Genomic DNA, 57,671 nt, shown 5'->3' with positions numbered 1-57,671 from the left:
CCGTCAATGTAAGGAGGATCATAAATAACAAGAGAGTTCTCCGAAAAAGCTCTTCTCCTTACCCCTATGAGCTCCTTGTAATTGTTACTCTTCAAGTAAGTTTTTTTCTGATTCAAAAAAAGTGAATATTCATATATATGTCTGGCAGCATTGAGAAGAGTGTCTGTTTTTGCATTACTATTGAAATTTTCCATTTTATTCATTACGCTAACTGCATTAAGATAAAAATAATAAGTGGCATAAGCTAATGAGCTATCGTTCTTGTTATTACTATCATATAATTCTTTTATCTTTGTAAAAGTATCCTTGGAAAAATCAAGTGTTAGTATATTTGTTATAAGCCTAAATGGTTGATTCTTTACAACTTCCATCAAGTTGTAGAGCCCTTTTTGCGGCAAAGCTTGAGCCTCATCTATGCCTTGTGTTTTCTGCATATCGATCTTTGCAGCAACGTCGTCATATACATTGACATAAAGCTTATCTCCATATTTTTGAACTCTTGTGGAAATTCCAAGAGCACCAGCAAAGACATCGGTTATTCTTTCATATTTATTATCTCTTACGAGTGCCCTAATTGTATCTCTCATAATAGGGTTGAACTTATTTCCATGCAGCTTGATAGCTGGTATAGTTAGTTCATTCGATGACTTATAATGTGAGATAACGAAAATAAGGCACAAATTAGCTATTTTCGATCTATCATTAGTCAGAACTATTATTTTCAGTAACTGATCTATGTCGTAAGGAATATTAACTGATACAGTTACTTTCTTCTCGATATCGTTTATGTGCCTTTTGATCCAAGGTTTACCACACAGCTTATTGTAGGCAGAAGCATATGCATCTTCAGGACTTTGACCTGTATTTTTGTAATAGAGTGGTGAGCACTCGTTGTAAAAATCACATAAGAAAAATACAAATGCCCGAATAATTATAGTTCCTTGGCGTTCTTCGCCTAACAGTTTACAAACCCTTTCAAGTAACACTTTACTTACTATAACCTTTCTAGATCCTACTTTCATCATCTTGCCCTCCAAGTATATTAATCTTGAGGGTATAGACGTATCTCATTTTTCATATACAAATCTCGATGTATACCCTCAGAAAGGTATAGATTGATCTCGATATGCAAGAAATTTATCTGAGAAATAATTTATTTGATTTCAAGCTGTAATCTCATCTGGAACAGCAAATAGTAGTAACTCGCAAGAAAAAACAACAAAACCCGAAAAATATCGCCATTTTCAGGTTTTGTTGTTTTTTATGTCAGTATTAATTTTATCTCGATAATTCTTTCATCGATAAGACGTGAAAAAATAGAGAACAGTAGTTAAATGAACAATAAAAAGCTGCACAGTTGAAGCAAGGAGTGGTCAGTATAAAAGAATAATATCCAATTAGTGGTACAGCAATTTTAAGATTTATGGTAGCAATCAATGTATTTTTACTATAATCTTGGCATTGCTACACTGCTAAAATTTTCGATTTTATGGTAACAATTAATGTATTTTAAACATAATATTGGGTAAGAACAAGCTATGTAAACCTCAGATTTTATCGTAGTAATTAATGTATATTTACTATAATATTGACATTTCATACTGCAAAGAATTACGATTTTATGGTAACAATTAATGTATTTTAAACATAATATTGGGTAAGATCAAGCTATGTGAACCTCAGATTTTATCATGGTAATTGATGTGTATTTACTATAATATTGACATTGCACATTGCAGCAATTCTCGTTTTTATGGTAGCAATTAATGTATATTTATCGTGATTATGCCACAAGAATATTTGAATTTATGATAGATTAGGCTTATAATTTAAGAAAATACTTGGCACAGTGATTAAAGCTACATTTTCCTAAAGAACATTGTATATTTGCTAGTTTTGGCTTGAAATTATAAGAGATTGAGGACTACACGTTCGAGATATTGGGAGACTTTTTAGCCTGTCCTCCAAAGCAATAACCCATAAATAAACATCGCAGCTACCCGATTTTTTTATTTAGAACAAAAAATATGGCTAGAAAAATAAAAGTTTTAAGATTTTATCTGCGTACGTTCAGCTGGCAGTATCTTATACAGAAATCGAACAGCTTATATGCACTCGACCGACAGACGAAAGGGCAAGAAAAAAGCCACCACGATCAGACAATCGTAGTGGCGAACAAGATTTGGTTATGGGTAGTATAGGTTAAGAGCAAGGTAAAATCGCTTAGGAAAAGCTGGATTTTCCTATAAGATTACAGCTAAGTTAAAATATAACACTACAAGATACACACCAAGTTCTATAATGCGGATCAGAGAAGAAGGTGCATACTAGGATATGACACTTGGAACAACTGATTCAAGTATGTCAACTAACTCTAGTATCACATCAAGGGGTGGTTGGGTGGGATAAGAAAAGACCTACTCCTTAGCCAAGCCTGACAGGTACGCAGCTAAGAGTTTCTTATCACTAGCAGAAAGCCTATCGTACTTGGTGAGTATCTCAGCTTGTTCATCAGAGAGCTTGACAACGTGGGAGACAGGCTGATCTAGGGTATCGTCTTTGAAGAAGTCCGACATAGATACGCCGAGACCATTACAGAGTTTCATTAGGGTACTCACAGTTGGCATTGTATTTCTTACAAAGATATTATTCAGACTTGAGTATGGTATGTCAGACTCTTTGGCAAGCTTATAAATGCTCCAGCCGTAGTCAGTGAGGTACTTACGAAGTTTTACGAGTATCCAGTTTTCATTGATCATTTGGGTATCTCTCCTGTCAGTTTCTTTAACTTTGCTTTATATTATTATTTTAAAGAAATAAGACAGATAATTGAAGATGTAAATATGAGTTGTATAGTTCAAATAATATTACTCATATGAGGAATTAATTATTAAGAAAGTGTTGATTTTGAGTGAGAAATATGTTATACTGGAATAGAAGAAAAAATTTTTTAGAAAGGTGGAACTTTTTCTGCATCTCATTTGTCTATATACACAGAGGACAAGAGGTGGTCAGATGAATGAAGAAGTTCTCTGTATGATCTTTGGAAAACTTGCCGAAGGGTATCAGTTGACCGAAGATCAGCAAAAGGCATTGTTTAGGAAAATCATTGAAGATGGGAGTAGTTTAGAAAATGAAGGAAGACGTGGATTACACCGAAGCGGTGGAGAAAGCGAAGCAAGGTGATCAGCAGGCTAAAGAAGTGCTGTACATAGAAACTTGTCAGCATATGTTTTTCCTTGCTAAGAGCATCGTCAAAAGCGATGAGGAAGCAATGGACATTATTCACGACAGCTACATATGTGTATTTCAGAAGTTAGACAATATCAAGAACGCAGCTGGCTTTAAGTCTTATCTGAGAACAACAGTAGCAAACAGATGTAAGAATTATCTTAGAAAGAAAAAACCTTTATACCTGTCAGATATGACAGAGGACGGTACAGAACTCGAACTCGAAGACACGGACGGTGTTATTCCCGGAGAGCTAGTTGGAAATGAGGACGTTATCGAATGTGTACGCAGGGTAGTTGAAAGCCTGCCTGAGGAGCAGCGTATGTGCGTGATACTCAGGTATTACGATGAGATGAGTTTGCAGGAGATAGCAGACACGCTGGAGATCTCTTTGGGTACTGTGAAAAGCAGGCTCAGCAGAGCGAATAAAAAAATGCGTGACGAGATAGAACGCCTTGAGGAAGAGGAGAACAAGAAGTTCAGATGTATCATTCCGTTCTTCTGGCTCAGAGCTGGTCTTGAGGGTATGGAGAATGAAACTGACGTGCCTAAGGCACTTGAAGTTAAAGTATTTGGAAAATCTATTAGAAGAGGGGTATCAAAAATGGCGAGAAACATTATTGTTGCGGCAGCAGCTTTGGCGATAGCAGGAGGGGTATTTCTTACCGCTTGCGGAAATGACGAGGGTAAGAAAGGCACAACAAGCAGCCTTGCGGACACAAGTTCGATATCTTCCGCAGCTGAGGATAGCAGCTCTGAGGCTGAGGTGAAAGAGCCTAAGGTGTTTGAATGTGAGCTTGAGGCAGGCAGCGAAATGACCGCAGCTGAACTTGCTGCTAAACTGAGCGATGATAAGATAGACACAGCTGCATTTGCCAGCGGCGAAGAAAAGATCGCACTTGACAAGTTGGGCGTACAGAGCATTTCACTTAACATCAAGCTTGCCACAGGTGAGGAAGAACTCTGGAACATCACGGTAACGGTAGTTGACAGTGAGAAACCTAAATTTACGGGTATCAAGGAGAAGTATGAAATTACGGAGGGCGGTAAGCTCCCTGATTTCAAGAAAGGGGTATCCGTGAAGGATAACTACGATGAGAGCGTAGAGTTCACAGCGGAGCTTGACGGCAAGGCTAAGAAATTCGATTACAAGGCTGGAAAATACACTATCACCTACAAGGCTAAGGACAGCAGTGGAAACGAAGTGACAGCCACTTCAAAGCTCATCATCAAGGAAAAGCCAGAGGAAGAGAAGAAGGACGATGAGAAGTCGGAGGAGCCCTCTGACAACAATAACAATGGCAACTCAGATAACAACGGTGGAGGTAGCTCCAACAATAACGGTGGAGGCAACTCTAACAACGGTGGAAACGGCGGAGGCAACTCAAATAATGGCGGAGGCAACGGCAACGGCGGCTCTCAGAATAACGGCGGAGGCTCAAGCAACAACAATGGCGGAGGCTCTAGCAATAATAATGATGGTAACTCAGGTTCTGGCGGTGGCGGTAAGTCTTGGTCTTGGGATGATGATGAAGGGCATCATGAAGGTACAATAGATGATGGCACAACTCCAGGCGGAAACACGCAAGGCACGGGTACTAGACAATACGGAGACCCTTTTGGTTGGGGCTATGATTATTGGTATGTTGTATATCCTAACGGCGAGATAACCACTATTTAGTCTACATTTGAGTTAGTCATATCTACTCCAGTTTAGATATATTGAAAACGAGAGCGATTTCTTTCAAAGAGTTCGCTCTCTTTTCTTTAAAGAGAGGATTTGAAAGTATGATAAGTTACGATAAGAAAGCGAGACATCTGATAGTATCATCAGGAGAAGTGGTAACCTTTGATATACAGCTCAGGGGTAGAATAAATGTAGTTAGAGGAGCAGCCGCAACAGGAAAGACGTATATGTGCAATCTGGTAAGAAACGGAAATCCTCATCCAGATGTAGTCGTATTTGAAAGAGGTGTAGACTCAGCAAGGGATTTAACTTCCCTCTCAGATAAGTTAATTATAATAGATAGAGCTGATATGTTGAGTGGTGAAGTAGTTGAGCACATATCTCAAGACCTCGATAACACCTACTTAATAATGGCACGAGTACCGTTAGGTTTGGGTATTACACCTAACTACATAGGTGAGTTTGTTAGAGACAATAGAATAATCACAATGAGGTACAATTTTTCAGTTCCAGGTTGGTTCTAACTACCTGATAAGTTATTGATTTTCAATAAGAAAAATGTTATAATAGATTAAATGAAAGGAGTGTTTTGCTTAATGGAGAATAAGATATATGAGTTATTGGACTCAGATTTTAATACTGTTGCATATAGGTTCAAAACGGATATTGGTACTTTTGATATTCCTATCGAGGTTCTCGAGAAAGAGCTTGAGTATCTTCCAGAGTCAGACGGCAAAATGCAATCCACAGACAAACAGGGTATTGTTTCTTTGAGTGCCAAGCACAATGCAAGAACAATCCTATATGAGTATCTTGGTCTGGAGAAGAAAGAGCAGGAGAGTTCTCACATCACTTTCGGGTTAATTATGGGAAATTCGTTACTCAAGTTGATTGAGCGTGGAAATACCGCTAACCATAGAAATTGTTTCGATAAGGTCAAGGCGTTTTTGGATAATACTGATATTGCTAAGCAGAACATTCTTTCATTGTATGGTGTTAGACGTACAGGTAAGACATTTTTAATGTACCAAGCAGTGCAATATCTTCATGATAAAGGGGTATCTCTGGCTAAAATTGCTTTTATAACAATATCTCCAGATAAAACAGAGGCTTTAGAACTGATGCAATACATCACAATGCTAGTTGAAGTTTACGAGATAAAATATGTGTTTATTGATGAAATAACTTATGTTAAAGATGAATTATCTCTTCTAACAGAATTGAGTGATTGCTATTTTAAGGTCAAATTCGTATTGACGGGTACGAACTCAGCGGGATTTTTACCGTTGTTTAGACAGTATTTATACGGCAGAACATTGCGTGTATCAACTTCGTATATTTCGTATAATGAGTATATAAAGTTGGTAGGTGGGTGCAGTGTGTTAGAGTACATCAGACAAGGTGGCATTTTGCAGGCGGATACATTATATGAAGATAATCATAAACTTCGTCTTGAGCAGCGTGCAAAGCTCAGTGAGGAGTATATCAATACCGCCATTATACAGAACTTGTTTGGCACAATAAAACAGTCTGATTATTTTTCAAATAAGTATTCTCTGTTGTCAGATATGTATTTTAACGATAAAGGAAGTTTAGAGACTTTGTTGTTTAAATGGTTGCAGAAATACTCTGAGCCTTTGTCGTTAAACATAATGAGCAGGACACTTGAGTCATCTGACATTAGCGTTGCCGTAAAAAACTCAATTTCTAAATCAGCGGGTGTTGACTTATCGGGATTTAGAAAGAAATTAACTAGTTGCTTGAAGGATTACTTGAATATTCAGGATTTCGCTGAGGTGCATAAGTCGAAGTATTGCAGTTTGAATTTTATTGACCAGTTCAAGGACTTTTTGTATAATATCGACTGTATTATAAAGAATACAAATATGTCGAAGGAGTTTCTTATTCCAATAGGGTTACGTTATGGTTTGGTCTGCGAGACACTATCGTCATTATCAGATAAATATAACGATATAGCACAACGATATGGAGTTTTGGTATCTTGGGATGATTTTGCAAGGAAACTCAGCGAAACAGCGGAGGGGATGTTGCTTGAAGACGTGATATATTTGGAGTTGACGATGCTTGAAGTTCCTTTTTATAAGTACAGAGTTAACAACCGAGCCGAGATTGATTTTGTAGTTGGGAATAAGCTATTTGAAATCAAGCGTAAGAAAGAGCCTTTTCCAGCAGATTGCCGTTGGCTTGTGAGTGAAGCCTTACACTGGAATACAGAAAATGCTGAGCTGTATCTCCTGTGCAACTGCGAGGATAATTATTCCAAGGAGTTTACAGAGAGAGAAGTATGGGATAGTTTCATTGAGGGCAAAAGGAGCAATAACAAGCGGGTATCTGAGGAAGATTTGGCTCAGAGAGATGCTGCTGATACTTCAAATAAGCAGTTAGTTCACTTTGTGAAAATTGATTATTTCCTAAGCCATTTAGATGAATATATTTGAGCATAAAGGAGCAGTATCCTAACAGATACTGCTCCTTTATTTTTGTAACATTGCAGAAAAATTCAAAGATGCCAGCCATCAAATCAAGTCCTGCTCGTGAAAACGCCCGCATACGGAGTTTTGCCTGAAAAGGGTGTCGAGTAAGTGCGATTATTCGATGAGCTTCGTTTTACCCCTGTTTTCAGAGCGAGCTTTACCTATTCATTTGGTGCATAAAATACCCTTAGATTTTCGAGTCAGATTTATCAAATATTTTTGAGAATTGTTTCTATTCTCACCCGCAAAATAATTTTTGCAGATTATAGATATTTTTCATTTTGGTGCGTTAGTCGTTTGAGCCTAAACTAAACGTTATGTATCCGAATGTGAATAACCCGATTTGGGGAGACGCAGTAGTTTCATAGCATTCGGGTATCACGATTTTGTATGACAATTAGAAAAGGAGGAGAACACTTTGAGTAAGATGAAAAAGAAAAGAGCAGTCAGCTTACTTCTTTGTCTGGGTATCGTAGCTACAATGTCATTCGGTTCGATGACGGTAAGTGCGGATAATATGCCTTATACCAATGAACAAGTAATTGACACATTGTATGAGAATGACTACATAAAAGCAGACGGTAAGTCGTATACAATCAGTAAAGACGGCTATTACCTGTTTCTTTCTAGGGAGAACGCTACCGAAGACGGAAAGGCAGATTGGTATGACGTATTCGCTGATAGTGCTGAGCCTAAAGCGGATTTTACTGAGTTGCTTGCTGGTTTTAAGCATTACTCTGTTGGGGATACGTTGAATTATAACGAAAAAACGGCTCATGTTCCTGCTTATATGCTTTATAAGGCAAAGGAGACTGACGAGTATACTGCTTTCGATGTATCTTTGGGGCAGCCATTGAATGACCCTTATGCTGATGCTAGTATGTTTAATTGGGAGTTCACTGAAGCCACGGAGGATAAGGCGGTAGTGCATATAAAGGCTGAGGCACGTGGAGGTGCTGAGCTTTCAACTTATACGTTACGTTTGAACGGAGAGCTGTATGGTGATTTGTCACCTGATGCAGAAAATGCAATCCCAGTAGGGGTATCTTCTTATGAGTTTGATATTCCGTTGTATGATAACGGAGAATACACTCTGTACATGACAGATACTTTCGGTGTTACTGAAAATGCAACTTTTACTGTTGATTGCATAAACGAGAATAAGCAGCCAGACCCAGATGCGGATAAAGATGATTTACCGCAGATGAGTTATTTCCTTTCTACGAATGATACGGGGTTATCTCAGTCAGACAGTCTGGTATTGACTGTTACAACAGATAAGGCTTGCACGATTTATGGTAATGGCTTTACAGCACAGGAAAACACAACGTCAGCAGAGTTCCAGATATTCAAGAATGGCGTGTATAAGTTCTTTGCAGTAGACCCTAACACAGATGCAACAAGTGAGCTTTCAGTAACAATCACAAGTTTCGGCGATGGTTCTTTTGATTTGCCATCGGATGATACTGACAATAACGACAACCCTGTAAACCCGAACAATAGGGATAACTACTGGCAGGACTTAGTTGAGAATGGCGACCTGTCCGTGGATGGAAAACTTATTGATTTAGTTGCACTCAACATCGATGAAGACGGCAATGTTACTTCAAAGAATAACAAGTCAAATCCATCAGATAAATTAGGGGTACTTCCTCAGACGGGTATCACATCTTGGGTAGTGGCTATAGGTTGTTCGCTTTTTGCAATTATAGCGGGTACTTTCCTTATGTTCCGTAAGGGAATATTTAAGAAACTCTCGAGAAAAGGAGGTAAATAACAATGGAAAGTCGTTCTTTTAAATCGAGATTTATCTGTGGTATGGTGTCTGGCGTTATGGCATTAACAGGTGCTGTATCTATTCTTCCAGTTCTCACAAGTGAGCAAAATGCTATCGTGGCGAGTGCTATCAGCGGTGGCTCAGGTGGTGGAAACGGCGGTAAAGGTGGAACTCCAGGTTCTCTTTCCAGTGGTGAGTTTGCTAACGTAAGTGGCACTCCGTTGGGTGTGAGAGTATATCTTGCACCAAGAAAGCTGTTGTATGGTGATACCTACAAAGTGCAGGATAGAGTTGTTTATACAGGTAATTTAACCGCCGATGCAATAAAGTCTAATTTGCACTCACAAGTCAGAAATGCTTACTATGCAGTGTCAAAGGCATCGTACAACAATAAGGTATCTGCTTTGTGGTCGGTTAGAGGTAAGCTGAACAGAGATAATAACAACAATTATTATCGAGGTGACCATGTCAACTATCAGTTGAAGGACTATTACTCCGTCAATAAGGGTATGTACAAGGTAACAAACAAAGATACTTTTGACTTTTCTGCTGTTTTGCCAAGTAATGTAGCAAAAACTTGCCCAAGGTGGGGTACTCACGGTAGTTTGGGTTCAAACTTTGAAGCGAAGTGCGAAGACGTAGCAAGCTGGGCAAACGGTGTTTTTAAGAATGATGATAATGTAGATTACTTCCTGAAAAAATATACGAAGTTGCTTGGTAAGGATGCTGAGGGTTTGCCAAAGAATGTACAAGAGTTCTTTCGAGATTCAAAATGGGTAATTGTTGTCGAGCCAGTATACTGCGTGACAATGGGTGGTACTTATCTGGCTATTTCAAATCAGGATTTGATTAATGCTAATAAGGCTCACATATATTGGAGCAGTTCATATGCAGCCCCAGGTTACATTGGTAATACAGGTGCAACAGCCGCCGCTTTGAGCAGAAAATTTTACGCTAAGTACATCAACTATCAAGGCAATGAGTTTAGTGCTTCAGGAAAGGATGACTTAGCTGGTTTTGGTGTTTATTGGGGTCGCCCTAGATTATCACTAACTGGGGGTTCAGATGCCAAAGCAGCCACTCATATAACGTACTATTCAACAGATGGTACTCCAACCTATGATGAGGTACATAACTCAACAGGTTGGTCTGGCGACCTTAAGGTTAGACGTTCATCTGTAGTAGCCGATAATGCAAGTGTTAAGCCAGCTGTATCAACTACCAAGAAGGATAGCTTGAATATAGCGATAACAAATAAGGGTGCATCGAAAGATGATACCTACAAAGTTCTCAAAACAGGGTACGATGAAAAGAACGCTGTTCAAAATGTGAAGTTCTTCTCTTTCGGTGATACGCTCCGTACAGATTTGGCAAAATCGGGTACAGCCAAGAAAGCAAGTGAGTTAGATAAGAACATCACATCGAAGTATAGTCATAAGGAAGTTTCATATAGACTTCTTACTGGTCATGCTCCTCTCGGTACGGTAAGTGACGATTACATTAACGCAAGCTCAAATGGTACGTTGAGTTTCGGTAAATCGGGTACATCCGGGCACGCAAATCTTGTAGGCGATATTTGGAGCAATACAAATGACTCAAATTACTATCTCAGAAAGGCAAATGCAGCTGAGGTTGCATTACCTGCTTGGAAGGGTACTAACAACTTAAATGCTTTGAAGAGCTTTACAAATGTAGCTTCAGTTTCAAGCAGCAACTATTCAAACTTTACAATGAAAATCACGAAAACTGGTCTTTCAGGCGGTTCGGGTAGTAACATTGTTTTGGGTAATAAGTACAATTACGTTTTGAACAATAGCAACTTATCTGCCGATAAGACGGGTACAAACAGCTCAGGTTTGATGGATGCAAACGCAAACAAAATTTCAAGAGAGATTACAGGCTCTAAGAAGTCAGCGACCGTATCATATCTGCTTAAGGAAAAAGACTCTTCGGGTAATCTGACTTCAAAGGAGTTTGATGCCAAGGGTATAATGAGCTCGTCAGATGCAAATGATATTATTGCTAATACAACAATGCTTGCTCTGGAGAACTCAGAAATTAAGCGTGCATCTAACAAGTCACTTGATTTGAGTACAAAGGGTACTCAAAAGATTGGTTTGTCAGTCGCTGTTCTTGCAAGAAAGCACCCAGTTAGCTCAACTGTTAAGGGTGTTGTTGTAGATGAGAATGGTACATCTCATAATATGACTGTTAATAACGATAAGTCAGGTAAGGCGAGTGTCAAGTACGATATGACAGCAACGGGTAGTTTCAATGTGAGTGGTTCTAAGGCATGGGCAAACGGAGATGATGGTGTAACATATATGTTTGCTCTTCCGAAGTCTTACACATCGAAGAGCTACAAGGGTCTGGATGACTTAGCTGAAAAGGTTTCTAAGATTGCAAACGACAACAATGGAGCACTGAATACGGTAAATGCTTACAATCAGCTCCATAACTTGTTCATGAATATTTCAGGAGCAGGATACGGGTATCAGACAGGTAGCTCAAACGGAGCTGTCTTTGATATGCTGGACTCCAGTAAGGATAAATTCAGTTTCACTGTAGGTTCTATTGGCGGTTCTAATAGCGGTGAAGGCAAAATTGAAGGATATGACATCTTGATATACAGAGATGAGCGTGTTGGAAAACCTCAGCATTTCGATGTTGAACTTCCTGAGTATTATCTCAATTACAACTATCCAACTCTGTTCGGTACTCAGAATGGTGTTGTTGCTAAGCTCTCATCTGCTTTGAGTAACAGTGCCGCTTCTATTAGCTATGCTGACAACAAGTCTTATAGTGGTGATTTGATTTCTAAGAACAAATCACAGAATTATCTGCTGTTCAATCCTATTAAGACCAGTGGAGGTTCATATGTCGCTGGTGCATTGTTTGATTTGGAGCAGACAAATCCAAAGCAGTTTGCAACAGCTAAAAATGTAGGTGCAACCCACAGTATGAACCTTACGAGAGAGTTCTTTGGCGAGACAAAGACCATATCTAAGTTGAGCACAAGAAATAAGGGTCTGCTCGGAGGCTATGCAGATAACAGCATCTCAAACGCATATGTAAAGAACATACTCAAGTCGGGTACAGGAGTTAAACCAACGGCTTCAACTCAGGGTACTAGTGGAAAGAGCATTTACTTACCGAAAACAGGTAATGACTCATTCTTCTGGGCAGCTAAGACAAGCATCACAACTGGGGATAATGCTTTCTTGTCACCTTGGACAACTGGTGAAAGAGCGAATAAAGCAGGATATACCGTAACTGAAAAGGCTAAGTCTTACACGCCAAACGATAGAGGTATTTCTGAGAACGATAAAAAGGGTACTACTTCCGTATCTAAGGGAGATAAGACTTATGGTATTTCAACCATAAAGGGCTTTGATACAGCAACTAAGTTCTATCCAGAAGTTACTATGGTAGCTCATGTTCCTATGACGGGTAGTGTTTCTGATGTTTCTAACGGTAAGCAGAAAGCAATGTATGTTCTACCTCTTTACGTTATGGGAGATAAGGTTAGACAGGTCAAGACTTCAGCAATGTATACTATGACCTTGGTAAATGGTGATAGCGAGGACAATTACAAGGGTACTTTCGCAGGCACATTTGCTACTGGTTCTATAAAGAACGGCTTAGATAAGATTAAGGTTGACGGTTCATATCTGCCTGTCACATACAGCGGTACTGAGGTAAATGTTGCAACTAATCTCGATAAGACTGGCTTAGTATTCAATGGGTTTGTATTAGACCTGATGGATAAGGATGTTGATAAAGAAATGTGGTCAGGCTCTAAAATGACAAGTGCAGCCGATGTTCTTGGCGATGTAGACCTCAAGACAGAATGGGGTAATACATCTGCTACTGTTACTAAGGGCTTCGATGATTTCGTATCAAGCATAAAAGACAATCTATATGCGGGTATCTATCTGAAAACATCTGACACTAAGACAGGTAAAAGAGTAAACGGAACATATTGTTTCGGTACACAGAAGAAGAGTATCGTTAAGAAAAACAGTGGCTCTACAAAGATTGTATCATACAATATTAAGGTTAAAGACGGCGATATCGTGAAGGATACAACTTATACAGAGTTGATAAAGGCAATCGCAACAGCCTATGGCGTAGGAACTGAGGATGCTGAGAGATTGTTCAACAATTCGGGTATGGTTCAGAGCTTGGTAAAGGCAGTCGAGACCAGATACAATAAGGATAATGGCTCAGCTGTTATGGATGCAGACGTAAATGCAACTACTAGCAACAAGTACAATATCTATAAGAAGGGCACAAAGTGGTATGACGAGGAAGTCAATTATTTTGTAATTCGTCAGTATACAACAGACACTTATGAGCTTAACGATATCTCCGTAGGTTCAAAGCTCGCATATGATGCAAGCCCTAGCGGTAAAGACTCTGGCATAATTGATGCTGGTTATCGTGGCGACTGGTACTATATGTTGGGTATCGAAAGCGGTAAGGTAGACGGTCTTGATTCCGTATCCTTTGATGGTAAGGATGTTAAGACCTTGGAGAGAGCAGCGGATAAGGCAAATACTCCGATAATACTTGATGGGGTACGCCTTAAGGGTGCATCTTTCATACTCGGTGACGAGACAACTAATTCGATGAAGAACTAACACTTAAGTTAGATTTCTCCTATACATCATCGTGAAACAGAGAACGCAGTTGAGCGGTAAATTTCCGCTTAGCTGCGTTTTCGTTTTTTTACAGAAGGTGAAATAGTAATTTTCATGGCATTTATAACCTTTACTTGACTTTTTAGGGAAAATGTGCTATGATTATAAATATTAGTGTTTAGAAAGGATAATAAATATGGAATGGGAAGAGTTCTGCTTTAAGATTTCTAACATGCTTAGACATTGTGAAAATAAAATTCAATTAAATTGTGAGGCGGACAAAATAACATACATTATTGAAAATGTAAAATATACATATACAATTGATGAGTTTGAGGGACTGAAAAAGTTTGCAGAACAATATGAATTTGATAATTATGCAATTTATAACGGACATGAGTATGAAACTATGGTTAACGTTGTTGATTCTTATTCACGAAGGGCATTCTCAGCCCTTTTTGAAGACAGGTTGTTAAATCTTTCAATAAGAGATGAAACCTCTCATATTGATTATTCATTTGGGGAGATTTCAAATGAGTTGATATGGCATACTATCAAGCATCATGATGTATACAATAGAAGTATAAGAATTTCGCCTATGTTTTTTGAAAAAAGGCTAGCAACGCAAGAACAAAAAGATATAATTAGTATTATTAGATTACTTATAAGGTTACCCTTTGTCGTTTTTGTTAAATCAGATTCAGTAATGCTAAAAGAAGAATTGAAAAAAAGCATGGAATCATTTCTTTTCAATATTGCGTACAATTTTGACTATGTTTTAAAACCTGTAACAGAAATCGAAGATATATTTCCTAAACGGATACATAAGACTCAAAATAGAGCTAAAGATCCTGAAGAACTCGTTGCTCCGCAACTATTATACAATGAGGAATTACTTGAACAATATTATATGGCATTGACCTCAGATGATCCTTTTGTTGAATTTATAGCTTATTATCACATAATGGAATATTTTTTCGAACGAGTTTATAATGAAGATATTTGTACAAAAGTTAAGCAACAGATCCAGCATCCTGGTTTTTCTGTAAAACGAGATAAAGATATTGTTAAAGTTGTAGATATGATTAAGCGTATGACAAAACAAAGCAATGAAAATTTCCAAGGCTCAGAAATAGAAGCATTGGCGTTAACAATAAACAAATTTGTTGATATTTCAGAATTAATAGCTAATTTAACAGATTTTGATCCGTCGATTGTAGATTATTACAAAACAACAGAGGTAAGTTTTTCAAATGGAGATGCTGTCGATTTGAAAGATAAAACTAATCAAAAACTATGTAAAAAAATAGCGAATCGAATTTATAAAACACGTAATGCTTTAGTACATAGCAAATCTAATGATTATATTGCTAAAGAGCGAGGAATATATAAGCCATTTAAAAATAACAAAGAGTTGTCAAAAGAGATTCCGTTAATGAGGTATATTTCAGAGGCTATAATTATTAAATCGGCAACTTAATTGTAAATATATAAAAACAGCTGATGTGTATGTAATATAACATCAGCTGTTTTTTATTTTGCTAAAGAAATGATTATTCGTTTTGATAGATTAACATATTGACAATTTAAGAGAGTCATATATTTCAGATCATATTGAATTTTTATAAGAATAATGCTATACTACACCAACGGTAAATGCAGCGGCTTTACCCAATTTATGGATGATTAGTCCTGTGGATAGCGTTGTCGCACACGCCTTCACAAACGCCGTGTGTGGGACTGCGGCTGCTTCGTCGTCAAACTACTCTACCCGCTTGGTGATGGGGCGTTACAGCGGCGTACGGTGTGTTCTGTGGCGAATGGCTTCGTTCACTGCTAACACGGGTATCAATTCTGGGCGGGGTACGGAATTATTAATGGATCGGGGGTGATTATACTTGAGATTGTCGGAAAAAATGCCATCGCAAAAACTTAAAGTCGGTAGTAAGTTTATATATAAATGGATCGATAACGAAACTCTTTTGGTGGCAGAAGCAATCCATAAATATCCGTATGGTATGCTGTGTCAGTTGTATCGTGCAAAGAACAAGAAAGATGGCAGCATAGAGATTGAAAAACCTTTGTTTAAGGCTTTCGTCTAAATACAAGGAGGTATTCGTTATGTCGAAATTATACATCTCAGATTTGCATTTAGGTCATAAGAATGCTATAGTGCACGATAACAGACCGTTTGCCGATCTTGACGAAATGCACTCCTCAATTATCGCAAACTGGAATAATGTTGTCAAGGAAGAGGACGAAGTATACATACTTGGTGACTTTGCGTGGAAAAAATCAGTCGCTAATAAGATACTTCCACAGCTTAAAGGACATAAGTTCCTTGTTCGAGGCAATCACGACAAAATAAATGATGATATTAGAGCTTGTTTTGTGTGGATAAAGAATTATTCGGTAATAACTGACGGTGAAACCGAGTTGGTACTTTCACATTACCCTATTGCTCATTGGTACAATCAGTATCGTGGAGCTGTGCATTTGTACGGTCACGTCCATAATTCGAAGGACTATAAAGCGTATTTGCAGTATTCAGATATATGCAGTAAAATGGGTATTCCTTTTGAAAGCTATAATGTCGGCTGTATGCTGCCATATATGGGGTATTCCCCTAGAACGCTGGAGGATATAAGGAGAAACATAAAATGATTTTGATAACAGGCGATATACACGGCAGTCACGATATTTCAAAGCTTGATAATACCAAAAATCCGATTTTTAAGAAACTGACTAAAGAGGATTATCTCATAATCTGTGGAGACTTCGGATTGGTGTGGTATAATGATATGGCAGATACGTTGTGGAGAACGTGGCTTGATGAGAAACCCTTTACTACTCTTTTCGTTGATGGAAACCACGAAAACTTTGATCTGCTTTATGAGTTTCCAGAGGAAGAATGGCACGGCGGAAGAGTTCACAAAATCTCAGACAGCATACTCCACCTTATGCGAGGTCAGCTGTTCGATCTTCAAGGCAAAAGCTTTTTCACAATGGGAGGTGCCGAAAGCCACGACAAGGCTCATCGCACGTTAGATCGCAGCATATGGCTTCAAGAGCTGCCAAGCGATGAGGAGTACGCTAACGCTTTGACTACGTTGGAAAAATGCAATTACAATGTTGACTATGTTATCACACATTGTGCTCCTACTGATATTCAGAATGAAATAGCTGAGGTCAAGCAAAATTTCACATATACTGATAATCGGCTTACTAAGTTCTTCAGCGATATAGAACCCAAGCTCCAGTACAAGCGTTGGTTTTGTGGTCACTATCACAGAAACTATGTAAGTCAGATTAACCCAAATTTTGAGATACTTTTTAATAAAATAGTTAAATTGCCTTAATGGGCAAAAAGCGTTCCTTGCTGTAATTGACATTGCAGCAAGGAACTATTTTTTCAAAATGAGATGAACTGAAACTCTTTTAAGTCAAACTTTGTTTGAAACAATATAGACTTACGATTATTTTCAGATAGACTATAATCAAAAATAAACTTATGAGGTGGTTAAAATGGCACTTGTAGATATAATCAATTTACCAAAATACTATGTTTGCAAAAATAAAGAAACTGATGAAATGTTCGTTTGCTATGTGAATGGCAGCTGTCACATTCCAGAACCTACAGGCGATAGTGTTCGCTCGTGTATGCCAACGAGTAATTGCAAAGGAAAAGTGGTTTATAAGATAGATGCTGAGGATTTGAAAAAACTTGATAAGATGATCCTAAGAGCCGTATTTGCAGGCGTTACAGTATACAAATTCGGTAATAACGGTATTGAGCTTGTAGACGGCACTTGTTTTATCAATAATGATAAGGCGGTAATACCAAAACCAATTACTCACATAGGCAGCAATCCTTTTGGTGCGGCTGCAAAAGAATTGAAGACACTTCAGCTGCCATCATCATTGCTGACTATTGATTATTTTGCATTTCATCAATGTGAGGAGCTTTCCGTGATCGTTTTATCAGAGGGTATCAAGGAAGTAAACTTAGGAAAGTTTTGGAGATGTAAAGGTTTGCGAGAGTTCTATCTACCCAGAAGTATTACTAGAATAAGCTGTAATAATTTGACTCATGATGAGTTGAAGAGAGCATTCAAGAAGTGTGTGTTCTGCGTTTATAAAAACTCTGAGGCTGAGAGGTTTGTTGATTTAGTCGAACTGAAATATAGACTGATAGATGAAACAAGCCCAACTTGATCTGTTTTCAGTTGTTCTTAAACGCATTATCAGCTTATAACGTACAAACTTTCTCCAATGGTCTGTGCTGTGATTATTATATTGATTACTAAAAGTTTTTGAGATAGCAGCGAATGATTATGATTTGCGATTATATATATGTGTGAAAAGTAAACACTTTTTGCTTTTCACACATTTTTTCTTTTGAGAGCGGCATTTAATGCGGCTTTTGTGAGTCAAAAAATAATTTATAATGATTGGAGGATTGATTAAAATATGTCGTTTTTTAGTAGGTTCTTTGCCGTTAGTAAGGATATTGCCAATGATATTAAAAACAGTCAGAACGGAGTCTCTGAACGCAGATACTCTCAAAATTCAGTTTTGTGTATGAAACTGATACGGACTTATATGATGAGCTGTAAATGGCACAATACAGAGCGAACAAAGAGGCTAATGACTTTTATCACTCTTAAAGATTCCGAAATTGCAGAGAGGCTTAATATTGAGAACAATACTGTGCGTTGTCACAAAAGCAATTATTCCGCTAAGTTATACGAAAAATTGGGAGATGATTGTTTTACGATCGTGTGTTCAAGTGATGAACAAGCAAAGCGAAATCTTATCTATAAGCTGCGTTATTTAATTGATGGTTACAGCGATATATCCTCGTTTGTACCATCATCTGTTGTTGACAGTATTATGCTTGCACCAAGAGAGGGTGATCAAGTGTATGATTTTAAAGACTGCATAAAGGAGATAAAGTTTTTGGCAAGATTTAGCCTTATTGATATGGCTAGATCAATAGATAATCTGGACGAGGATAAACTGGCATTTATTTTTGAAGTTCTAATGGATGCCAATGCTCATACAAATGAGCTCCAGAAAGAGAGATTAATAAAGCTAATTCTTATGGGCGAAGATAAAATCAAAGAAAAGTGCAAGTTGCTTTGAGTTAGCAGTTCGTAATTCTATACATTTACGAACCACAAAGAAAACGTCCGCAAAGTCTGTGTTTTTGACTTTGCGGACGTTCGTATATAAAGTGAACTTTTACGAACAGGAGGACAATTTTTATGGTGTTTGGGTATGCGAGGGTATCAACTAAGCAGCAGAACGAAGACAGGCAGCTTGCCGCCTTGAAAGAGTACGGCGTTGCCGATAACTGCATTTACATTGATAAGGAGTCGGGGAAAAATCTACAGCGTGAACAGTATCAGATTTTGAGGAATGCTATTCTCCGTGAGGGCGATACGCTGGTAATCAAAGAACTGGATCGCCTGTCGAGAAATAAATCTGACATAAAAGCCGAGCTTGAATACTATCAGCAAATGAAAATTAAGGTAGTAATACTTGATATTCCCACCACTAAAATAACATACGAAAATGAAAATAAATGGGTAGGCGATATGATAACCGCCGTGCTGATCGAGGTGCTTTCCAGTATGGCAGAGCAGGAGCGGCTAAAGATCAGAAAGCGGCAAGCAGAGGGTATCGCCATTGCCAAAAAGCAAGGCAAAAAATTTGGCAGACCTAAGGTAAACAAACCTTCCAACTGGAATAGTGTGATAATTGCTCTTGATCGGGGTGAGATAACAGCTGTTGAGGCGATGAAAAAGCTGAGATTAAAGAAGACATCGTTCTATAAGCTTAAGAACGCCGATAAAAACGCTGAGATGAAATAATAAATCGAGATGAAAAGTGTACAACGAGATGAAACCTGAGATGAAATATTTCTGGTGTACGAAATCGGCAGAAGTATGCATATCGGACGAGCTTTTCGTATAAATATGTTTATAGGAGAGGTAATCTAAATGAGAATTGTTGTACACGAACCAGAAACTGAGTCGGGAGTTCTTGAGCTGCAAAAGCGTGTCACAGACCTACACGGACACATCATCAAGAATTACATAACGAGAAATGTTCCCGAAGCAAAGAAACGTGAAGATGTTTTGCAGGCAGTAATTTCAGCATTACAGACCAATGTCACCTCAGTCTAAATAGCTTTTTATTTTGAGGTAGTTTTCTTGGGTCATATTGGCTTTATTGTACTCCCATTGTTTAAGGGTCGAGTGACCCACGTTCAATAATTCAGCCATTTTGAGCTGCGTAAGCGATAATCGTTTACGCAGCTTTTTTATTTGCTTGCCTTGATCGTTATATAAGAATTTGTTATAATCGTCCAGCAAGTCGCAAACTTCCACCTTATATAATTTTGCCAGTAAGGTGATCTTATCGATAGGATATACACTTAATACGTTCTCTTCATATCTTATATAGGTTGTTCTGTCAACATTAATGTAATCGGCAATTTCGCTTTGAAGATAGCCGTTTTTGCAGCGGTAAAATTTAAGCTTGTCCGAAACCGTTTCTGGACTTTCAGAACTCTGCATCTTATGCACATAGTCAACATTCTTGTGCTTAGGAAAAGGGTTATGAATAGAGATGGTGTGAATGTATACAGGAGTGAACAGGGGTATTTTGTCATTTGAATAAAAGACGAAGAAGTTGTTGCTAAATGCCTTATAAATTCGCCAATGTCGCCCAGATGGACTGTCCTTTGCAACATAGTGATAAAAATACGACTTTATGTTAGTATCTCGTTCTCCACGCACCTGCTCCCATAGGTGGCGAAGCGACAGCCTTTCTTGTGGTCAAATGTTGACACAGCTTTTATTAGACCGATAGTGCCGATAGATATAAGATCCTCCTGATCTGTGGAATTTGAATAATACTTTTTTATAATGTGTGCCACAAGACGAAGATTGTGTTCGATAAGCTTATCCTTTGCCGCCTTGTCACCCTGCGCCATTCTCTCAAAACACTCACGCTCCTCCTTCGCTGAAAGCGGTTTTGGAAACACGCTGCGGCTGTCAAAATGCAGTGCGAAAAATAGAAAATTCCCCGTAAGCAGTTCAAACAGTGCTGAAAACATATTTGTCCCTCCTTATTTAAAGTATCGCTCATACGCTTTTTAATCATATGATTTTTAGGGATTGTACTATTCTGATTTTGACATAAGGTCGCAAAATGTTTCTGATTTGTTAAATTTGCTGAAATATTGATTGTCTTGTTTGCTAAAATCACGAATATTGTTAACGTTTTGTAAACAGACGGCATTTTACTTTTATCGTTAAACAAAGGGTGATATAATTATATTAGATAGGTATGTTTTTGGGGGTGAGCGCTCATGATAAGCATAAAAGGACGATCGGTATTCGGAAGCATTGCAAGAGGAAAGCTGACCTTTTATCATCGTGACGAATTTATCATCAACAAGATAAAAGTGTCCGACCCTGAACTTGAATACAAAAAATATGTCAAGGCTAAAAACGCTGCTCTTGTGGAACTTGGGGAGCTTTATGACCGTGCAAGGTTAAGCGTTGGAGAAGGCGACGCTCAAATATTTGTGATACACCAAATGCTTATCACCGACGAGCAATACGACAGCAGTATTCGCACAAAGATACTTGACGAGCATTTCAATGCCGATTATGCGGTCGCAAGCACTTCAAGAAGCTTTGCGGAGATGCTTGCACAAATGGACAGCGAATATATGCAAAGCAGAGCGGCTGACGTCAAGGACGTTTCAAACAGACTTTTAAGACACATTTTAAACTGTGCCGACAAGCTTCCCATACTTAAAGAGAATGCCATTATCTGCACCGGTGACCTTATGCCCTCAGAAACCCTGCTCATGGACAAGACGAAGATAAAGGGCTTCTGCACAAGGTCCGGTTCTGTGAACTCTCATACTGCGATACTTGCGAAAAATCTTGGCATACCTGCCATTGTGAACGTTGGAGCGGAGCTTTCTGACGAATACGAAGGCAAGGAAGCCGTCCTTGACGGCTACAGCGGAACGCTTTACATAGAGCCTGATGAGCATACTCTCAGACAGCTTGAATACAAGGAAGCCGTTGAGGGCAGGAAAAAGGAACTTCTCACAAGGCTCAAAGGCAGAAAAAACATCACTCGTGACGGACATGAGATAAAGATATATGCGAATATACTCAACTATGAGGAACTTGAATCGGCGGTAAAAAACGACGCAGGTGGGATAGGTCTTTTCAGAACGGAGTTTATGTGCTTTGACAGACCTGCTTTTCCTGACGAGGATTTTCAGTTTTACACCTACCGCAAGGCATTGGAGGCAATGGAGGGTAAAGAGGTCATAATAGGCACTTATGATATAGGTGCAGACAAGATACCTGATTGTGCAGACATGAGTGCTGAGAGAAATCCCTCTATGGGCTGTAGAGGCATACGATTTTGTCTTGAAAGAGAAAGCATATTCAAAACACAGCTAAGGGCGTTATACAGAGCGTCTGTTTACGGACAGCTTTCAATACTTCTGCCTATGGTCATAGATGTGAGCGAGATACTGAGGGTGAAAGAGCTTATCGTGCAGGTCAAGGCAGAGCTTATAAAAGAGGGCAGAAAATTTGCCGACAATGTTAAGCTCGGGGCAATGATAGAGACCCCTGCGGCGGTGATGACAAGCGATATCATTGCCAAAGAGGTGGACTTTTTCAACATTGGCACTAACGACCTTGAACAGTTCACCTTTGCACTTGACAGGCAGAACCCATGTTATGACAGGGTGTCCCCGAAAAATCACAGGGCACTGCTTAGAATGATAAAAATGGTTTGCGACAATGCCCATGCAAACGGCATAAAAGCAGGCATTTGCGGTGAGATAGCAGGCGACCCAACACTCACAGAGATATTTCTGGAGCTTGATGTGGATATGCTGTCGGTAGTTCCGTCAAGGGTACTGCCACTAAGAAAGGCGGTAAGGAGCATAAGTCTTAAAGACCCGAAAAAGGCAGAGAATGACCTGAAGCTGTTTTTATAAAAAGGATGATTTTCCTCATTCCATATAGGCGGTGGGATACGTTATCGTGCGTGTTCCACCGCCTTTTTGCTTTGCTTGCAAATACGCTAATAAGGAGAGCGAACTGTTCGCCACTACAGATTTTTAAACAAAGAACGTATTTTATCTTATGGTCTGTATGGTTGTCTTATGAAAATCTTAAGCGTTTCTTAAAGCGGTTGACAGTTGGAACGGGCTATGATAAACTTATATACGCCACTAAAAAATACGTCTGAAAAGATAAAACACAAGGAGGAGAAACTTTGAAACTAAGAAACATAAACAGAGGTCTGGTTCTTGGCGGTGTGCTTGCGCTGGGCGTTGTATGCTACACAGCGTATGATAACAACCAGTTCAAGACTTCCAAGCCTGAGATAGAACAGACCATGAGGGATTATATCGCAGACTTGACAAGTGCAAACGTTGGAAGCAGTGATAAGTTAAAAAGTCAACTTACAGATTTTGTGGATAAGCATTATACTGACTACACCACTTCCGACAATGAGTACGCTTCGTCAAAGTCAGGACTTCTGGACGAAATAAACCAGGCTGAAGTTGCAACGCAGGGGGGAGATATCACCTCGGCTGAGTATGACATAAAAGAGATGTCAATAAACAAGAGTGGAGCCGACGGAGCAAAGGTCACTATGATATACAATGTGTGCTATGACGTATCAAAGGGCGACCCAACTTTTCTAACGACCAACGGCATAAGCACCATGACAAGCGGTAACTACACAAATTCCGACAACTATGAGCCTAGCACATCTTCATACAAGGCGATTTTCAGTTATGAAAATGCTGAATTTTATCTTTTGCGTACCTCTGACGGCTGGAAGATAGCAACGTCCAGCGACTACGGATATGGCGAGGATTACAGCTTTGATGATAACAACAGTGACAGCGTGGCTGATGAAAGCAAGGCTGAGTCTGAGATAGTTCCGGACAGCAGTTTGGCAGAAAGCTCAGACAGTGCAGAAAATACCGACAGCGAGGGGGCAGACAGCGTTGAGTGATACTATTCTAAAGATAAAGGGGCTTAACAAGACCCTTGGCAAAAAGCAGATACTTCACAGCATAGATATGGAGTGTTACAGTGGCGAGGTCTACGGCTTTCTCGGTCCTAACGGCGCAGGAAAGACCACAACTATAAAGATAGCAGTGGGACTTTTACAGCTTGACGAGGGGGAGATATCCATTAACGGAAAGGATATCAAAAAAGACTTTGAGGGCGCAATGGCGAACGTTGGAGGCATTGTTGAAAACCCTGAGATGTATAAATATCTCTCGGGACTTGAAAACCTACGTCAGTATGCAAGAATGAGAGAGGGAGTAACTGAGAAGCGTATCAAAGAGGTGGTGGAGCTTGTAAGGCTTTCAAACCGCATTAATGACAAGGTGTCGAAATACTCTCTGGGTATGCGTCAGCGTCTTGGCGTTGCGCAGGCTATACTCCACAGACCAAAGCTTCTTATCCTTGACGAGCCTACAAACGGTCTTGACCCGCAGGGCATAAAGGAGCTTCGTGACATACTCAAAGAGCTTGCTCACAAGGAAGGTACTTGCGTTGTGGTATCGTCACATCTCATGAGCGAAATGGAAATGATGTGCGACAGAGTTGGCATTATCGCAAACGGAAAAATGATAGGCTCATACACAATGGCGGAGCTTATCTCACAGTCTGACAGCTCAATTGCTGAATATGTACTTGAAGTTGACGACCCGCAAAAGGCTATGGGTCTTATAAAGCTCGCAGACGAGGGCAAGCGTATCGACAAGGAAACAGGTGCAGTTGTCCTTTCTATCCCTGTGGAGATAGAGAAGAAAAAGATAGCGTCGGTAAACAAGACGCTTATCGAGGGCGGAGTTTCACTTTACACTGTTCACCGCAGAGAGAACAAGAAGCTTGAGGACGTATTCATCGAGCTTACAGGTGGAAAGGAAGGGGGCGTACAGATTGGCTAGATTTTTCAGACTTGTGAAAAACGAGTACATAAAGGTTTTCAAAAAGCTATCAACAAAAATAATGATCGTGCTTATAATAATATGTGCGCTTGGACTTTCAGGCATTGCACTTTTTGCAAAGCACAATATGGAGAGCAATAACTATTCAAGCTATGACGCAACTGGTGATTATCAGCAAACCATAGACTGGCTCAAAAACACAAACGGCGACCCTAACGAGATCGCAATGTGGCAGTATCTTATAGACAACGATATCGACAGCGATGATTGGAGATATGATGTACTGTCAGCCGTGTTCGCAAACGGCACTGGTGATATGTCAGGGATAAAGAAGTATCTTGACGACAACGATTGGCGTGGCTTCTGTCAATACAGGCTGGATAATGACATACTCACAGAGGGTGAAAAGTGGGAATATCAATACAGGTTGGACAAGGATATTTCCTTTGACAAGTCAAACGAGAAGAAAAACGATCTTATCATGACAGTTGCAAATGCAAAAAACACCATTGCGACCATGGGCGACGCAAAGTCTGACGGACAGAACAGCAGAGCAAAGCTGGAGGATAATATAAAACTTGCACTCTATCAGCTTGACAATGATAAGCTCGACAACACAGCAAACCAAATGACGCTGTTTGAAACAAACGAGCCTGAGCAGATAACATTCTGGACAGTGTTCCTCACAAGCACTTCCCTTGTAACAGTAGTCGCACTGCTTGCTATCGTTATCGCAGGCGGCATTGTGTCCTCTGAATTTTCACAGGGAACTGTCAAGTTCCTGCTTATAAACCCTGTTAAACGCTGGAAGATACTGATGTCAAAATACTTCACTGTCATCACAGTGGGTTACATAATGCTTTGCATACTTTTTGTGGTAATGATACCTATTACAGGGCTTATGCTCGGCTTTGACGGCTTCTCAACGCCTTATATCTATGTAAGCGGCGGCGAGGTAAAGGAAATGCCTACACTGCTTTATGCGGCAGAGCAATATCTGATGAAAAGCGTTGAAATGGTGGTAATGTCAACACTGGCGTTTGCTATCTCGTCACTCGTAAGAAGCACAGCCCTTGCTATCGGCGTCAGCGTATTCACAATGTGCATAGGCTCAACTGTCACACAGCTTTTGGGTCAGCTTGGACAGGATTGGGCAAGATTCCTTGTGTTCGCAAACACAGACCTTGCTTCTATCTCAAAGGGCTACTCAATATTTGCTCAGCACAGCGTGACCTTTGCCGTAGGCGTTCTTATAGCACACATGGTGGTGTTCCTGCTCACCGCATGGGACGGCTTTACAAAGCGTTCTGTATAAAACAGAATAAAAACATCAAACGGGCGGAGAAATTTCGCTCGTTTTTTGTTGCTGAAAAGGGTAAACAAATGAACAGATTATCATATAAACATAAGATTGACAAGGGTGAATAAATATTGTATAATAGTCGAGTTGATACAGAGATCGTTTTAATGGATATTTTACAGGAGATAGATATATGTTTGAAACTTTAGTTGACGTTTTTCTTGACGCATTAATAGACAGCCTTAAGATCCTGCCTTTTCTGTTCGGTGTTTATCTGCTTATAGAGTATATAGAGCATCGTTCTGCCGACAAGCTTGGAAAGGCTCTTAGAAAAATGGGACCTTTTGGTGCGATAGGAGGAAGCATACTTGGAGCAGTGCCGCAGTGCGGATTTTCCGTTGTGGCTTCCAATCTTTACTCAGGCAGGCTGATCACAATGGGAACTCTCATTTCGGTATACCTTGCCACAAGCGACGAGGCAATACCAATGATGATAGCAAACCCTGCATTTGCCGGCAAGCTTTGGCAGCTTATTCTTATAAAGGTAGCTGTGGCTATAATAGCAGGTGTGCTTGTTGACCTTATCTTAAAGCTTATGGGCAAAAAGCAGGACGAAGAGCCTTTCAAAGAGATATGCGAGGACTGCGACTGCGAACACCACAGTATTTTGCACTCGGCACTTCACCACACTGTAAGCATAATACTTTTTATATTTGCGGTAAACCTTATTCTCGGTGCGGTAATGGAGTTTGCAGGAGAGGACACAGTAAAGACCCTGCTTATGTCTGACAGCATAGTTCAGCCGTTCATTGCAGGCATAATAGGCTTTATCCCGAACTGTGCGGCTTCTGTTGTTCTCACTCAGCTTTATATCGAGGGCGTTGTGAGCTTCGGCTCGCTTATCGCAGGACTTTGCACAGGAGCAGGAGTGGGACTTCTGGTGCTTTTCAAGACCAACAAGCACAACATGAAAGAGAATTTCGCCATAATGGGAATACTTTATGTTTTCGGTGTGGCAGCAGGCTTTGTGGCAAGTCTGTTCTAAAATATGATAGACAGATAAAAGGAGCAATTCGCAATGAACTGCTCCTTTTTGTTTGCAAAAATTCTTCGTATGTATAATGGGCTGTGATAGGCGGGCGACCCAAGGTTGCCCCTACACTACATCATATCCTCAATAAGATAAGGCAGGCTTATGCGGAAGCAAACGCCGCCTTTTTTCATATCGTTTTCTACCTCTATGCTTCCCTCGGAAAGCTCGATTATCCTTTTTACAAGTGCCAGTCCAAGACCGTTGCCCTCTGTTGCACGGGAGCGGTCGCCCTGATAGAACTTATCAAATATCTTCGCCTTTACGTCAGGGGCTATAGACGGACCGTTGTCCCATATCTCCGCCGAAATATTCTTCTCGTTGCGGAAAAGCTTCACGCTTATCTTTCCGCCCTCCGGGGTGAACTTGATAGCGTTGTTGATGATATTCTGCCATATCTGCGCCATAAGCTCCTCACTGCCCACATACATGATATCCTCAAGGTCGATATCAAGGTCGATTTTTTTCTTCGACCACTCAGGTTCAAGCACAAGAAGTATTTTTCTTATCTGCTCGTCAAGAGAAAATCTTGTCTTTTTGCCCACTGTTTTCTGATTTTCAAGCTTTGTGAGCCTCAAAATATTTGACGAAAGCTTTGAAAGCCGTGATGTTTCGTCGATTATTATCTGCGTGTATTCCTCACGCTCCTGCTCGGTTATATCGTCAGATTGCAGAAGCTTTGCAAAGCCCTGTATGGAAGCCAGAGGCGTTTTGAACTCGTGGGAAACGTTTGAGATAAAGTCACCTCTCAGCGTTTCCGTACCTGCAAGCTCCTCAGCCATTTTGTTAAAGTTCTGCGCAAGTATGCTGTATTCAGGATCAGACGGCTCTCTTACTCTTACCTTAAAATTGCCCTTTGCTATCTCAGCCGCCGCCGCACTAAGATCCCGTATAGGCTGTATAATGCTTCGGCTCATGAACGCTGTTATAATAGTACCGATAACGATACAGACCATAAAAGCTATGATGACAACAAGGTTTACTACCCAGTAAACGCTGTCGCTTGAAAAGCTGTCTATGATAACGAACTTATCATAGACCTGGGAGATTATAGTTGCGTTAGGCACAACGCCCTCTGAGGACACATAATATCCCTTATGCACGATATCTGCAAAATGGTCGTGTACTCTTGAATCGTTTTTATCCACCACTGACAGACTATAGGCTGAATTGTTCACAATGGAAACTATCTCGTCCACAGTGAAACCGCCCTTTTCTTCAAGCTGATCCATTGCCATGGAAAGCTCCACCAACTGCTGTTCGGCATTGCTTTTCATTACAGGACTGCACACCATTACAAGCACTGACACCGATATAGAAGCCGACACCAGCATCACAAAGAAAAACATAAGAGTCAGCTTGAACTGCAAACTTGTTTTATTTTTGGCCTTTTTCTTATCCAAACCCCTCACCCCTCAAGCTTATCCCTCACTGCTTTTTCACAGCCTTATAGCCAAGTCCACGAACCGTGACAATATCGAATGACTCACAGCTTCCGTAACGCTCTCTCAGCCTTTTAACGTGAACGTCAACAGTACGCTCGTCAACGTCCTTATCCATTCCCCACAGCTCGTCAAGGAGCTGGCGGCGTGTGAATATCTTGTCAGGGTAGCTGAGCAGTTTAAATAGCAGCTTGAACTCCATTTGCGGTATAGTTTCCGCCGCACCGCCGTCAACCGCCACGCTCATAGCGTCATAATCAAGCACGCAGTTTCCCACAGTAAGAGAATGTTCCGACGCCATTTTTGAACGCCTTAAAAGCGCACCCACACGAAGTATCATCTCATTTATATCAATAGGCTTTACCATATAATCGTCTGTGCCGGCAGAAAAGCCCTCCTGCTTGTCCTCGAAGGTCTCCTTTGCGGTGACCATAAGTATAGGCAAGTTGAAATCAGCCTTTCTGAGCTGTCTTGTAAGCTCATAGCCGTCCATATTCGGCATCATTATATCTGAAATTATAAGGTCTATATTCGTTTTTTCAAGAACGTCCAAAGCCTCCAGACCGTCATTTGCAAGAAAAGTCACATAGCCATGCTGTTTAAGTGCGGCAGACATGAGCTTTCTAAGGCTTGCGTCGTCCTCCACCACAAGTATCTGAAACATAAAATATCCTCCCTCGTAAAAAAATTCCCCAATAATGACATTATAGCTTATAATTGTGAACTGGTGATTAACATTTATTTTTTTCAAAAAACTCTCCGAAATCCCCTGAAAATTCATATTCGGTTCACACAGAACTGGTATTATATAATCACAGCAGAAGATACAAAAAAAGCTTTGGTAATTGGTAAAACTTAAAGTCAGGTTTTTGTCTTCTTTCCCTCTGCGATTCCCCAAGTCGCTGATACATTTCCTAGTCTTTAGGTTTTACCAAATACCAAAGAATCCCTTTCATAATTCTATAAAAAATTAATGCTCATTTCAGCCGATGGAAGTGGGTATTAATTTTTTTATTGCTCTTTTAGATACGACAAAAAAACCGCAGAAGCCATATAAAATGACCTCTGCGGATATTTTTTGCCTTTATTAGCCGTTAGCTGCAAAGCTTTTCACGAAGCTCAGCCGCCTTTCCAAGAAGCGCACAGATGTAGCTGTCCACATCAGGCTTTGCAAATCCACCAAGCGCTGAACCTTTAAGCTTTCGCTGACCTGTTTCTCCGGGGATAACAAAGTTATCACCGTTCTTTTTCTTTTCGATAGCCGACTCCAGCATATAGATCTCGCTGGTTATGGTGTCGATATATTTTAATGTATCAAGCTTATCATAGCCGCCAAAAAAACACGTTTTCAGACTATCCATTATTCTTCCCCCTGCCTTACTGCTGTTTTGTACAGCAATTGTTATCAAAGCCTACAATCTTTATTTGATTTAATTATATCACAAATACTTAGCTTTGTCAATAGGTTTGAAAATGAATGTTCACAGTTAAGTAATTTTATATGAATTTTCGTGGCGTTTTATGTTGAATCATTATAGATATAAAAAAACGCAGCCTTTGCAGACTGCGTTTTTACGTTATATAAGTCTTTTGATTATAGTGATGTTGTTGTATCTTGAAAAATACTCAACATTTGAAATAACGATACCAGTGGCAGTGTTCTGGGCGTGTACCATTTTGCCGTCGCCGATATAGATAGCAACGTGGTAAATGCTCGAGATCGACGCTCCGCCAAAGAAGATAACGTCGCCCTTCTTCATGTTGTTATATGAAACTGTAGTGCCGTATAAAGCCTGCGAAGCCGCATAGTGCGGAAGATTTATTCCCACCTGTGCGAACGAGAGCATCACAAGACCCGAACAATCCGTTGCACCAAACTGTGAACCGCCCCATACATACGCTCCGCCCACCATGCTTTTGGCATATGAAACAACAGTGTCTATTTTAGAACTGCTTGAATAATCAGGCTTAGGTGCAGGCGCTGCTGTTGTTGTGGTAGTGGTCTTTTTGCTTGTTTCAGGCTTTGGCTTAGCTGTTTCCTGCGGAGTTGTGGTAGTCTGAGCCGTAGTTTCGTCAGGCTTTTCCGTCTGAGCCGGCTTCTTCGTGGTAGTGGTCTTTTCACCGCTGTTGCCACTCTTTTTGGTGGTGGTAGTCTTTTTCTTGGTGGTGGTCGTAGTCGTGGTGGTATTCGCCTTTGAGGACACCTCCGCATACTTATTGTCCACCTGCTGTGACTTATTTTCAAGGTCGCTCTTATCGTTCTTTATCTGCTCGATAAGCTTGCCCGACTCCTGCTCCATTTTCAGAAGCTCCGCCTGCTCGCCCGCCAAAGTTTTCTGCTCCTTGGCATATTCCTCAGCCTTTGCTTTGAGCTGTTTTATCTGCTCATCAAGCTCCGCCTTGGTCTTTTCAAGCTTTTTATACTGATCCAAAAGCTCGTTAAGCTCGTCATTATCGTGCTTTGCAACTCTCGTCACAAGCTCTATCCTCATAAGAATGTCATAAAAATCAGATGAATTTATCAGCACGTTCGTGTACGAATCTGCTCCTCCTGCAACATACATTGCACGAATACGCTCCATAAAATCGTCCTTGCCCTCGTTTATTGCAGTTTCCTGCAAGTCAAGGCTGTGCTGAGTGTCAAGCTGTTTGCCGTCAAGCTCTGCCATTTGATCTTCAAGCTCAGAGGAATATTTCTCTGAATTTGCTATCTTTTTCTGTATGGACTTATATTTTTTCTTTATAGCCTCAAGGTTGTCCTGCTCGTCGGCAAGCTTTTTGTCAGCGTCAGCTATCTGCTTATCAAGCTCCTGCTGTTGCTTTTTTAGTTCTTCAAGCTGACTGCTGTATGTATCGTTATCCGCCAAAGCGATATCACTTACGCTTCCGTCAGAAAAACCAAAGGCGGCAAAAGCTATGCACAGAGCCATACAGCCTGCGGCTATTCTTTTCATGGGGTAAATTTTTTTCATAATATCAGTTCTCCAAAATATAAGCGTATTATATATTTCTCACGCTGTAACGTTTATGTAGTCCCTTTTATTATAACGCAAAACCCCGTTCTTGTCAAGAAACCAACCGCTAAAAGCCGTATTTTCGGCATTTTAAGACAATTCGCCACACATATTTTGTGCGTTATTGCACCTATTCTCCTCCGAACATCTTACCCAAGGTCTTTCCTATAAGCTCGCCTGTATACTGTGCCTGAGTGATAGAATTGCCGTGGCTTCCCACCTCTATAAGAAGCGAGCCGGTGGTCAAGTCCTGATTATAGTGGCGATAGTCGAAAAGAACAGGCCGTGTAAGCCCCTGCCAATCGCTCTCCAAAGCCGACTGCAAAGCACAGGCAAAGTGAAAATTCTTCATATAGTCAGGCATACCCATAGTGCCGTCATCACACCCTGATATTATCATAAGCTGAGCCGCTTCTCTGCCATCTATCTCCGCCACAGGTGCGAGCCTTGTGCCGTCCTCACGCTCTATGCCGTCACGGTGAACGTCAAGACATACCTTTATAGAGGGGTACTCCTCCAATATCTGCTTTACCGCCATTCGGCTTGAATCGTAAGAGCCGTCATAGCTGGGATAATCATGCACAAGTGTATCGTGGATATACGCAACGCCTGCTTTGTCAAGCTGTTCGCATATCTTGTCCCCTACCGACAGCATATTCATTTCAGGTTCGGTGGTCTTGCAGGAAAAGGAGCTGTCATAGTGGTCTTTGTCTGTGGGCTCAAAGCTTTCCGTGGCGTGGGTATGATAAATAAGTATCTGCGGTTCAGAGGAATTTCCGTCTATTTGAAAATCATACGGCTTTGAGCTTTCCTCATAAAGCTCATCATTTGAAAGCTCAGTGCAGTTTCTCACCTGACCGCCGCCGTCAAGGTCGAAATACTGCTCGCCGTCATATCTGCCATAGGTGTATTTTTCTATAACACCGTCATTCCCCTCCATGCTTGCAGGATATGGTATCTTGTCCGTCACGTCCTGAGCAGGCAAAGGACTTGGCACTTCTGCGCTTACAGAGGGCGTTTGCTTCTCCTGTGGCGCCATATCCATATCCCATATGCTGTGCTTTGATACCACCGCCGCTTCAAGTTTACTTGGATATGCGGTCTGCACAGTTGCTTTGCTATCATCATCAGCGGAAAAATAAGGTTTGTATTCTCCCATCGCCACCCCTGCCGCCACAGCCGCCACCCTGCCGAACCTGCTTGCAGATCTTGCATAAAGCCATATCCCCGTGGGCATAACGAACGCCACAATTATAACTGCAACACAACGCAGGCAGACTTTCTTTATATCCAATGCTGTCACTCCCATATACATCTTAGTATTATAATGTATATGCAGGACGAGCCGTCATATTACCTGCCCAGCTTCACCTTAACAGGCTTGCCCACTGTCATAGAGTCATGGGTCACGTTGCAGTCATAGCATAGTATCTTCACGCCCTTTCGGGAAGCTTTCTCCAAAGCCTCTCCGAACTCAGGGTGAGTGTCATAATTTGGAGTGAAATATTTCACATCGCTCATCTGAACGAGTATCATTATATAAGACTCATACCCCTCATCAAGGCAGTGAGAAAGCTCCTCTATATGCTTCACCCCACGGAGGGTAGGAGCGTCAGGGAAAAGCACAACGCCGTCTTTCTCTAGCGTACAGCCCTTGACCTCCATGAAGATCTTCCTATCCTGCGACTCTAAGTAAAAATCAAAGCGTGAATTGCCGTATTTCTTTTCGGGATAGACCGAGAAGCCCTCGCCAAAAGGCATTTTTTCTCTCAGCCACTCCCCTATCGCCTTATTCGGGGCTTGGCTGTCCATGTTTATGAGCCTGTCACCTTTTTCCACTGCAACAAGGTCAAAAGCGGTCTTTCTCGATTCGCTGTCTGAATGTTCAAGCCAAACTGTACACCCCTTAATCAAAAGCTCTTTGCATCTGCCCGTATTTTTCACATGGCAGACCTCGGCTTTGCCGTCTATCTCAACGTTGGCGATAAATCTGTTCGGTCTTGATAGAAATTTGCCTTTATGTATATTATCGTATCTCATAATTCGCTCCTTTTATTCTTACTATTCACATTATACCACAAATATGTTTGATTATAAATACCTAAATCATGCTTTCTTAGCTTTGCTGATTTGTAGTTCGATACGAAAAGGGAAAAATATTTCACAAAATCTATTGACGTTATTTGTGAAATATGTTATAGTTTTGAGTATAGGTTATATAACAATAATAATTTATTAAAATTTTAGAAAGAGGTATTTATAATGAAAAAAATAACTGCACTTCTCGTTTCACTTATAATGTCATGCGCAGTAATGGCAGGCTGTTCTGACAGCAGTTCTTCAAGCTCATCAAAAGCAGACCGCACATCAAAGGCAGAAACAAGCGCAGCCGCTGACGAGTCAACTGCTTCAGAAGCAGGCACAGCCAAAAATCTCGAGGATACTCTCACAGCGCAGTATACAAAGAAGATACAGGGCGAGAGCCTTGCTATCGACATGACAGTGGCAAGCGAATATGACAATTCATCAGCTGTTGTTGAGATAGCAGGCGGAAATATGCACATGAAAATGAACTTTATGGGCGTGGATATGGATATCTATAATATCGACGGAGTTATGTACACACTTGACAGCGAGTCAAAAACGTATTACACTGTTGATATGGAAGAATCTATCGACGACTTCAAGAGCGAAATAGGCTACGGCATTAACGACAGCTACAAGTTCATAAGCTCTGAAACAACTGACGACGGTCTTATCTGCGAAACTTTTGAAAGCACAGAAGATCCTGATATCGAGCTTGAATCAGGCGTAACTCTCGACACAAGCGATTCTGACGATTATTCTTTCACAACAACATTCAAGTATTACTTCAATGCTGACACAAAAGATATTGTTAAGATAGAAACTATCTCTGACGGCTCAACGACTACTGTTACAGTAAACTCATTCACAACTGAAAACGTTGAAGTCAAGCTCCCTGACGATTTTGACAGTTGGACAGAGCAGTCTTTCGATATGAGCACTGACGATATCCCTTATGACGCTGAACTCGATGTTGAGTCAGGCGCTGAGTCAGCCGAGTAATCCTTGTCATTTTTCGGAGGCAAAATATTATGAACAAGAAAATGGTAACTATTATTGCAGCTTTGGCAATGTGTACAGCAATGGCAGGCTGCACTGGGAGCTATACTGCAAGCTCTTCAAAGGCTGAAACAACTACTACAACAACGGCTGCCGCAGAATCTACCGCTCCTGCTGAAAGCACAGAAGACGAAAGCACAGCTGACGAAAGCACAGCTGACAGCACTTCCACAAACGCAGGCACGACAGATTATGACGTTGACGGCGATTTCAGAGCTTTCGAGCAGATGAAAGACAAGTATGAGGGCAACTATCTTGCTAACCTTACAGGTCAGATGTCAAACAACGGCACAAAGTATACTATCTGCATAAAGGACGGCAAGGCTTATCAGGCACTCACAGTTCAGGGCATGAAGTCATACACAGTTTGCCCTGGCGACGGAAAGCTTTACAACGTTTCAGAAGGCACGACTACCTACAGCATTGAGGACAACGACGGAAATCAGTGGAAGTCAGCCGACATTCTTTTCGGTGCGACCCTCGATTTCGACCACGCATATATTGACGAAACAACAAACGTCGTTCACGAGTATTATAACCTCGACAGCAGTGTTTCAGGCGGTGAGGGTCAGATAGTTTACGGCTTTGACGGCGCTACATATGACCTTAAGCAGGTAGTTCTGCTCCCAGAGGGTGCTGACGAATCAAGTGCAGTTTATTTCACTGTAGATTCCATGGACGAAGCAGACGACAGCCTGCTTGCTGTTCCTGATCTTTCTGCTTATACAAAAGAATAATTTTATCTGATCTTTTTCCAACATCGGGCGGACAGACCACTGCGGTCTGCCCGCTTTTTTTGCATTTTCAGCAAAGCGTTGTGCAATATGACGGAAAAGAAGTTCAAATATTTTTGAAATTTGTGAGAAAAATAGTCTTAAACCCCTTGACAAAATCGTCAAAAGGGTATAAACTATACTTAGCACTCGAGAAGAAAGAGTGCTAACACTTAAATACAATAAGTGCTAACAAGAAGAACGGGTGGTGAGCAAATGGACGACCGCAAGCTGAAAATACTTTCAGCGGTAGTCAATGAATATATCGTAACAGGCGAGCCTGTAGGCTCAAAGGCGATAATGGCTCACGTCAAAGCGTCCTCAGCGACCATAAGAAATGAAATGGCAGAGCTTGAGAAGCAAGGCTATCTCGAACAGCCACACACCTCCGCAGGCAGAATACCAACATATAAAGGCTACAGGCTTTATGTTGACCAGCTCATGGAGCAAAACCAGCTTACAGCAAATGAAAAGAAGATGCTGGATTCAATGATACCGCAGGAATATGTCACAGAGGAAGACCTTGTGAACAAGGCTTCAATGGCATTGGCGGATCTTACGAAATGTGCGGCAGTGGTCGCAAACGCAACGCCAAAGTTCTCGCTTATCTCAAAGGTAGAGGTAATACCTACAGGAAAGAGAATGTACGTTATTTTGATGATAACGTCCAACGGCTCTATTAAGAATAAGGTTTGCCGATTGGAGTTCGACCTCAGTCAGGATCAGCTTGAGTTTTTTGATAACTTCGTAAAGGAAAATCTCAACGGCGTGCCTATTGACAGTCTTTCGGACGCTTATCTTGAAAAGCTCACAGAAGCAATGGGAACGTACATGATGACCCTTTCACCGCTTGTTTCCGAGATCATGAAGATGACAAAGGAAATGAGCAGCGTGTCTATCAAAGGTCAGAGTAATCTTCTCACCTGCAAGGACTTCAACCAGAATGAGATAATAAGCTTTCTCGATAATCAGAAGGAGCTTAAAGGATTTATTGACGAAACGTTCTCAGGGCTTCACGTTATGTTCTCCCCTGAGCGTGACGGGTTTGTTATCCACAACTCCTCTATTATAACAGCTCCGTTCTCAAAGGACGGCAAAACAGCAGGTGCGCTGGGGCTTATAGGTCCTATGAGGCTCGACTATGCGAAGTTTATCCCATATCTCGAGTATTTCACAGGAAAGATATCGGAAATGATATCCGAAAAGCCACAAGAGCAAAACAAAGAAGATGACGAAAACGAATAAAAAGAAAGGCAGGCGGCGTAAATTGAGTAAGGAAACTGAAAAGGACACTGAGCTTGAAAAAGAGGAAAACACCTCTGCTGAAAGCGAAGAAGTGAAAGAAGCGGCGGATACCGCAGAAAATGCCACTGAGGATACAGAGAAAAAGGCGGAGGAGAGCGAAACAGAAAAGCTGAAAAAAGAGCTTGCCGAAGCAAATGACAAGTATCTCAGACTTATGGCTGAATATGATAACTTTAGAAAAAGAAGCGCAAAGGAAAGACTGGAGCTTACAGACACAGCAAAGGGAAATGTGATAAACGGCTTCCTGCCGGTGTTTGATAACTTTGAAAGAGCGTTAGGCACAGAAACTCAGGACGCAGTTTATAAACAGGGTGTTGAAATGATCTTCAATCAGTTCAGCGACGCTCTGAAAAAACTCAACGTTGAGGTCATGGAGCTTGCGGGCAAGGAATTTGACCCGAACGTTGCAACGGCGGTCAGCACAGTTGACGACCCTGACCTGGGTGAAAATATTGTGGCGCAGGTGCTTCAAAACGGCTACACCATAGGCGGCAAGGTAATAAGACACGCAATGGTAATAGTAGCAAACCCATAAACAAAGACATCGGGACTTAAGGTCTTGATATAAATTAAGTAAATTTTGAAAGGACTTGATCTTATGAGCAAAATCATCGGTATAGATTTAGGTACAACAAACTCTTGTGTAGCAGTTATGGAGGGCGGCGAAGCCGTTGTTATCCCTAACAGCGAGGGTGCAAGAACAACTCCGTCAGTAGTTGGCGTTTCAAAGAACGGCGACAGACTTATCGGTCAGGTAGCAAAAAGACAGGCTGTTACAAACTATGACAACACTGTAATTTCTATCAAGAGACATATGGGCTCTGACTACAAGGCTCACATGGGCGGCAAGGATTACACTCCACAGGAAATTTCAGCTATGATACTTCAGAAGCTGAAGGCTGACGCTGAGGCTTATCTGGGCGAAAAGGTAACAGAGGCTGTTATCACAGTTCCTGCTTACTTCACAGACGCACAAAGACAGGCTACTAAGGACGCAGGTCAGATCGCAGGTCTGACAGTTAAGAGAATCATCAATGAGCCAACAGCCGCTGCACTTTCTTACGGTATTGATAAGGAAGAGGATCAGAAGGTCATGGTTTACGACCTGGGCGGCGGTACATTCGATGTATCTATCATCGAAATGGGCGACGGTGTTACAGAAGTTCTTGCTACAGCAGGTAACAACCACCTGGGCGGCGACGACTTCGACCAGAGAATTATCGACTGGATGATTGCAGAGTTCAAGAAGACTGAGGGCGTTGACCTCTCAGGTGATAAAATGGCAATGCAGAGACTCAAGGAAGCTGCTGAAAAGGCTAAGATAGAGCTTTCTTCTACTGCTTCATCAACTATCTCTCTCCCATTCATCACAGCAGACGCTACAGGTCCAAAGCATCTTGAAATGACACTTACACAGGCTAAGTTCAACGAAATGACAGCAGACCTTGTTGAGTCAACAATGGGACCAGTTCGTCAGGCACTTTCAGACTCAGGTCTGTCAGCTAACGAGCTTCAGAAAGTCCTTATGGTCGGCGGTTCTTCAAGAATACCAGCCGTTCAGGAAGCTGTTAAGAAATTCCTTGGCAAAGAGCCATTTAAGGGCATCAACCCAGATGAGTGCGTAGCACTTGGCGCTGCATATCAGGGCGGCGTTCTCGCAGGCGACGTTAAGGACGGTCTGCTCCTCCTCGATGTAACTCCACTGTCACTTGGTCTTGAAACAATGGGCGGTATCTGCACAAAGATCATCGAGAGAAACACAACTATACCTACAAAGAAGTCACAGATATTCTCAACTGCCGCTGATAATCAGTCAGCCGTTGATATCAACGTACTTCAGGGTGAGCGTGAGTTCGCAAAGGACAACAAACAGCTCGGTATGTTCAGACTTGACGGAATCGCTCCTGCTCCAAGAGGCGTTCCACAGATCGAGGTAACATTCGATATCGACGCTAACGGTATCGTACACGTTTCCGCTAAGGATCTTGGCACAGGCAAGGAGCAGAACATCACGATCACTTCTTCAACAAATATGTCTAAGGACGATATAGATAAGGCTGTCAAGGAAGCTGAGGCATATGCAGCAGAGGACGCTAAGAAGAAAGAGGACGTTGACGCAAGAAACGCTGCTGACCAGCTTTGCTTCCAGGCTGAAAAGTCACTGGGCGAGTTCGGCGACAAGGTAGACGCTGCTGACAAGTCAGCTTGTCAGGCTAAGATAGACGCTCTTAAGGAAGCCCTCAAGGGTACTGATATCGAGGCTATCAAGGCTAAGCACAAGGAGCTTGAGGAAACATTCCAGGGCGTTGCAACTAAGGTATATCAGCAGGCTGCACAGGCACAGCAGGCAGCAGGCGGTGCCGCAGGCTTTGACCCTAACAACATGGGCGGAGCAAATGGCGGCAGCAACGGCGGCGCTTCAAACAACGGTGGCGACGACGTTATAGACGCTGAATTTACTGACGCAGAATAAATCATAACGGCTGCCTCTGCTCCGATTTTCCGAGCAGGGGCTATTGCCGTATTAAAAGGCTGTGTGAAAAGCGTGAAAGGACTATACTTACAAAAAGGAGGCAAGCCCATGCCCCAAGACTTTCACGATCTGCAGCTTACAGAGCATGGGCGTTTATATGGCTGAAAAAAGAGATTACTATGAAGTGCTTGGCGTTTCTAAAACTGCCACAGACGATGAATTAAAAAAGGCATTCCGTAAGCTTGCAAAGCAGTATCACCCTGACCTTCACCCCGGCGACAAAGCGTGCGAGGAAAAGTTCAAGGAAGTAAATGAAGCTTATGAGGTGCTTTCAGATAAAGATAAAAGAGCAAGATATGACCAGTTCGGTCACGCAGGCGTAGACCCGAACTACGGTGCAGGCGGTGGAGCAGGTGCAGGAGGCTTCGGCGGATTTGGCGATATGGGCGATATTTTCGATTCCATTTTCGGTGGATTTGGCGGAGGCTTTGGTGGCGGACGTTCTGCTAACCCTAACGCACCAAGACGTGGCGAGGATATAAGAGCGAACGTTGTTCTTGACTTCATGGAAGCCTGCAAGGGCAAGACTGTGAAACTTCGCATAAACAGAGCCGAAAAATGTCCTGACTGTCACGGCACAGGTGCAGCCGCAGGTTCTTCGCCTAAGACCTGTCCTGACTGCCACGGCACTGGTACATTAAGGATAACACAGAGAACGCCTTTCGGAAACATCGCTCAGACCACGACTTGCAGTCGCTGTGGCGGTAAGGGTCAGATAATCGACAACCCTTGCCATACCTGCAACGGTCAAGGCAGAGTAAAGAAGGTATCTGAAAAGGAGATAAACGTTCCTGCTGGCATCGACGATGGTCAGACACTTAGAGTAGGCGGTGAAGGCAACTGCGGTATAAACGGAGGTCCTAACGGCGACCTGCACATCAACATTACAGTTCGACCTGACCCTATTTTCGAGCGTGACGGCTATGACGTGTGGACAGAGATACCGCTTACTTATGCACAGGCTACTCTCGGTGACGAGATAACAGTTCCTACAGTTGACGGCAAGGTAAAATACACAGTGCCAGAGGGTACACAGACAGGCACAGTGTTCCGCCTGAGAGGCAAGGGCATAAAGAAGGTAAACAGAAACGACCACGGCGACCACTACGTTCGTGTAACAGTTGAAGTTCCACGCAATCTGACCAAAGAGCAGAAAGAAAAGCTCCGTGACTACGAAAAGTCCCTCGGTGAAAAGAACTACGCAAAGCGCAAAACATTCTTTGACAAGCTCAAAGACAAATTCAAATAACAGAAAAAGGAGAACGGCACAAGCTGTTCTCCTTTTTTGTTTGCAATAAAAAATGCCGCAAGAAGACCCACGGCAATTATCATCTTATCAAGCCATACCTGTGTGCTTTTTGATAGCCGCAAAGGACTCCGCACTGATAACGTGTTCCATACGGCAAGCGTCCTCTACTGCAACTTTCTCGTCAACACCAAGCTTTATGAGCCACTGTGAAAGCAACGTATGACGCTCATACATTTTCTCGGCTATCTCCAAGCCCTTGTCTGTCAAACGAATATAACCGTCCTTGTCAACAGTTATATAGCCGTTCTCACGGAGATTTTTCATTGCCACACTTACGCTCGGCTTTGAAAACTCAAGTTCGTTTACTATATCTATGCTTCTTACCTCGCCTTTGCCCTTGCGCTGACTGAGAATAAGTATCGTTTCAAGATAATTTTCAGCTGATTCTCTTATCTGCATTATAACGTCCCTCCCTAGAACAAGTTTGTCATCAGGTCATTACGACTATTATATCACATTTCAAACCGCATTTCAAGTGCAAGCACGCTTTTTCAGCGATTTCGATAAACTTTACATCAATGAATTGTGTTGATATACAAAGGCACTGCTCACAAAAAGCAGTGCCTTTAAAGCTGTCTGTTATTTACTGTATACCGCACTCCTCATAGTCTTTCCACTTTTCGGCATGCTCCTTATCCTCAAAATATTTGTATACAAAAAGCGCAGTTGACGCAACAACAAGTATCATCGCACCCATTAAAGTCCAGAACGACTTTTTTCTTGAATAGTTTGACATAACAAAACTTCCTTTCTTTCGCAATAGCATACAAAAACTTGCGGCTATCGCTCATAGCTTTGTTATAATTATACTACACAATGCTCTTTCTGTCAATTATTTTCACAGGATTTTCAGATATATTTTTCCGAGTAAAAGTGCAGAAATTCCTCAAGGCAAAGCCCGCCTGCGGCAATGATACGAGCGGCTTCAACGCCCACATAACGATAATGCCACGGCTCAAAATCAATGCCGGTCATCTGCTCTTTAAGGCGAGGATAGCGGAGGATAAAGCCGAAATCTGCGGCATTTGCACAAAGCCACCGAGATTCAGGCGTCTTGTAAAAATCGTTGCTCACATCATTGTCACCCTCTCTGCCGAGATCCACAGCAAGCCCGGTGTTGTGTTCGCTTGACCCGGGGAGAGCGAGAGTTCTGCCCACCTTTTCCACAGCCTTTTCATAACTCAGACCGCCCCACATTTCGTGAGATACTTCACGCTCCCAAAGCATCTGCTGATATTCAAAAGAGCGATAGGCAGAAATAATTTTCAGCTTTATGCCGTCAGCTTCCGCCTTTTTGAGCAGAAGCCTGAGCCTGTTTCCTGCCTGAGATTCCATAAACTTGCCGTTCACCTCTGTCAACTCCACACGATCGTAAAATCCCATATCTATGGGATTGAATTTATCCACAAGCATAAGATAATCCATATACTGACCTCCTTGTCCTGATGGGGAGAAATGTTTTAACTTAGTATATGCAGATGTGTGTGGAGAGTATACACACTGAATGAGGAATGAGGAGTGAGGAATGAGGAATTAGCATAGCTGACCAAAGTTGTGCACAAGCACCAAGCAAAGCGACTTTGCGGCACAACAAACTTGCCCGAATGATCTGTAGGGGCGACCTGAGGTCGCCCGTTCTCAGAACTTGTAAAAATTCAGCATTGTAGGGGCCTGGCTCAATTTCGGTTTCACCGAAATGCGACAGCCCGATATTTCTCGCCCGTTGAATTGTTGAAAAATATCACACAATGTCACCCCAAAATAATTTGGCATCAAGGATATGGCAACCACGGCATCGCTCACCTACACATTTCAAAAAGCGGTGCAAAATTACATCATATCACAAATTGCAGCGTAAAATGCCCGTCACGGCGAGTGACCTATATCCAGCACCCGTCCACTCTGACGACCTGCCCGTGAATGTAATCTGCTCCCTCTCCACTGAGAAAACGCACAACATTCGCCACATCTCTCGGCTTGCCTATCCTGCCTGCCGGTATGTCATCAACTATCACACGAACATCTTCCTCCTTCAGCTCGCCGTTCATTTTCGTGTCTATCATTCCGCAGGATACGCAGTTCACCCTTATACCGCTTATGGCAACTTCCCTCGCCAACGCCTTCGTAAATCCTATAAGCCCAGCCTTTGCCGCCGAGTATGCAACCTCGCAGGAAGCTCCCTTTTCGCCCCATACTGAGGTTATATTTATCACATTTCCACTGTGTTCCCTTATCATCTCAGGAAGCACCGCCCTGCTCATACGCATTGCACCAAGCAGATTCACGTTCATCATCTCGCATAGCTTCTCGTCAGTCATGTCAGTAAAAAGCTCTATATCCGCTGTTCCTGCGTTGTTTACAAGAAGCGTAACAAAGCCCAAACTGTCCCTGACTTCCGCAACGCATTTATCTATACTGTCCTTGTCGCCAATGTCGCAGTAAAAAACCTCTGCACATAAGCCACGCTCTTTAAGCTCAGATACCAAAGCTTCCGCCGGCGCCCTGCCATTCTTGTAGCATACAGCCACTTGCCAGCCGCCCTCAGCAAGCACCCTGCATATCTCCGAGCCTATCCCACCAGAGCCACCTGTTACCAATGCTGTCTTTTTCATAAAAATACCCCCCGCAGATCATGATATACTGTAATTATATCACACCTGCGGAGGTTTTTCAACGGCTACTTTTCGTTCTCGTCTACCCATTTTCTCGCCCAGCCTGCATTCTGCTCCTGACGATTGTATACTCTGCCGTTTTGCGCAGTGTAATTGTCCGTCACAACATATTCCTGACCTGCCGAGATAACGTCATGGGGCTTGTATACCTTTGTGCCGTCTGAAGCCTGCGGGAAACGGCTCTTGTCACGCTTTTTCATGGCTATCACTCTCCTTTTTATGTTATTATCCTGCCCGAAGCTTTTGTGATTATCAGATGAAAAATCTGCATAACAGTTGAAAATATCACGATAACGTGGTATAATCATCTTATACTATTTTTATCGGGAGTATTAAAATGGAAAAATACAACAAACAAAAAGCTATACTCACCGCACTGCTGAAATGGGTAGAAACAGAGTTCTTCGGAATTTTCGTATTTCTCTTTTTTATCGCAGTTGCAAAGCCTTTCGGTGCATTGGCAAATATAATTTTCGGTCTTACAGGACTTCTCACAGTGGTCTGCCTTATGGCTGACTTTGGTCTGAAACAGGGAGAGGAAGCCAGAAATAAGGTCACATTCCACGGTGAAAAGGATTGCCCTAACTATGGCTTCACACTTGGTCTTATTGCAAGCATACCATGCTACATAACAATGATACTGCTGATGATATCAAAATTCAGCGGCTCGTTCAACTTCATGCCTGCCTATAAGCTTCTCGACGCCTGCTTCTATCCTCTTATAGATTGGGCTGCCCACTCTGCCGACGTGAAAAATATGTCCCCATTTGTTTTCATCATGACCGCCATATTCCCACTACTCTATCCATTTGCCACATGGATAGGCTTCAAAATATCCTACAAGCAGATAGACGTAAAAGAGCGTGTGGTCTACAAGCACAAATAAAATCAAGCCTGCCGTATCAGTCCGATACGACAGGCTTTTATCTTTTTATCGAAAAAACTCTACACATTAAACTATTTCATTACTGAAAATCTATCTCTATATCTTTTAGCGTCACATAGTTTACTCCATTGCAGTTTTTATCGCTTGCAGTGTTTGCGATAAGCGTTATCTTTGCCGTGCCTTTCACATAGTCGGCACCAATATCCGTCTTATAGTCATACGTGTAGCTCTCTCCGGCTTTGAGCAAAGTGTTCATGGTGTTTCTGTCGCCGCTTTCGCCATAGCTCGTGGAATTGCCCTTACTGTCCTCTGTGGTGATATACTGGTCAGTCGTGAAGTCAAGCACCATGTCTTTGTCCCAGTTGTTTGTGTAGGTAATATGGCTTATGAACTCGCCTCCGCTTACCTCATAGGAGTATTTCGCCGTGAGCCTGCCGTCCTTTGTTGTAAAGGTATTGTCCCCAACGTCCTCAAAATAGTCGATATATCCAATATCAACTTCGTCGGCCATATCAGAATCGTCCTTGGCGACAGAAGTCACTGCTTTCTCACTAGGGTCAACATCGTCAGCGACCTCAGCGTTTTTCTTTTCGTCAGTGTATTCGCAGTTCTCATTGAGCCAGTTTTCAAGCTTTTCTGCCTTTTCACCGCCTATATCAAATTTTAATATATCTCCTGCAAAAAGCTGAACATACAGATCTCCGTTAGCAGTAAAATAAGCCGTACCGTTGACGTCAAGTCTTTCTACATAGAAGCTTATTGTTATTCCGCCCTCAATGTAATATTCATCATCATTTGTTACCGACAAATTAATATCAGGGTCGCTCTCATAAGCGTCTCCCTCATAGACCGCATTGTATGAACCATTATCGTCCTTTAACAGGTCAAGCAGCTTTGAGATGTCGGTATTAGTATACTTTCTGAGCCTGCCCATTCCTGCGTCATTGTAAGCATAGTCCACACGAGCCGTTTTTTCAAGACTTACGTCATTTATTATGTCATCAAGGGTCATATCGGTCTTGCAATCAGGTGAGTATTTCCAATCATCATACCACGCCACAGAGCCGTCATCAAAGACCACCGCCAGATAAACGCTTGGTGACAAGTCCTTTATTGAATAAATATCCGCTTTTGTTGTTTCCTTTTTGTTTGTCTCATAGTTTTCCGTTTCAAGAGTCATGGTGGTGAGCTTGCTGTCAAGAAAAGACTTATCAACATGTCCCATTGAAACATATTCCACATCGTTATATTCAAACGTCTCATATTTTGCATTCATTGCATATTCGTCCCAAGGAACTCTATATGACACTGTTGCTTCCTCGTCTGCCATCTGCTGGTCAGCCGAAGCCTTTGCCTTTATATCTTTATCCGACCTGCCTGCAAACATCATAACACCCGTCGCCGCAGCGATAACACCGCAGGCCGCCACAGCCGCCCACTTTGTCCATATGGTTTTTATCTTTATGCCGCTGCCGCTCTGTCTGCATTCTTCAATGTAATGCTCGTCAGCATTTTCCAAAGCCTTTGAAATATCCTCTCCTGTTGTTTTCATAAAAGAACTCCCTCCTTTTCAAGCAAAGCCTTTAACTTATTTCTGCTTCTGAAAAGGCTCGCCTTAACTGTGTTCAGGTTCATAGCATACTTTTTTGATATCTCTTTTATAGGCGTTGCAAACCAATATCGCTGGAGAAATATATTTCTGTCTCTCTCCTGCAACTCGCCAAGAAATTCGTTTATAAGCCCCTCAAGATGTCTGCCGTCGCAAAGACTCTCGGTGGTGTCATTGTCAGGTATGCACTCGTCAAGCTCCTCCAAGACCGCCGCTATCTCACCTTTTCCACGCTTTGCGGCCTTTGACGCACGATATCTGTCAAATGCGATATTTCTTGTTATCCGCCCGAAAAATGCCGACAGCATTCTGGGTTTCTGTGGAGGAATGGAGTTCCATGCCCTGAGCCAAGTTTCGTTCACGCACTCCTCCGTGTCCTCCCTGACTCCAAGAATATTGTAGCCCACAGAATAACAGTATCCGCCGTATTTTATATCCGATTGTGAAATAGCCTGCTGATCTCTGCTTTCATAAAGCTCAATTATCCTGCTGTCCTCCATTTTTCCGCCCCCTTACATTTAAGCAACACCTCACAAGGCACGCCTAACTTCATTGAAAGTCCTTTCATTTATAATGACGAGTTATCCGCCAAAAGGTTTTATGAAAACATAAAATAATTATAACATATGATAAAAAATTATGCAACACAAAAACGACGTCCCACATCACTATGGAAACGCCGTTTATACGAAGAATGATTTTATGACAACTCGTTAAGAAGATCCATATACAATTCGTTGTAATCTGTTCTGTTATCCTTCAGAAATGAGATAGCCGCACGAGGGTGGCGATTGAGCGCACCTGTGAGCATATAAGGCACGTCATAGCCCCACTGTGAACCCTTTGCCCTCTCCTCAGCAACGTACTTTTCAACAAATTTCAGTGTAGGAGTAAGCTTGTAGTTAGGGTTTCTCAGGAAGCTGAGCATCTGCTCCATGAAGCAGTTTCCTGCACCTCTGCCCATTCCGCTCATAGTAGCGTCCGCAAAGCTTGCGCCGTGAGAAATGCTCTCGATAGTGTTTGCAAAAGCGAGCTGCTGATTGTTGTGCATATGAACGCCCACCTTTTTGCCACTAGCCTCAGCCACCTCGCAATACTGCGCAGTAAGTCTTCTCACCTGCTCTGGGAAAAGTGAGCCGTAGCTGTCAACAAGATAGATAACGTCAACAGGGCTTTTTGCCACAAGGTCAAGAGCCTGTGCGATATCGTCCTCACGGCTCGCAGAAACAGCCATGATGTTGATAGTAGTTTCATAGCCCATATCATGACAGTAGTTTATCATCTCCAGCGCACCAGGCATCTGATGAGTATATGTTGCGATTCTTATCATGTCGATAACGCTCTCGCTCTTTGGCAGGATATCTTTCTTGAAATCACATCTGCCAACGTCAGCCATAACAGAAAGTTTCAGCGGACTGTCATTCTCACCAACGATAGCTCTGATATCCTCCTCATCACAGAACTTCCACTTACCGAACTCCTTAACGTCAAAAAGCTCCTTAGAAGCCTTGTAGCCGAACTCCATGTATTCAACGCCTGATTTTATGTTAGTTTTATAGAGTTCTTTTACAAACTCGTCTGAAAATCCAAAATTATTTACAAGACCTCCGTCACGGATAGTTGCGTCCAGAAGCTTTATATCAGGACGGTATGACATAAGGTCACCTTTCTGATTTATTGTCTTTGCCTGATTTGCCATTGTGATTACTTCCTTTCCCAAAACAGACCCTTACCATGTCTGTATAAATTCATCGCTTTAAAGGTTTTATGCTTTTAAGCTTTTATGTATTAAAGTATAGCACTATTTTTCATCCCTGTCAATAGTCCCAAAGCCCTTTAAACACATTTTTTACATTTTGATAATATTTCCCTCCCTCAAGCCTGAACTTTTGTACATTTCCAACTATCAAAACGACGCAGTATTGTGATAAGTGCTGAAAAATATCCACGCTCCTTGACAAATCAGACTTATAGTTGTATACTCTAAGTGTACTACAACAGATAATACAGTTAGTACAGCAGAACAAATGAAACGAAACAACAAAATCGAAAGGAGGTATTCAAGGTGATAACGCTTGATCTTACAGGAAGAGCACCTATCTACGAACAGATATGCAGCCAGTTCTCAAGCCTTATATCAAAAGGCGTGCTGAAAGAAAACGATAAGCTGCCAAGCTCAAGAATGTTGGCAAAGGAACTGGGTCTGAATCCAAACACAGTCGCCAAAGCCTACAGTAGACTTGAGCATGACGAGATAATCTATTCTGTGGCAGGAAAAGGCTGCTTTGTGGCAAAGCAGAAAGGCTCTATAGAGAAAAAATTGCTGGAAGAATTTAAGCTCCATGCCGCCGCCGCAATGCAGGCAGGCATAAGCCTTGGATCGCTTACCTCCGTCCTTGAAGAACTGGCGGAGGAACAGAAAGAAAGGAGTGACAAAGAATGATAGAAATAAAAGACCTGTCACTTACATTCAAAAACGCAGACGAAGATCACGAGGCACTGAAAGCCGTCACCCTGGATATCCCCGAGGGCTGCATATACGGCTTTGTAGGCTCGAACGGTGCAGGTAAATCCACCCTACTGCGTGTTATAAGCGGGATCTACCGCCCCGACAGCGGTAGCGTCACCATTGACGAAACAGAGGTCTATGACCGGCCGCAGGCTAAGGAGAACATCTTCTTTGTGAGCGACGAAACGGTGCAGTTTTCAAGACTGACAGTGAATGACCTGAAAAGCTTTTACCAAAGCAGCTACCCGACCTTTGACGACAAGGTGTTCGATGACCTTATTTCAAAGCTTGACCTGCCACGGAAGAAACCGCTGTCCCAGTTTTCAAAGGGCATGAAAAGGCAGGCTATCGTTGCGGCTGCACTTGCCAGCCGAACAAAGTATATCCTCCTTGACGAAGCCTTTGACGGCCTTGACCCTGCCATGCGCAGACTTATCCGCACCATGATAGTTGACGATATTTTCGACCGTGGTGCGACCCTTATCGTGTCCTCCCACAACGTTACCGAAATAGGCGAGCTTTGCGACAAGGCAATGCTCCTACACAAAGGCGAAGTCATTTTCGCCAAGGATATCGACGACGTAAGAGAGGGCTTTGAAAAGGTGCAGATAGCCTTACCTGAGGGCGAGCTTGACCGCTCCGCCATAGAAAACGCAGGCGTCGAAGTACTCAGTTTCAGAAACCTTGGAAGAGTTTCCACCGTGGTGGCAAAGGGCGAAAAAGCGGATATCACCGCAAAGCTTTCCGCTATCTCCCCTGCCGTTCTGGAGCTTGTCCCTCTCACACTCGAGGAGATCTTCATATACGAAATGGAGGTGCATGGATATGCAAACAGCGAAGAATAGGATAATAGCCGCATCAAGCCGTGATTTCAAGGTGAACAAACTGCTTTTCATCATCACGAACCTTGTGCTGTTCATAAACTTCATCATGCAGATGTCCATGCGAAAGTTCATCACCTACTATAGCGAAAGCGTGACGAACAGTTACACAGGCTATGGTCTTGCCCAGGCAGGCTCTGTGGCGATAGCGTTGTGTGCAGTATTCACAGTTTTTACCCTTTTCCATGAGCTTTACAGCAAGCCACACGCAGACCTTGTTTACTCGCTTCCAAGCAGTGCAAAAGAACGCTTCTTCTCAAAGCTTCTCACCCTGCTGAAACTGCATATCCTGCCGGTCATATTCTGGAACATCATTCAGTTTATCGCCATATTCTTCACAACGGATATCACCTTGTACATGGTGTCAAGATATTCTGCAGTGCTTATGTTCACAGAGCTTGCCACAAGCCTTTTCGTGATACTTGCGGTGCTTTTGTGTATGATATGCTGCGGCAGATTGGCGGAGATGATATACACAGCGGTGATAATAACAGCCTGCGAAGCGGCTCTCCCTGCTTGCATATACTATTCCACCATAAGCCCATTTACAGTTCAGTACCCATACGATATTGAAAATTTCGTTACCTATTGTCCTGCATGGAGTGCATTCCCTGCCCACCTTATGGAATTTGGCTACTCCACAAAAGTCCTGTTTCTTCTCGTTGGAAGCACACTTTTCTCGGCACTGCTTATCACTCTCCTGTATTTTCTCTACAAAAAACGTGACGGCAAGGACACGGGCAAGCCGTTCGTATTCAGCGCCTATCGTGAGATAATCCTTATCCTAGCCGTAGTCACTGTAACGACTTACGTCCTCTCCGACACAAGCAACCTGATACTTCTTCCTGCACTTCTCTTGGGCTATCTCCTTGTGAGAATACTATCATCAAACAGCAAGCTTACAATAATCCGCTTTGTGAAATGGGTAGGCATTTTCGCAGTGTATATGGTAATCATTTTCGGAGTGAACATTCTGGCATACTTCTGCAATGGCTTTACAGGCAAGATAGATGAAGCAAAGCTTACTGAATACAATCATGTGTGGGCGTTGAACACAACAACAGATGACATAACAGCTTCCTATATTTCAAGCCACCAAAATCCGCAGGACAAAAACACCCTCACAAAAGACGAGACCATGCAGATAATAGATATCTACAACAGCGCCTTTGACAGCCGCAAAAAGAGTATCAGCGACTATATACACCACTTTAAAAGAACACAGAACCAAGTAAATATAGTAAGCATAATAATAAGGACTTACGATACAGACGATATATATAACAACGATGATATCGACTATATCGACTTTGATTTCAACGTATCAAAAGCCGAAGCGGATAAAGTCACCGAGAAACTTAAAGCCCTGAGCTTTATCGCACCTGAACAGATACATGAACAGAAAAGCTACAATTATTAAGCCTGCTTTTTGCACAAAACAACCCCCTCCGAGCCAAGCTCCGAGGGGGTAACTTTTTCTATTAATCCATGACTGCATTAGCAAGCATAAGCTTGATACGGTTTTCTTGGTTGACCTTTGTCGCACCCGGGTCATAGTCGATAGCGACTATGTTTGCGTCCGGATAAGCCTGCTTGATAGTTCTTGACATACCCTTTGCAACAATGTGGTTAGGCAGACAGCCGAATGGCTGAGTGCAGATTATGTTCTTTGTGCCTGTTTCTGCAAGAGCCGCCATTTCAGCAGTGATGAGCCAGCCCTCGCCCATTTTTACGCCCTGACTGATATACTTATCAGCACACTTTCTAAGGTGTTCAAAATCATGAGGCGGCTGGAAAATGCCCTGCTCGTTAATTACCTTTATCTGCTGCTTCTGGAACTTGTAAAGCACATCATAACCAATGCCGTACATAAGAGTGCGGCTGGTTTTCTTGTCATAAAGCTTCTCGTCATTGATAGCGTCCGACGCACAGTAAAGCACGAAGTCCAACAGTCCAGGCACGTTAGGCTCACAGCCCTCAGACAGCAGAAAATCGTTCAGGTGATTGTTCGCAAGAGGTGAATACTTAACGTATATCTCTCCCACGATACCTACCTTAGGCTTCTTCTCCTTTGTCCTTGGAAGCGCCGCAAAGTCTTTGAGCATAGCATTGTAAATGCTCTTTGTGTGCATATATCTGCTCGGGGTAGCAAACAGCTTTCCAAGCCTGTGCTGCCACCTTGCCAAAAGCTCGTCCGTAGAATTTTTCTCTATCTCGTAAGGCTTGCACTGATTGTACAAAAGCATGAGCATATCACCGTAAAGTACCGCATAAATAAGCTTCATTGCAATGGCAGGGGTGATATCTATGGAAGCGTCCTTTTCAAGTCCGCTGAAATTCAGCGACAGAACAGGCACTTCTGGGAACTGCGTTGACAGCGCCTTTCTTATAAGGTGGATATAGTTTGAAGCACGACAGCCACCGCCCGTCTGCGACATAAGCAGAGCCGTGTGTTCAAGGTCATACTTGCCGCTTTTGAGAGCGTCCATAAACTGTCCGATAACAAGAAGCGCAGGATAGCAAGCGTCATTATGTGTGTTTTTAAGTCCCTCGTCTATAACGTTTCGTGAGCAGTTTTGCAAAAGCTCCATGTTATAGCCGTATTTTTTGTATATCGCCATGATAAGCTTGAAGTGTATAGGAAGCATATCAGGTATAAGTATAGTGTATTCCTCACGTCTTGACTTGTCAAAATAAGACCTTTTTACTCTGTCCGAGCCTGCGTGTTTTATCTCTTTTTCAGCCATTACATTGCCTCCTTGTCCATTTTCTTCTCAGCATTTGCGCTGGCTTCTTTTTCCTCCAGTGCCGCCGCCAAAGACCTGAGTCTTATCTTAGCCGCACCGAGATTCGTTATCTCGTCTATCTTTAGCTGAGTGTAAAGCTTGCCCTTTTCTTCAAGTATAGCTCTCACCTCGTCTGTTGTAACAGCGTCGATACCACAGCCGAAGGATACCAGCTGAACGAGCTGCATATCATCATTTTCGCATACATACTCTGCCGCTCTGTAAAGCCTTGAATGATAAGTCCACTGATTGAGTACGTCAAGTGCGGGTGTATCCACTTTCATCGCTACGCTGTCCTCGGTAATAACAGCAAAGCCAAGAGAAGCGATAAGCTTGTGTATGCCGTGGTTTATCTCAGGGTCGATGTGGTAAGGTCTGCCTGCCAGAACGATTATTTTCTGACCCTTTGCCCTTGCCTCAGCGATTATCTCCTGCGCCTTAGCCTCGATATCCCTATGGTATCTCACCTGCTCAGAATAAGCCTTGTTAAGCACTCCAAGCACCTGCTTTGCAGTGATGTTATACTTTGAAAGCGCCCTTGCCATTGCCTTTGCAACGTGCTTTTTGATGTTTATGTCAAGATAAGGCATGATGAAATTATCATCATTCAGCTTGTCATTGTTAGCCTTTAGAAGCTCAGGATAATAAGCAACAACAGGACAGTTATAGTGATTGTCCGACTGACCCTCGTCAGCATTGTAGCTCATGCAAGGATAGAATATAAAGTCCACGCCCTTGTCAAGGAGGCTCTCTATATGACCGTGACAAAGCTTTGCAGGATAACATACCGTATCAGACGGAATAGTTTGCTGACCCTTGTAATATGTATCTCTCGTTGACTCCTCAGACAGAACCACCTCAAAGCCAAGGCTTGTGAGCAGTGTTGAGAAAAATGGCATAAGGTCATAATAAGATAGCGCAAGTGGCAGACCTACCTTTGCAATAGGCTTTGCAGGCTTGTTGTCAGCATAAGAGAGTATCTTGTTATACTTATACTCTATCATGTTTTCCGTTCTGTCGGTTATCTTTATGCCTGCACCCTTTTCACAGCGGTTTCCGGAAGTAAATCTTCTGCCGTCATTAAATCTTATTATAGTAAGGTTACAGTGCGCACCACAGCCACCGCACTGAACGGCTCTTGAATTGTAAGCGAATTCTTCAAGCTGAGCCTTTGTAAGAACGCCTGACTTGCCGTCCCTGCCCTGAGATTTTTCTTTTGCGAAAAGCGCACAGCCGAACGCACCCATAAGTCCCGCAATGGCAGGTCTTATAACGTTTCTGCCAAGCTCCATTTCAAATGACCTGAGCACAGCGTCGTTAAGGAACGTTCCGCCCTGAACGACTATATTCTTGCCAAGCTCGTCAATAGACTTGGCTCTTATTACCTTGTAAACTGCGTTCTTGATGATAGACGAAGAAAGTCCTGCAGAGATATCCTCAACGGAAGCTCCGTCCTTTTGCGCCTGCTTTACAGATGAGTTCATGAACACTGTACATCTTGAGCCAAGCTCCACAGGTGCTTTTGCAAACAGACCGAGCCTTGCAAACTCTGCGATATCATATCCCATTGCACCTGCAAAAGTCTGAATGAACGAGCCACAGCCTGATGAACAAGCCTCGTTGAGCATAATGCTGTCGATAGCGTTGTTTTTTATCTTGAAGCACTTTATATCCTGTCCGCCGATGTCGATGATAAAATCAACGTCAGGGCAGAAATAAGCCGCCGCCTTATAGTGCGCAACAGTTTCAACTATACCATAGTCAACGCCCAGACCTGCCTTTATCAGATCCTCACCGTAGCCTGTTACCGCAGAAGCTTTTATGTTAAGCTCAGGGGTAGCAAGGCTGTAGATCTCCTCAAGCTTTGAAGCGATTATATCCAGCGGCTGACCCTTGTTTGAGCAGTAGTGCTGATAAAGAAGCTTTCCGTCAGGTGTGATAAGCACAAGTTTTGTGGTTGTCGAGCCTGCGTCTATGCCAAGATAAGCGTCGCCCCTGTAAGTTCTGATGTCTTCATATTTAAGGTCAGACTTCTTGTGTCTTTCCACGAAAGCATTATATTCCTCACGGCTTGCAAACAACGGCTTGCCTACCACGATATTGTCAGTAGCCTTTGCATTCACTATCTTGTCAAGGGCTTCGTCTATAGTCATTTCCTCAGCAAGAGTGTCAGCATGAAGTGCCGCACCGAAAGCCATATAGCATGAAGAATTTTCAGGAAGAATAGCGTGTTCCTCGTCGAGGTTCAAAGTAGTTCTGAATGCCTTTCTCAGTGCACTGAGATATGTAAGCGGACCGCCAAGGAAAAGCACCTGACCGCCGATCTTTCTGCCCTGTGCCAGACCCGAAACTGTCTGGTCAACAACAGCCTGAAAGATAGACGCAGATATGTCCTCTTTTCTTGCGCCCTGATTAAGAAGAGGCTGAATATCAGACTTTGCGAAAACACCACATCTTGAAGCGATAGGATAAGTCTTTTCTGCCTTAAGAGCAAGGTCGTTCATCTCGTCAGGGGTAACGCCCAAAAGTCCTGCCATCTGGTCGATAAAAGCACCTGTGCCACCTGCGCAAGAGCCGTTCATACGCTGTTCAACGCCCCCTGTGAGGAAGATTATCTTAGCATCCTCACCGCCAAGCTCAACCACAACGTCAGCCTTTGGATACTTCTTGTTTACAGCGATAAAAGCAGAAAAGACCTCCTGCACGAAAGAGATACCGCTTGCCTCAGCGATGCCAAGACCTGCCGAGCCTGTTATGGCTATCTTGAACTTGTCCTCAGGATAAAGTTCTCTGATAGCACGCAGCTGCTCAGCCACCGTTTCCCTTACCTTTGAAAAGTGTCTTTCATATTTGTTATAAATAAACTCGCCCTCGTCAAGAATTACCGTCTTGACCGTGGTCGAACCTACGTCTATGCCTAAATCATAAATCTTGCCCATAGTAAAAACCTCACTGATTCTCGTTTGTACACTCTTAGTTATTATATCACACTTTTTCGCAAATTACAAGCTTTTTATATTAACAAATATGTATCTGAAAACTACCTATAAAGCTAAAACGGGCGAACACTGTTCGCCCCTACAATGCAACTATTACAATGTATGGCAAAATGCGTTCGCCCGTAAATATTCATTTTTTATCTATGCTTATTCCTGCTCTAAAAGGCAATCAGTAAGATTAAGGTCATAGAGATTATTGTAGGTAGGCTGCTGAACAGGCTCACCTGCAAGTCTGTAGAACTGCTCTGAGCCATACTTCTTGATGAAGTTTGTGGTGTGGCAATTTATTTTCAGCTCCTCGATAAACTTCTTCATAACATTGCTGTCAGCGCCATAAGCATTCTCAAGGAAGTCAAAAGCGTATTTCAGACCATTCATAGACTGCTGTGTAACGTTGTTTGCGCCATGGAGCAGATTGTTGAAGGAGTTCTGCAAAATAACAGTACAGCGGTTTTTGTTATCTCTTCCCTCGTTGGTACACTTATCAAGATAAGCTTCCAGATTGTGGAGTATCCAGTGCTGGATCTTCTTGTTAGACGGCGAGATGTTTCTTGCTCTTACCGCCTTGTCAAGGCTCTTGTTGCAGTCCATGATGTGTTCACTGATTATCTGACGGCATGAAAGACCATTGTTTATCTTCACAAGGATATCTTCCATTCTTGGGTGGATAAGTCTTATCATCTTCTCCATTTGGATACAGCTTCTCATTGTGTATGTGATGCCGTCCATAAGCAGATTCATAAGAGCCACAGCTTCCTCAGTGCCTGCCGCTCTTGCGTCAGCAATATTCTGAGCAGTTATACCGCCCTCGAGGATAGCGTCAACGTCATATTTCTCACGATAGTAGTTGAATCTGTCATAATATTCCGCAAATCCCTTTGAGAACTCTGGATTCTGTACATACTGAGCAGCCAGAGCGTGGTCAACAAGGATACCGCTCTCCTCATAAAGCTGCATCATTTCAGAAAGGTCCTCCCAGCCACGGGCAGTAACAAAGCGGTAGTTGTTCTTATCGCTTGCGTCTACCATATAATAATGGTCAGGGTGAAGCTCAAGATATGATATGATAGCTGGGTGAACGCCTGCATAGTAAGCATATTCTTTCCAAACGTCGAAATCAGGCTGACACTCGACCCTCTTAACACGGTCGAGAGTAACGATATCGAACTCAGAAACAGACTTGTTGAACTCAGGCGGGTTACCTGCTGTAACAACTACCCAACCTGCCGGAACCTGATGAAGTCCGAAAACCTTATACTGCAAGAACTGGAGCATTGCAGGAGCAAGGGACTCGGAAACGCAGTTGATCTCATCGAGGAAGAGAATACCCTCTTTAATGCCAGTGGCTTCGATAGTGTCATAAAGAGTAGCCACGATCTCACTCATCGTGTACTCGGATATCTGCACGTCAGCACCGGTGTAGTTTCTATGTACAATAACAGGAAGACCGAGGGCAGACTCTCTTGTGTGGTGGGACATGGAGTAGGTAACAAGGTTTACGCCAGTTTCCTGAGCTATCTGCTCCATGATAGCGGTCTTACCGATACCAGGTGCGCCAAGCAGGAACACAGGTCTCTGATGTTCTATGCTAATTCGGTAATCGCCAAATTCGTCTTTAATGAGATAGGCTTGTATTGCATTAAGTATCTGTTGTTTTGCTTCTTTAATATTCATAAACATTTCTCCTCAGTGCAGTCTGAAGCTGTGAACAAAAAGCACTGCACAATTAAATAATCTTACCATTTTATTATAGACTATCTCCAATTTAAAGTCAATAGTCATCACAAGTTTTGTCAGCTTACACAAACAATTGAAAATATTTTAGTTATTCTGTATCAAAGTCATAAAATTTAACTGTTAAAATATTCATATCAGAACAGAATTTTCAACAGACTTTTAAGTTTTTTCAAACGTTTTCGTCCATACCCCAGCCGACCTCACAACCTCACTGCTCACTTGGTTTTGACATCTCCCAAACAATGTGCTATAATAACAAGGTATAAAATTTTTCTCTCGGAGGTCTGATCTATGCTTTATGAAATAAAAAATGATAAACTCTCTATCTCAGCCGACACTTTCGGTGCTGAGCTTCACTCTATCAAACTGGACGGCAAAGAATATCTCTGGCAATGCGGTGACGCTTGGAAACGCTACGCTCCTATCCTCTTCCCGTTCATATGCTCCCCTAAAGACCGCACCTACAAGGCTGGCGGTCAGGAATATCACATGGCTGCAAACCACGGCTTCGCCCGTGACAGCGAATTTACATACGCTGGAAGCACCAAAAATTCACTGAGCTTTCTCCTCAAAGACAATGACGTGACACTTGCTCAATACCCATACCACTTTGAGCTTGAAGTCACCTACTCCATAAAAGGTTCAAAAGTCACCGTCACAAACACAGTAAAAAACACTGATGAAAAGGCTATGTACTTTTATCTCGGCGGTCACCCTGCTTTTATCTGCGATATCCAAGGTGGCAAATGCACAGTTGAGTACGAGAAAAACGAGCATATCGTTCAGCCTATCCCAAACGGCGAGAGGACTATTCTTG

General features: G+C 42.3%; 50 protein-coding genes (2 of these 50 cut by a window edge). 29 read left to right on the top strand and 21 right to left on the bottom strand.

Going from position 1 to position 57,671, the window contains the following annotated elements; translation table 11 throughout:
* On the bottom strand, positions 1-1,025 hold the 5' portion of the coding sequence (locus tag OCV57_RS09795; RefSeq protein WP_267301377.1) for a hypothetical protein. It extends 457 nt beyond the left edge of the window; 1,025 of the gene's 1,482 nt are visible here — the first part of the coding sequence; it begins with the start codon at positions 1,023-1,025; the stop codon falls past the left edge of the window.
* 1,392 nt (positions 1,026-2,417) lie between these two features.
* The gene (locus OCV57_RS09790; RefSeq protein WP_118124372.1) at positions 2,418-2,759 is read right to left on the bottom strand and encodes a helix-turn-helix domain-containing protein; all 342 of its coding nucleotides are present in this window, start codon (positions 2,757-2,759) and stop codon (positions 2,418-2,420) included.
* A 256-nt stretch (positions 2,760-3,015) separates the two neighbouring features.
* On the opposite strand from OCV57_RS09790, the gene OCV57_RS09785 reads away from it, so the two are divergent.
* The 13 genes from OCV57_RS09785 (at position 3,016) to OCV57_RS09725 (ending at position 20,024) form a co-directional block, all read left to right on the top strand.
* Positions 3,016-3,186, top strand: a complete 171-nt coding sequence (locus OCV57_RS09785; RefSeq protein ID WP_267301374.1) for a hypothetical protein — start codon at positions 3,016-3,018, stop codon at positions 3,184-3,186.
* Positions 3,134-4,912, top strand: a complete 1,779-nt coding sequence (locus OCV57_RS09780; RefSeq protein WP_267301373.1) for a sigma-70 family RNA polymerase sigma factor — start codon at positions 3,134-3,136, stop codon at positions 4,910-4,912. Before OCV57_RS09785 ends, OCV57_RS09780 begins: the two co-directional genes overlap by 53 nt.
* A 107-nt stretch (positions 4,913-5,019) precedes the next feature.
* Positions 5,020-5,442, top strand: coding sequence for a hypothetical protein (locus OCV57_RS09775; RefSeq protein WP_267301372.1), 423 nt, complete (start codon positions 5,020-5,022; stop codon positions 5,440-5,442).
* A gap of 72 nt (positions 5,443-5,514) precedes the next feature.
* Positions 5,515-7,377: an AAA family ATPase gene (locus OCV57_RS09770; RefSeq protein ID WP_267301371.1), complete on the top strand. Its 1,863-nt coding sequence runs from the start codon at positions 5,515-5,517 to the stop codon at positions 7,375-7,377.
* A 454-nt stretch (positions 7,378-7,831) separates the two neighbouring features.
* A complete protein-coding gene (locus tag OCV57_RS09765; RefSeq protein ID WP_267301370.1) occupies positions 7,832-9,190 on the top strand; it encodes a hypothetical protein in 1,359 nt (452 codons plus the stop codon).
* A 2-nt stretch (positions 9,191-9,192) separates the two neighbouring features.
* Positions 9,193-13,833 carry a hypothetical protein gene (locus OCV57_RS09760; RefSeq protein WP_267301369.1) on the top strand — a complete coding sequence of 1,547 codons (4,641 nt, stop codon included), beginning with the start codon at positions 9,193-9,195 and terminating at the stop codon, positions 13,831-13,833.
* A gap of 196 nt (positions 13,834-14,029) precedes the next feature.
* The gene (locus OCV57_RS09755) at positions 14,030-15,313 is read left to right on the top strand and encodes a hypothetical protein (RefSeq protein ID WP_267301368.1); all 1,284 of its coding nucleotides are present in this window, start codon (positions 14,030-14,032) and stop codon (positions 15,311-15,313) included.
* A gap of 641 nt (positions 15,314-15,954) precedes the next feature.
* The gene (locus tag OCV57_RS09750) at positions 15,955-16,497 is read left to right on the top strand and encodes a metallophosphoesterase (RefSeq protein WP_267301367.1); all 543 of its coding nucleotides are present in this window, start codon (positions 15,955-15,957) and stop codon (positions 16,495-16,497) included.
* Complete coding sequence (locus OCV57_RS09745) at positions 16,494-17,192, top strand: metallophosphoesterase family protein (RefSeq protein WP_267301366.1); 699 nt, start codon at positions 16,494-16,496, stop codon at positions 17,190-17,192. The genes OCV57_RS09750 and OCV57_RS09745 overlap by 4 nt, the downstream gene beginning before the upstream one ends.
* A 166-nt stretch (positions 17,193-17,358) precedes the next feature.
* Complete coding sequence (locus tag OCV57_RS09740) at positions 17,359-18,048, top strand: leucine-rich repeat domain-containing protein (protein WP_267301365.1); 690 nt, start codon at positions 17,359-17,361, stop codon at positions 18,046-18,048.
* Between the two features lie 255 nt (positions 18,049-18,303).
* A complete protein-coding gene (locus tag OCV57_RS09735; protein ID WP_267301364.1) occupies positions 18,304-18,978 on the top strand; it encodes a helix-turn-helix domain-containing protein in 675 nt (224 codons plus the stop codon).
* 122 nt (positions 18,979-19,100) lie between these two features.
* Entirely contained in the window at positions 19,101-19,709 is a 609-nt protein-coding gene (locus tag OCV57_RS09730) for a recombinase family protein (RefSeq protein WP_178184618.1), read from the top strand.
* Between the two features lie 129 nt (positions 19,710-19,838).
* Positions 19,839-20,024 carry a hypothetical protein gene (locus tag OCV57_RS09725; protein WP_022287699.1) on the top strand — a complete coding sequence of 62 codons (186 nt, stop codon included), beginning with the start codon at positions 19,839-19,841 and terminating at the stop codon, positions 20,022-20,024.
* Here the strand turns inward: OCV57_RS09725 and OCV57_RS09720 are convergent.
* Positions 20,016-20,417 (bottom strand): helix-turn-helix domain-containing protein, encoded by a 402-nt coding sequence (locus OCV57_RS09720; RefSeq protein ID WP_267301380.1) that lies wholly within the window; start codon positions 20,415-20,417, stop codon positions 20,016-20,018. The genes OCV57_RS09725 and OCV57_RS09720 overlap by 9 nt on opposite strands.
* Positions 20,418-20,611: 194 nt before the next feature.
* Positions 20,612-20,959 (bottom strand): sigma-70 family RNA polymerase sigma factor, encoded by a 348-nt coding sequence (locus OCV57_RS09715; protein WP_267301359.1) that lies wholly within the window; start codon positions 20,957-20,959, stop codon positions 20,612-20,614.
* A 255-nt stretch (positions 20,960-21,214) separates the two neighbouring features.
* Between OCV57_RS09715 and ptsP the strand changes: the two genes are divergently transcribed.
* The 5 genes from ptsP (at position 21,215) to OCV57_RS09690 (ending at position 27,210) form a co-directional block, all read left to right on the top strand.
* Complete coding sequence (gene ptsP / locus OCV57_RS09710) at positions 21,215-22,882, top strand: phosphoenolpyruvate--protein phosphotransferase (protein WP_267301358.1); 1,668 nt, start codon at positions 21,215-21,217, stop codon at positions 22,880-22,882.
* 281 nt (positions 22,883-23,163) lie between these two features.
* A complete protein-coding gene (locus tag OCV57_RS09705; RefSeq protein WP_267301357.1) occupies positions 23,164-23,916 on the top strand; it encodes a hypothetical protein in 753 nt (250 codons plus the stop codon).
* Positions 23,909-24,865: an ABC transporter ATP-binding protein gene (locus OCV57_RS09700; protein WP_267301356.1), complete on the top strand. Its 957-nt coding sequence runs from the start codon at positions 23,909-23,911 to the stop codon at positions 24,863-24,865. The genes OCV57_RS09705 and OCV57_RS09700 overlap by 8 nt, the downstream gene beginning before the upstream one ends.
* Positions 24,858-26,180: an ABC transporter permease gene (locus OCV57_RS09695; RefSeq protein WP_267301355.1), complete on the top strand. Its 1,323-nt coding sequence runs from the start codon at positions 24,858-24,860 to the stop codon at positions 26,178-26,180. Before OCV57_RS09700 ends, OCV57_RS09695 begins: the two co-directional genes overlap by 8 nt.
* Positions 26,181-26,358: 178 nt before the next feature.
* Positions 26,359-27,210 carry a putative manganese transporter gene (locus OCV57_RS09690; RefSeq protein WP_022287705.1) on the top strand — a complete coding sequence of 284 codons (852 nt, stop codon included), beginning with the start codon at positions 26,359-26,361 and terminating at the stop codon, positions 27,208-27,210.
* A gap of 116 nt (positions 27,211-27,326) precedes the next feature.
* Here OCV57_RS09690 and OCV57_RS09685 read toward each other — a convergent pair whose 3' ends face one another.
* The 6 genes from OCV57_RS09685 to sfsA all read right to left on the bottom strand — a co-directional run bounded on the left by OCV57_RS09685 (position 27,327) and on the right by sfsA (position 33,751).
* Positions 27,327-28,658, bottom strand: coding sequence for a sensor histidine kinase (locus tag OCV57_RS09685; RefSeq protein WP_242843697.1), 1,332 nt, complete (start codon positions 28,656-28,658; stop codon positions 27,327-27,329).
* A 25-nt stretch (positions 28,659-28,683) separates the two neighbouring features.
* Positions 28,684-29,361, bottom strand: coding sequence for a response regulator transcription factor (locus OCV57_RS09680; RefSeq protein WP_022287707.1), 678 nt, complete (start codon positions 29,359-29,361; stop codon positions 28,684-28,686).
* Positions 29,362-29,791: 430 nt separating this feature from the next.
* Complete coding sequence (locus OCV57_RS09675; RefSeq protein ID WP_022287708.1) at positions 29,792-30,058, bottom strand: hypothetical protein; 267 nt, start codon at positions 30,056-30,058, stop codon at positions 29,792-29,794.
* 216 nt (positions 30,059-30,274) lie between these two features.
* Positions 30,275-31,669, bottom strand: a complete 1,395-nt coding sequence (locus OCV57_RS09670; protein ID WP_267301354.1) for a C40 family peptidase — start codon at positions 31,667-31,669, stop codon at positions 30,275-30,277.
* 172 nt (positions 31,670-31,841) lie between these two features.
* The gene (spoIIP, locus tag OCV57_RS09665; protein ID WP_256320320.1) at positions 31,842-33,005 is read right to left on the bottom strand and encodes a stage II sporulation protein P; all 1,164 of its coding nucleotides are present in this window, start codon (positions 33,003-33,005) and stop codon (positions 31,842-31,844) included.
* Between the two features lie 59 nt (positions 33,006-33,064).
* Positions 33,065-33,751, bottom strand: a complete 687-nt coding sequence (sfsA, locus tag OCV57_RS09660; protein WP_256320321.1) for a DNA/RNA nuclease SfsA — start codon at positions 33,749-33,751, stop codon at positions 33,065-33,067.
* 222 nt (positions 33,752-33,973) lie between these two features.
* Between sfsA and OCV57_RS09655 the strand changes: the two genes are divergently transcribed.
* From OCV57_RS09655 to dnaJ, 6 genes are all read left to right on the top strand, one after another.
* Positions 33,974-34,798, top strand: coding sequence for a hypothetical protein (locus OCV57_RS09655; protein ID WP_267301353.1), 825 nt, complete (start codon positions 33,974-33,976; stop codon positions 34,796-34,798).
* A gap of 29 nt (positions 34,799-34,827) precedes the next feature.
* Positions 34,828-35,592, top strand: coding sequence for a hypothetical protein (locus tag OCV57_RS09650; RefSeq protein WP_267301351.1), 765 nt, complete (start codon positions 34,828-34,830; stop codon positions 35,590-35,592).
* 252 nt (positions 35,593-35,844) lie between these two features.
* Positions 35,845-36,873: a heat-inducible transcriptional repressor HrcA gene (hrcA, locus tag OCV57_RS09645; RefSeq protein WP_022287714.1), complete on the top strand. Its 1,029-nt coding sequence runs from the start codon at positions 35,845-35,847 to the stop codon at positions 36,871-36,873.
* Positions 36,874-36,895: 22 nt separating this feature from the next.
* On the top strand, positions 36,896-37,468 hold the full coding sequence (gene grpE / locus OCV57_RS09640; protein WP_022287715.1) for a nucleotide exchange factor GrpE: 573 nt from the start codon (positions 36,896-36,898) through the stop codon (positions 37,466-37,468).
* Between the two features lie 63 nt (positions 37,469-37,531).
* Complete coding sequence (gene dnaK / locus OCV57_RS09635) at positions 37,532-39,406, top strand: molecular chaperone DnaK (RefSeq protein WP_117956727.1); 1,875 nt, start codon at positions 37,532-37,534, stop codon at positions 39,404-39,406.
* Between the two features lie 157 nt (positions 39,407-39,563).
* A complete protein-coding gene (gene dnaJ / locus OCV57_RS09630; RefSeq protein WP_267301349.1) occupies positions 39,564-40,715 on the top strand; it encodes a molecular chaperone DnaJ in 1,152 nt (383 codons plus the stop codon).
* A gap of 87 nt (positions 40,716-40,802) precedes the next feature.
* Here dnaJ and OCV57_RS09625 read toward each other — a convergent pair whose 3' ends face one another.
* From OCV57_RS09625 to OCV57_RS09605, 5 genes are all read right to left on the bottom strand, one after another.
* A complete protein-coding gene (locus OCV57_RS09625) occupies positions 40,803-41,174 on the bottom strand; it encodes a metal-dependent transcriptional regulator (protein WP_022287718.1) in 372 nt (123 codons plus the stop codon).
* A gap of 184 nt (positions 41,175-41,358) precedes the next feature.
* A complete protein-coding gene (locus tag OCV57_RS09620) occupies positions 41,359-41,511 on the bottom strand; it encodes a hypothetical protein (protein WP_022287719.1) in 153 nt (50 codons plus the stop codon).
* A 113-nt stretch (positions 41,512-41,624) separates the two neighbouring features.
* Positions 41,625-42,200 (bottom strand): M15 family metallopeptidase, encoded by a 576-nt coding sequence (locus tag OCV57_RS09615; RefSeq protein WP_267301347.1) that lies wholly within the window; start codon positions 42,198-42,200, stop codon positions 41,625-41,627.
* A gap of 455 nt (positions 42,201-42,655) precedes the next feature.
* Positions 42,656-43,387, bottom strand: a complete 732-nt coding sequence (gene ymfI, locus OCV57_RS09610) for an elongation factor P 5-aminopentanone reductase (RefSeq protein ID WP_267301346.1) — start codon at positions 43,385-43,387, stop codon at positions 42,656-42,658.
* Between the two features lie 65 nt (positions 43,388-43,452).
* A complete protein-coding gene (locus tag OCV57_RS09605; RefSeq protein WP_267301345.1) occupies positions 43,453-43,647 on the bottom strand; it encodes a hypothetical protein in 195 nt (64 codons plus the stop codon).
* 137 nt (positions 43,648-43,784) lie between these two features.
* On the opposite strand from OCV57_RS09605, the gene OCV57_RS09600 reads away from it, so the two are divergent.
* Positions 43,785-44,333, top strand: a complete 549-nt coding sequence (locus OCV57_RS09600; protein WP_195388283.1) for a hypothetical protein — start codon at positions 43,785-43,787, stop codon at positions 44,331-44,333.
* Between the two features lie 79 nt (positions 44,334-44,412).
* On the opposite strand, the gene OCV57_RS09595 is transcribed toward OCV57_RS09600, so the two are convergent.
* From OCV57_RS09595 to OCV57_RS09585, 3 genes are all read right to left on the bottom strand, one after another.
* Positions 44,413-45,885 (bottom strand): hypothetical protein, encoded by a 1,473-nt coding sequence (locus OCV57_RS09595; RefSeq protein WP_267301344.1) that lies wholly within the window; start codon positions 45,883-45,885, stop codon positions 44,413-44,415.
* Positions 45,882-46,442, bottom strand: a complete 561-nt coding sequence (locus OCV57_RS09590; protein WP_117863449.1) for an RNA polymerase sigma factor — start codon at positions 46,440-46,442, stop codon at positions 45,882-45,884. Before OCV57_RS09590 ends, OCV57_RS09595 begins: the two co-directional genes overlap by 4 nt.
* Positions 46,443-46,642: 200 nt before the next feature.
* On the bottom strand, positions 46,643-47,641 hold the full coding sequence (locus tag OCV57_RS09585) for an aldolase catalytic domain-containing protein (RefSeq protein ID WP_267301342.1): 999 nt from the start codon (positions 47,639-47,641) through the stop codon (positions 46,643-46,645).
* Between the two features lie 366 nt (positions 47,642-48,007).
* Between OCV57_RS09585 and OCV57_RS09580 the strand changes: the two genes are divergently transcribed.
* Genes OCV57_RS09580 through OCV57_RS09570 form a run of 3 tightly spaced genes read left to right on the top strand, consistent with a single transcriptional unit; the run spans position 48,008 to position 50,752 of the window.
* Positions 48,008-48,385, top strand: coding sequence for a GntR family transcriptional regulator (locus OCV57_RS09580; protein WP_046439432.1), 378 nt, complete (start codon positions 48,008-48,010; stop codon positions 48,383-48,385).
* Positions 48,382-49,296 carry an ABC transporter ATP-binding protein gene (locus OCV57_RS09575; protein ID WP_267301341.1) on the top strand — a complete coding sequence of 305 codons (915 nt, stop codon included), beginning with the start codon at positions 48,382-48,384 and terminating at the stop codon, positions 49,294-49,296. Before OCV57_RS09580 ends, OCV57_RS09575 begins: the two co-directional genes overlap by 4 nt.
* Positions 49,277-50,752, top strand: coding sequence for a hypothetical protein (locus tag OCV57_RS09570; protein WP_267301340.1), 1,476 nt, complete (start codon positions 49,277-49,279; stop codon positions 50,750-50,752). Before OCV57_RS09575 ends, OCV57_RS09570 begins: the two co-directional genes overlap by 20 nt.
* A 61-nt stretch (positions 50,753-50,813) precedes the next feature.
* Here the strand turns inward: OCV57_RS09570 and OCV57_RS09565 are convergent, their stop codons facing one another.
* The 3 genes from OCV57_RS09565 to OCV57_RS09555 all read right to left on the bottom strand — a co-directional run bounded on the left by OCV57_RS09565 (position 50,814) and on the right by OCV57_RS09555 (position 56,791).
* Positions 50,814-52,079, bottom strand: a complete 1,266-nt coding sequence (locus tag OCV57_RS09565; protein ID WP_022287727.1) for a 2-hydroxyacyl-CoA dehydratase — start codon at positions 52,077-52,079, stop codon at positions 50,814-50,816.
* On the bottom strand, positions 52,079-55,057 hold the full coding sequence (locus OCV57_RS09560; protein WP_267301338.1) for an acyl-CoA dehydratase activase: 2,979 nt from the start codon (positions 55,055-55,057) through the stop codon (positions 52,079-52,081). Before OCV57_RS09560 ends, OCV57_RS09565 begins: the two co-directional genes overlap by 1 nt.
* 207 nt (positions 55,058-55,264) lie before the next feature.
* Positions 55,265-56,791, bottom strand: coding sequence for an AAA family ATPase (locus OCV57_RS09555; RefSeq protein WP_022287729.1), 1,527 nt, complete (start codon positions 56,789-56,791; stop codon positions 55,265-55,267).
* 354 nt (positions 56,792-57,145) lie between these two features.
* Here OCV57_RS09555 and OCV57_RS09550 point away from each other — a divergent pair, with 354 nt between their 5' ends.
* Positions 57,146-57,671 carry the 5' portion of an aldose 1-epimerase family protein gene (locus OCV57_RS09550; RefSeq protein ID WP_267301336.1) on the top strand. The gene runs 317 nt beyond the window's last position, so the window shows 526 of its 843 coding nt (coding positions 1-526); the start codon lies at positions 57,146-57,148; its stop codon lies off the right edge, out of view.

It is taken from the genome of Hominimerdicola aceti, assembly GCF_025567495.1.
Taxonomy (GTDB): Bacteria; Bacillota; Clostridia; order Oscillospirales; family Ruminococcaceae; genus Hominimerdicola; species Hominimerdicola aceti.
This window is presented reverse-complemented; position numbering and strand designations above follow the sequence as displayed.

Excerpts from the sequence above, each read along its gene's own strand:
- OCV57_RS09790 (WP_118124372.1), bottom strand. The coding sequence starts at position 2,759 with ATGATCAATGAAAACTGGATACTCGTAAAACTTCGTAAGTACCTCACT.
- OCV57_RS09785 (WP_267301374.1), top strand. The coding sequence starts at position 3,016 with ATGAATGAAGAAGTTCTCTGTATGATCTTTGGAAAACTTGCCGAAGGG.
- OCV57_RS09780 (WP_267301373.1), top strand. The coding sequence starts at position 3,134 with ATGAAGGAAGACGTGGATTACACCGAAGCGGTGGAGAAAGCGAAGCAA.
- OCV57_RS09775 (WP_267301372.1), top strand. The coding sequence starts at position 5,020 with ATGATAAGTTACGATAAGAAAGCGAGACATCTGATAGTATCATCAGGA.
- OCV57_RS09770 (WP_267301371.1), top strand. The coding sequence starts at position 5,515 with ATGGAGAATAAGATATATGAGTTATTGGACTCAGATTTTAATACTGTT.
- OCV57_RS09760 (WP_267301369.1), top strand. The coding sequence starts at position 9,193 with ATGGAAAGTCGTTCTTTTAAATCGAGATTTATCTGTGGTATGGTGTCT.
- OCV57_RS09755 (WP_267301368.1), top strand. The coding sequence starts at position 14,030 with ATGGAATGGGAAGAGTTCTGCTTTAAGATTTCTAACATGCTTAGACAT.
- OCV57_RS09750 (WP_267301367.1), top strand. The coding sequence starts at position 15,955 with ATGTCGAAATTATACATCTCAGATTTGCATTTAGGTCATAAGAATGCT.
- OCV57_RS09745 (WP_267301366.1), top strand. The coding sequence starts at position 16,494 with ATGATTTTGATAACAGGCGATATACACGGCAGTCACGATATTTCAAAG.
- OCV57_RS09740 (WP_267301365.1), top strand. The coding sequence starts at position 17,359 with ATGGCACTTGTAGATATAATCAATTTACCAAAATACTATGTTTGCAAA.
- OCV57_RS09735 (WP_267301364.1), top strand. The coding sequence starts at position 18,304 with ATGTCGTTTTTTAGTAGGTTCTTTGCCGTTAGTAAGGATATTGCCAAT.
- OCV57_RS09730 (WP_178184618.1), top strand. The coding sequence starts at position 19,101 with ATGGTGTTTGGGTATGCGAGGGTATCAACTAAGCAGCAGAACGAAGAC.
- OCV57_RS09725 (WP_022287699.1), top strand. The coding sequence starts at position 19,839 with ATGAGAATTGTTGTACACGAACCAGAAACTGAGTCGGGAGTTCTTGAG.
- OCV57_RS09720 (WP_267301380.1), bottom strand. The coding sequence starts at position 20,417 with ATGCAGAGTTCTGAAAGTCCAGAAACGGTTTCGGACAAGCTTAAATTT.
- OCV57_RS09715 (WP_267301359.1), bottom strand. The coding sequence starts at position 20,959 with ATGTTTTCAGCACTGTTTGAACTGCTTACGGGGAATTTTCTATTTTTC.
- ptsP (WP_267301358.1), top strand. The coding sequence starts at position 21,215 with ATGATAAGCATAAAAGGACGATCGGTATTCGGAAGCATTGCAAGAGGA.
- OCV57_RS09690 (WP_022287705.1), top strand. The coding sequence starts at position 26,359 with ATGTTTGAAACTTTAGTTGACGTTTTTCTTGACGCATTAATAGACAGC.
- OCV57_RS09680 (WP_022287707.1), bottom strand. The coding sequence starts at position 29,361 with ATGTTTCAGATACTTGTGGTGGAGGACGACGCAAGCCTTAGAAAGCTC.
- OCV57_RS09675 (WP_022287708.1), bottom strand. The coding sequence starts at position 30,058 with ATGGATAGTCTGAAAACGTGTTTTTTTGGCGGCTATGATAAGCTTGAT.
- OCV57_RS09670 (WP_267301354.1), bottom strand. The coding sequence starts at position 31,669 with ATGAAAAAAATTTACCCCATGAAAAGAATAGCCGCAGGCTGTATGGCT.
- sfsA (WP_256320321.1), bottom strand. The coding sequence starts at position 33,751 with ATGAGATACGATAATATACATAAAGGCAAATTTCTATCAAGACCGAAC.
- OCV57_RS09655 (WP_267301353.1), top strand. The coding sequence starts at position 33,974 with ATGAAAAAAATAACTGCACTTCTCGTTTCACTTATAATGTCATGCGCA.
- OCV57_RS09650 (WP_267301351.1), top strand. The coding sequence starts at position 34,828 with ATGAACAAGAAAATGGTAACTATTATTGCAGCTTTGGCAATGTGTACA.
- hrcA (WP_022287714.1), top strand. The coding sequence starts at position 35,845 with ATGGACGACCGCAAGCTGAAAATACTTTCAGCGGTAGTCAATGAATAT.
- dnaK (WP_117956727.1), top strand. The coding sequence starts at position 37,532 with ATGAGCAAAATCATCGGTATAGATTTAGGTACAACAAACTCTTGTGTA.
- dnaJ (WP_267301349.1), top strand. The coding sequence starts at position 39,564 with ATGGCTGAAAAAAGAGATTACTATGAAGTGCTTGGCGTTTCTAAAACT.
- OCV57_RS09625 (WP_022287718.1), bottom strand. The coding sequence starts at position 41,174 with ATGCAGATAAGAGAATCAGCTGAAAATTATCTTGAAACGATACTTATT.
- OCV57_RS09620 (WP_022287719.1), bottom strand. The coding sequence starts at position 41,511 with ATGTCAAACTATTCAAGAAAAAAGTCGTTCTGGACTTTAATGGGTGCG.
- OCV57_RS09615 (WP_267301347.1), bottom strand. The coding sequence starts at position 42,200 with ATGGATTATCTTATGCTTGTGGATAAATTCAATCCCATAGATATGGGA.
- ymfI (WP_267301346.1), bottom strand. The coding sequence starts at position 43,387 with ATGAAAAAGACAGCATTGGTAACAGGTGGCTCTGGTGGGATAGGCTCG.
- OCV57_RS09605 (WP_267301345.1), bottom strand. The coding sequence starts at position 43,647 with ATGAAAAAGCGTGACAAGAGCCGTTTCCCGCAGGCTTCAGACGGCACA.
- OCV57_RS09600 (WP_195388283.1), top strand. The coding sequence starts at position 43,785 with ATGGAAAAATACAACAAACAAAAAGCTATACTCACCGCACTGCTGAAA.
- OCV57_RS09595 (WP_267301344.1), bottom strand. The coding sequence starts at position 45,885 with ATGAAAACAACAGGAGAGGATATTTCAAAGGCTTTGGAAAATGCTGAC.
- OCV57_RS09590 (WP_117863449.1), bottom strand. The coding sequence starts at position 46,442 with ATGGAGGACAGCAGGATAATTGAGCTTTATGAAAGCAGAGATCAGCAG.
- OCV57_RS09585 (WP_267301342.1), bottom strand. The coding sequence starts at position 47,641 with ATGGCAAATCAGGCAAAGACAATAAATCAGAAAGGTGACCTTATGTCA.
- OCV57_RS09575 (WP_267301341.1), top strand. The coding sequence starts at position 48,382 with ATGATAGAAATAAAAGACCTGTCACTTACATTCAAAAACGCAGACGAA.
- OCV57_RS09570 (WP_267301340.1), top strand. The coding sequence starts at position 49,277 with ATGCAAACAGCGAAGAATAGGATAATAGCCGCATCAAGCCGTGATTTC.
- OCV57_RS09565 (WP_022287727.1), bottom strand. The coding sequence starts at position 52,079 with ATGGCTGAAAAAGAGATAAAACACGCAGGCTCGGACAGAGTAAAAAGG.
- OCV57_RS09560 (WP_267301338.1), bottom strand. The coding sequence starts at position 55,057 with ATGGGCAAGATTTATGATTTAGGCATAGACGTAGGTTCGACCACGGTC.
- OCV57_RS09555 (WP_022287729.1), bottom strand. The coding sequence starts at position 56,791 with ATGAATATTAAAGAAGCAAAACAACAGATACTTAATGCAATACAAGCC.